Raw genomic sequence first — 57,382 nt, 5'->3', positions numbered from 1 at the left:
GCCGGTTGGCCTCCTCGTCGCGCCTGAGCGCCTTGCCGACGAGGCCGAGAGAGCGGGTCAAAAGCTTCAGCGCATCGGGGTGGAATTCCAGGCCATGCTTATCGGCAAACCAGAACAGCCTGAGCAGGTTAACCGGATCGCGCTCGAACACCTCGTCGTCGGCAATGTTGATGCGGTGGTTGTCGACGATGAAATCGGCCGTGCCGGCGAGCTTGCGCTTGCGGCGCGAAAAGGTGAGGAAGATGCGGTTGAAGCCCGGCACATGCTTGGCCTGCTCTTCTTCCAGCGCGGCGCAGAAAATGCGGGTCAGGTCGCCGACATCCTTGGCGACGAGGAAGTAGTGCTTCATGAATCGCTCGACCGCCGACAGGCCGGGATGGGTGGTGTAGCCCAGCCGCTCGGCAATATCGCGCTGGATATCGAAATGCAGCCGCTCCTCGGCCTTGCCGGTGAGGAAATGCATGTGGCAGCGCACCGCCCATAGAAAATCCTCGGCCTTCTGGAATTCCCTGTATTCGGCGTCGGTGAAGACGCCCTTGTCGACCAGTTCCTCGCCGGTGCGCACGCGGTAGAAATATTTGGCGATCCAGAACAGCGTCTGCAGGTCGCGCAGGCCGCCCTTGCCGTCCTTGACGTTGGGTTCGACCAGGTAACGGCTCTCGCCGGCCTTGGCGTGGCGCTCGTCGCGTTCGGCGAGCTTGGCCTGGACATATTCGGGGCCGGTGGTGCGCACCACCTCGTGGTCGAAGCGCTGCAAAAGCTCGTCATAGAGCTTTTGCTCGCCCCACAGGAAGCGCGCCTCCAGGATCGAGGTGCGGATGGTGATGTCGGTGCGCGACAGCCTGAGGCACTCGTCGATGTTGCGGGTGGCGTGGCCGACCTTCAGCCCGAGGTCCCACAGCATATAGAGCATGTATTCGACGATCTGCTCGCCCCAGGGCGTCTGCTTGTAGGGCAGCAGGAACAGCAGATCGATGTCGGACCCGGGCGCCAGCGTGCCGCGGCCATAGCCGCCGACGGCCACGACCGCCATGCGCTCGGCCGAAGACGGGTTTTTGACGCGATAGACATGGGTGGCGGCGAAATCGTAGAGCGCGCGGATGATCTCATCCATCAGATGCGACAGCCGGGCGGCGCAGGCGGTGCCGCTGCCATCGTCCATCAGCATGCGTTCGGCGACCGTGCGGCCGTCGGCGAGCCGGCTTTTGAGAAGCTTGAGGACGCCGCTGCGCGCGGCCTTGCCGGAGCCGTCGCCTGCCGTGGCCGCGGTCAGTTCGGTCATCTCGCGGCGCAAGGCTTCGCCGTCGATCAGTTCCTCGAGCTTCAGGGATATTCTTGCCATAAATGCCGTTCGGCCTCGCCGTTTCGGCGGCGTCTATAGCGCGTTTTCGCGGCGCTGGGTATGGGGCGGGCGGACGCGTTCTCCACGGCCGCCGACAGGACGATCGTCTCGCGCCCGCGGCCGGTTCGGTTAGGGCCTGGCCACGAAAAATCGAAATCGGCCCTTGACCTTCCAGTTACTGGAAGCACTACCTCCGCCGCAACATCGAATACAGGGGCTTTCGGCATGACGCATTCCGATCACCATCATCACGCCCATGGCAGCTGCTGCTCGGCAAAAGGCGCACCCTCTGCTGCGGACGCCGTCGTCCGCGATCCGGTCTGCGGCATGACCGTCGATCCGGCTGCCGGCAAGCCGACGGCCGAGCATGACGGCCATCGCTATCATTTCTGCAGCGAGAGCTGCCGCGCGAAATTCGTCGCCGAGCCGGAAAAATACCTGACCGCTAGCGATCCCGTCTGCGGCATGAGCGTCGATCGCGCCACGGCCAAGCACTTTTTGCGGCACGAGGGCCGGGGCTTCTATTTCTGCTCCGCCGCTTGCCAGGCGAAGTTCGAAGCCGAGCCGGCAAAGTATCTCGGCGACAGGCCGGCGCCGCGGGCGATGCCGAAAGGCACGCAATACACCTGCCCGATGCATCCGGAAATCATCCGCGACAAGCCCGGCTCCTGCCCGATCTGCGGCATGGCGCTGGAACCGATGGGCGTGCCGACCGGCGACGAGGGGCCTAACCCGGAACTGGTCGACTTCACCAGGCGCTTTTGGGTGAGCGCGGTGCTGTCCGTGCCGTTGCTGGTCATCGCGATGACGCCGATGCTCGGCCTGACGTTTCAGGCCTTCATCGACGACCGCGCGAAGGTCTGGCTGGAGCTGGCGCTGGCCAGCCCGGTGGTGCTGTGGGCGGCATTCCCGTTCTTCCACCGCGGCTGGGATTCGATCCTCAACCGCAGCCCCAATATGTGGACGCTGATTTCGCTCGGCGTCGGTGCCGCCTATCTCTACAGCGTCGTCGCCACGCTGTTTCCGGGCCTCTTTCCGCACCAGTTCCGCGGCCATGACGGCACCGTGCCGGTCTATTTCGAGGCGGCGGCGGTGATCGTCGCGCTGGTGTTCCTTGGCCAGGTGCTGGAATTGCGCGCCCGCGAGAAAACCGGCTCGGCGATCCGTGCGCTGCTCGACCTGGCGCCGAAGACGGCGCGGCTGATCGGCGCGGACGGTTCCGAAAACGACGTGCCGCTCGAAACCGTCAAGGCCGGCGACCGCTTGCGCATCCGCCCAGGCGATGCCGTGCCGGTCGACGGCATTGTGCTCGAAGGGCGCTCTTCCATCGACGAATCGATGATCACAGGCGAGCCGCTGCCGGTCGAAAAGACCGAAGGCGACAACCTCACCGGCGGCACGCTCAACAAGAACGGCTCGCTGATCATGCGCGCCGACAAAGTCGGCGCCGAGACGACGCTGGCGCGCATCGTCGAGCTTGTCGCCAAGGCGCAGCGGTCGCGCGCGCCGATCCAGGGGTTGGCCGACCGCGTCTCGTTCTACTTCGTCCCGGCCGTCGTGCTGGTCGCGATCATAGCGTTCGTCGCCTGGGCGATCGTCGGACCGGAACCCAGCCCGGTCTTTGCCATCGTCTCGGCGGTCTCGGTGCTGATCATCGCCTGTCCGTGTGCGCTCGGCCTTGCCACGCCAATGTCGATCATGACCGCCACCGGGCGCGGCGCGCATGCCGGCGTGCTGATCAAGGAAGCGGCGGCGCTCGAGCGCTTTGCCTCGGTCGATACGCTGATCGTCGACAAGACGGGAACGCTGACCGAAGGCCGGCCGCGACTGACCGATGTCGTTGCCGTCGAAGGCATGGCGCAAGACGAGCTGCTGGCGCTCGCCGCCGGGCTGGAAAAGGGCTCGGAGCATCCGCTGGCCGAGGCGATCGTCGAAGGCGCCCGCGAACGCGGCGTGAATATTCCCGATGCCGGCGGTTTCGAGGCCGTCACTGGCAAAGGCGTTTCCGGCACGGTTTCGGGACAGAAGGTGGCGCTCGGAAATGCTGCGATGATGGCCGATCTCGGCATCGACAGCACATCGGTCCAGGCCAGCGCCGAGGCGCTGCAGGCCGACGGCAAGACCGCGATGTTCGTTGCTGTCGGCAACCGGCTCGCCGGCCTCGTCGCCGTTGCCGACCCGATCAAGGCGACCACCGCCGAGGCGATCAAGGCGCTGCATGACAGCGGGCTGAAGATCGTCATGGCGACCGGCGACAACGAGCGCACCGCCAAGGCCATCGCAGCCAAGCTCGGCATCGACGCGGTGCGTGCCGGACTTTTGCCCGAACAGAAGAACGCGCTGGTCGAGGAATTGCGCGCCGGCGGTGCCGGCGTTGCCATGGCCGGCGACGGGGTCAACGATGCGCCAGCACTGGCCGCTGCCGATGTCGGCATCGCTATGGGCACCGGCGCCGATGTTGCGGTCGAAAGTGCGGGAATTACGCTGGTCAAGGGCGATCTCAACGGCATCGTCAGGGCGAGGACGCTGGCCCGCGCGACGATCCGCAACATCCGCCAGAACCTGTTTTTTGCTTTCCTCTACAATGTGCTCGGCGTGCCGGTTGCTGCCGGCGTGCTTTATCCGCTCACCGGCACGCTGCTGTCGCCGATGATTGCGGCGGCGGCGATGAGCCTGTCTTCGGTTTCGGTGATCGCCAACGCATTGCGGCTCAGGACGTTGAAACTCTGAGTAAAACTTCCAGATAGACCCTGTTCAAAAAAGGAGACGACGAATGACCTTGGCCAAGAAGATCGTGCTGTTGATGATGGCGGCGGGAATGCTGCTTGCCGTTTTCCTCGAAAGCGTTCCGGCACAAGCCGAGGAGATGAAGCACGACATGGTCGCAATGGGCGCGCAGAGCCCCTCGACCGAGGGCTACAAGGCGGCGATGGACAAGATGCATACCGACATGATGGCAATCGAATATTCCGGTAATGCCGACGTCGATTTCGCCCGCGGCATGATCCCGCATCACCAGGCGGCGATCGACATGGCCAAGGTCGAGCTCGCCAACGGCAAGGATCCGGAAATCCGCAAGCTGGCGGAAGCAGTGATCGCCGCGCAGCAAGCCGAGATCAAGCAGATGCAGGACTGGCTCGCTGCCCATCCGGTGAAGTAGGCGTCACGCTGTCGGGGAATCCGGGCGAGAGGCTTCACCTGGATTTCTGCTTCGCCTGGATTTCCCTTGGCGGCTATGGTGCTATCCGGGCCTCGGACTGGAGCATGCCATGCCTTCGACGATAAGAACGACCACCCTGCCCTGCGGCGAAGCCGTGCCGGTGCTCGGCCAGGGCACCTGGAAGATGGGCGAGGACGGCCGCCGCCGTGGCGACGAGGCCAATGCCCTGAAGCTCGGGCTGGATCTCGGCATGACGCTGATCGACACCGCCGAAATGTATGCCGGCGGCGGTGCCGAGGAGGTGGTGGCGGAGGCCATCGCCGGTCGCCGCGACGAGGTTTTCCTGGTCTCCAAGGTGCTGCCGTCCAATGCCTCACGCGCCGGCGTGAAACGGGCGTGCGAGAACAGCCTGAGGCATCTCGCCACCGACCGCATCGATCTCTATCTCTTGCATTGGCCGGGCAGCGTTCCTTTGATGGAAACGGTAGAGGCGTTCGAAGCGTTGAAGGCGGCCGGCAAGATCCGCCATTGGGGCGTCAGCAATTTCGATACCGATGAGATGGAAGAGCTGGTTCGGTTGCCGGCCGGCGGCAACGTCCAGACCAACCAGGTGCTCTACAATCTGTCGCAGCGCGGCGTCGAGTTCGACCTCGCCCCGTGGAGCCGGCAACGCGGCATGCCGCTGATGGCCTATTCGCCGGTCGATCAGGGGGTATTGGCGCGCACCGCCAGGTTAGATGCCATCGCCGCCCGCCACGGTGCGACGCCGGCGCAGATCGCTCTTGCCTGGGTGATGGCGCAGGACGGCGTGATTGCCATTCCGAAGGCCAGCCGCCCGGAGCATATCCGGCAGAATGTCGCGGCGTTGGACATCGAGCTCACGAGCGAAGATTTCGCCGAAATTGACCGCGCCTTCCCACCACCGAGGCGGAAGTCCGGCTTGGCGATGATTTGAGGGGTGGGGCGGAAGGCAAGCCAAAGCAGCGTTCCGTCACACCCCCCTCTGTCCTGCCGGACAGTCCGGCAGGACAGAGGGGGGGTGCCGTAGAGCGCTATCGGACGAGCACTACTTCTCAGCCATCCCCTTCAGCCGGTACAGCGCCTCCAGCGCTTCCCTTGGCGTCATCTCGTCGGGATTGATCTCCGCTAGCGCCAAACCCAGCCCATCACTCTTCGCCGGCTTCGACGCTTCCCGCTGCGCCGCCACGGAAAACAGCGGCAGGTCGTCGACCAGACGGTTGGCCTTGCCCGAGACCTCGCCGGCTTCGAGCTGGTGCAGCACTTCCTTGGCCCGGCCGACGACCGCTTCCGGCAGGCCGGCCAGCCGCGCTACCTGGACGCCGTAGGAACGGTCGGCCGCACCCTTGCCGACCTCGTGCAGGAAGACCACGTCGCCCTCCCATTCCTTGACCCGCATGGTGACGTTGGAGAGCCGCGGCAGTTTTCCGGCCAGCGCCGTCATCTCGTGGAAATGCGTGGCGAAGATCGCCCGGCAGCGGTTTTTCTCGTGCAGATATTCGACCGCCGCCCATGCGATCGACAGGCCGTCGAAAGTGGCGGTGCCGCGGCCGATCTCGTCGAGGATGACCAGTGCGCGTTCGCCTGCCTGGTTGAGGATCGCCGCCGTCTCGACCATCTCGACCATGAAGGTGGAGCGGCCGCGCGCCAGATCGTCGGAGGCGCCGACCCGCGAAAACAGCCGGTCGACGACGCCGATATGGGCTGATGCCGCAGGCACGAAGGAGCCGGTCTGGGCGAGGATGGCGATCAGCGCGTTTTGCCTGAGGAAGGTCGATTTGCCGCCCATATTGGGGCCGGTCAGCAGCCAGATCGCGCCGGCCTTGGCATCGCCTTGCGGCGACAGGTCGCAATCATTGGCGACGAACGGACCTTCGCCGGAACGCCGCAGCGCCTGTTCGACCACCGGGTGGCGTCCGCCCGCAATCTCGAAGGCAAGGCTCGCATCGACCAGCGGCCGGCACCAGGCCTCGCTCTCGGAAAGCAAGGCAAGTGCGGCCGAAACGTCGAGCACGGCGAGCGCTTCGGCGCCGGCGCGGATCCTGTCGGCCTGGCCGACGACTTCCGCCGTCAGCGCCTCGAAAGCGGCAAGCTCGATCGCCAGCGCCCGGTCGGCGGCATTTGCGATCTTCGATTCCAGCTCGGCGAGCTCGGTGGTGGTGAAGCGCATGGCGTTGGCCATGGTCTGGCGATGGATGAAGCGCGCCCTGGCGCCCTCGCTGCCGGTCATCAGCGCATGATGATTGGCGGTGACCTCGATATAGTAGCCGAGCACATTGTTGTGCCTGATCTTCAGCGAGCGGATGCCGGTCTCGTCGATCAGCGAACGCTCCAGCCCGGCGATCACCTTTCGCGACTCGTCGCGCAGTGCCCGCATCTCGTCGAGTTCGGCGTGGTAGCCGCCGCGGACGAAGCCGCCGTCGCGCCTGAGCAACGGCAGCTCGTCGCTGAGCGCCTGTGCCAGATGCGTCGCCAGATCACTGGGCAGTGCCTTGATAGCTCCCAACGCCGCGGTCAGTTCGGCCGGCAATGCGGTTTGGCCGAACAGTTCGGCGATGGCGCCGGCCGCTTCGAAACCGGCGCGCAGCGCGCCGAGGTCGCGCGGGCCGCCGCGGTTGAGCGCCAGCCTGGACAGCGCGCGCGGCATGTCGGCGACGCTCTTCAGGCTTGCCCGCACCGCCTGGCAGAGGCGCGTTTCGGAGCGGAATAACGACACCGAGTCCAGCCTTGCGGCGATTGCCGCCGGGTCCGTCAGCGGCGCCGTCAGCCGGTCGGCGAGCAGCCTTGCGCCGCCGCCGGTCACCGTGCGGTCGATCGCCTTGAACAGCGACCCGTCGCGGCTGCCGGACAGCGTGCGCAGCAGCTCCAGATTGGCGCGCGTCGCCGGGTCGATGAACAGCGTCGAACCCTGCTCCTCGCGCTGCGGCCGCGACAGCGGTGGCCGCTCGGCCTTCTGCGTCTTTTCGACATAGGCGATGACGCCCGAGATCGCCGACAGTTCGGCGCGCGAAAACGTGCCGAAACTATCCGGCGTTGCCACCTCGAAGAAGCGGGCGATGCGGCCGGCGGCCGAAGCCGAATCGAACAGCGACGGCGGCTGCGGGCTGGCGACGCGGCCGAGCACGTCGAAGACCGGTTTCAGCTCCGAGTCGTAAAACACCGGCTCGGCGACGATCAGCTCGCGCGGATCGACGCGGAAGACATCGGCGAGCAGCCGGTCGGCGGTGGTCTCGGCGACGCGGAAGACACCGGTCGAGATCTCGATCCAGGCCAAGGCGAAAGCGTGCTCTGCCCCGCCCTTGACTCGTCCCAGCGCCATCAGGAAACTCGATTCCGACGGCGCCAGCAGTCTGTCTTCGGTGATGGTGCCGGGTGTCACCAGCCGCACCACATCACGGCGCACCACCGATTTGCCGCCGCGCTTCTTGGCCTCGGCCGGATCCTCGATCTGCTCGCAGACGGCGACGCGGAACCCCTGACCGATCAGCTTCTGCAGATAATCGTCGGCGGCATGCACCGGCACGCCGCACATCGGGATGTCGAGCCCCTGGTGCTTGCCGCGCTTGGTCAGCACGATGCCGAGCGCCCGGCTTGCCTTTTCGGCGTCGTCGAAGAACAGCTCGTAGAAATCGCCCATGCGGTAGAACAGCAGCGAATCCGGGTTCGCCGCCTTGATCTCGATATACTGCTCCATCATCGGCGTCGCCGGCGCGAAGGCCGGCGTGGCGTTGTCGCTTCGAATGGGCGTCTCGTCGTTCAAGAAGCTGCTTCCAAAATTTTGCAAGCCATGCTTGGCGGTTTACAGCGGCGAAGTGTAGCCTTAATCCCGAACCTTCCACAAAAGAAAGCATGCGCACCCATCTCAAGCGGTGCCGTACGGGCGAGGAAACCGAAAGTACCATGGCCAAGAAAACCGAAAGCAACGGGCCCTCCGTCAGCGCCCAGGAGGCATTGGAATTCCATGCCATGGGCCGCCCCGGCAAGCTGGAGATCGTAGCCACAAAACCAATGGCGACGCAGCGCGATCTCAGCCTTGCCTATTCGCCGGGCGTCGCTGTGCCGGTTCTCGCCATCGCCGAGGACCCGAGCCGCGCCTTCGACTACACGGTTCGCGGCAACATGGTCGCCGTCATCTCCAACGGCACCGCCATCCTCGGCCTCGGCAATCTCGGCGCGCTGGCCTCGAAGCCGGTAATGGAAGGCAAGGCGGTGCTGTTCAAGCGCTTCGCCGATGTCGATTCCATCGACCTCGAGGTCGATACCGAGGATGCCGACGAATTCATCAACTGCGTGCGCTTTCTCGGCCCCTCCTTCGGCGGCATCAACCTCGAGGACATCAAGGCACCGGAGTGCTTCATCATCGAGCAGCGGCTGCGCGAGCTGATGGACATCCCGGTCTTCCATGACGACCAGCACGGCACCGCCATCATTTCGGCCGCCGGCCTGATCAACGCGCTGGAAATCACCGGCCGCGACATGAAGACCACGAAAATGGTCTGCAACGGCGCCGGCGCTGCCGGCATCGCCTGCATCGAACTGATGAAGGCGATGGGCTTTGCGCCAGAAAATATCATCCTGTGCGACACTAAGGGCGTCGTCTTCCAGGGTCGCACCGAAGGCATGAACCAGTGGAAGTCGGCGCACGCCGTGAAAACCGGCGCGCGCTCGCTGGCCGAGGCGCTGGACGGCGCCGACGTGTTCCTCGGCCTCTCGGCCAAGGGCACGCTGACCACCAGGATGGTGCAGTCGATGGCCAAAAACCCGATCATCTTCGCCATGGCCAATCCCGACCCCGAGATCACGCCGGAAGAAGTCGCCGAGATCCGCACCGACGCCATCATGGCGACGGGACGGTCCGACTATCCCAACCAGGTCAACAATGTGCTTGGCTTCCCCTACATCTTCCGCGGCGCGCTGGATGTGCGGGCGACCACCATCAACGACGACATGAAGATCGCCGCGGCCAAAGCGCTCGCCGAACTGGCGCGCCAGGACGTGCCCGACGACGTCGCCGCCGCCTACCAGGGCAACCGGCCGAAATTCGGCCCCAACTACATCATCCCGGTGCCGTTCGATCCGCGCCTGATATCGGCGATCCCGATCGCCGTCGCCAAGGCGGCGATGGACTCCGGCGTCGCGCGCAAGCCGATCCTCGATCTCGACCGTTACGCGCAGGAGCTTTCCGCCCGCCGCGACCCGATCGCCTCGACGCTGCAGCGCATCTACGACCGCGTCCGCCGCCAGCCCAAGCGCATCGTCTTTGCCGAGGGCGAGGAGGAGCAGGTGATGCGCGCCGCCGTCTCCTATGTGAACCAGCGGCTCGGCACCGCCATCCTGCTCGGACGCGACGACATCATCAAGGAAAACGCCAGGAACGCCGGCATCGACCTCGGCAAGCAAGGCATCGAGATCATCAATGCGCGGCTGTCGCGCCGCAACTCGATCTACACCGACTATCTCTACGAGCGCATGCAGCGCAAAGGCTTTCTGTTCCGCGACTGCCAGCGGTTGATCAATAACGACCGCAACCATTTCGCCGCCTGCATGGTGGCGCTGGGCGATGCCGACGGCATCGTCACCGGCGTTACCCGCAACTATTCGACGGCGCTCGACGACATCCGCCGCGTCATCGACGCAAGGCCCGGCCACTGCGTCATCGGCGTGTCGATCGTGCTGGCGCGGGGTCGCACCGTCCTCGTTGCCGATACCGCGGTGCACGACATGCCTGATGCCGTCGAGATCGCCGACATCGCCGAGGAGGCTGCCGGTTTTGCCCGCCGCATGGGCTACGAGCCGAGGCTCGCCATGCTCGCCTATTCAACCTTCGGCCATCCGCAGGGCGAGCGCTCCGAGCGCGTCCAGGAAGCGGTGCGCATCCTCGACAAGCGCCGCGTCGATTTCGAGTATGACGGCGAGATGGCCGCCGACGTGGCGCTCAACGCCCGCGCCATGGCGCAGTACCCGTTCATCAGGCTGACCGGCCCGGCCAACGTGCTGGTCATGCCGGCCTTCCACTCGGCCTCGATCTCGACCAAGATGCTGCAGGAGCTCGGCGGCTCGACCGTCATCGGCCCGCTGCTGGTCGGCCTGAACAAGCCGGTTCAGATCGTCTCGCTCAATGCCAAGGATTCGGACATCGTCAACATGGCAGCGATTGCGGCGTATAGCGCGGGGGCTTGAGGAGCGGGGGCAGCAGCAGCGCCTCTCCCTTCTCCCCCTGTGGGAGAAGGTGGCCGAGCGAAGCTCGGTCGGATGAGGGGTGTTCCAGCTTGGCACCGGCAGCACTCCATCCAGCACCCCTCAACCGTCTCGGCGCTGCGCGCCGATCCACCTTCTCCCACAGGGGGAGAAGGAAGAGATGCCGCTACAGAAGCCCCGCCTGCTCGGCCTCTCGGCGCAGATTCTGCCGTGGCCTTGGGCCGATCTGCTGGATGACCAGCCCGGCTGCCAGCGAGCCGAGATCGCCGCAATCCTTGAGGCTGCGGCCTTGCGTGTAGCCGTAGAGGAAGCCGGCGGCATAGAGGTCGCCGGCGCCGGTGGTGTCGACCAGCTCGCGGATCCTGGTCGCATTGATGGTCACGGTCTCGTCGCCGCGCACGATCACCGAGCCCTTTTCCGAGCGGGTAACGGCGGCGATCTTGCAATCCTTTCGGATCTGGGCCAGCGCCTCGTCGAAAGACGCGGTCTGGTAGAGCGACTTGATCTCGTGACTGTTGGCAAAGACGATATCGACGGTGCCGGAGCGCATCAGATCGAGGAATTCGTCGCGGTAGCGATCGACGCAGAACGAGTCCGACAATGTCATCGACACTTCGCGCCCGGCGGCGTGGGCGAGCTTAGCCGTCTGCCTGATCGCCTCCTTGGCGCGCGGCGGGTCCCACAGATAGCCCTCGAAATAGGTGACGGCGGCGCCCGACGCCTTGTCGGCCTCGACGTCCTCCGGGCCGAGCTCGACGCAGGCGCCGAGATAGGTGTTCATCGAGCGCTCGCCGTCCGGCGTGACGAAGATCATCGAGCGCGCTGTCGGCGGTTCGCCGTTAAGCGGCCTGGTGTCGAAGGCGACACCCTGGGCATGGATGTCATGCGCGTAGATTTCGCCGAGCGCGTCGTTGGAGACCTTGCCGAAGAAGGCGGCGCGACCGCCGAAGGAGGCCACGCCCGCCGCCGTGTTGCCGGCGCTGCCGCCCGAGGCTTCAATGGCCGGGCCCATGCGGCTGTAGAGCAGTTCGGCGCGCCTCGTGTCGATCAAATTCATTGCGCCCTTGATGATGCCGTTGGTCTCCAGGAACGCCTCGTCGCACTGGGCGATGATGTCGACGATGGCATTTCCGATACAAAGCACGTCATAGTCCGGCATCAATTCATGTCTCCGCCAAAAACCCACCGGCTTTCTGCCACGCCGGGCGCGGGCGGGTCTAGCGGTTTGATGCGGCTTTGCCTAGGCCGCGAGTTATAAATCCGGGCAGAACGCATGCTTCGTATCGCGCGGTTTGCGCTTGTCTCGCGACCTGTCTCCGCCTATCCCGAAATATCGCCCATGGGCCTCGTTTGACATGGAATTAGAAACGCCGTGATCCTCGACGCCGCCCGTGCCGCCTTGAGCCGGCTGTTCTCGCCCGAATTCCGTTCCGTGTTCCTGAAGACACTGGGGCTGACCTTGCTGGCGCTGGCGGCGCTGTGGTTCGGGATCAAGAGCCTGTTCGAATGGCTGGCCTGGCCGTGGATCGATGCATGGCTGCCCGCCCTACCCTCCTGGGCCGGATGGCTGGGCGCCGTCGTCGCCGGCATCGGCCTTGCGCTGGGCTTGGCGCTGCTCATCGCGCCGGTGACGGCGATCATCGCCGGCCTGTTCCTCGACGACGTCGCCGAAGTGGTCGAGCGCACCGATTATCCAAACGACCCGCCCGGCCGCGCCGTGCCGGCGTTGCGCTCGCTGGTGCTGGCGATCCGGTTTTTCGGCGTCGTCATCCTCGGCAACATCGTCGCCCTGCTGCTTCTGCTGGTGCCGGGCATCAACATCGCCGCCTTTTTCGTCGTCAACGGCTATCTGCTCGGGCGCGAGTTCTTCGAATTCGCCGCCATGCGCTTTCGCCCGGAGGCCGAGGCACGGGCGTTGCGCAGGAAATATGCGGGCACGGTGTTTCTCGCCGGGCTGCTCATTGCTGCTTTTCTTGCCGTGCCGCTGCTCAACCTTCTGACGCCGCTCTTCGCCGCCGCCATGATGGTGCACCTGCACAAGGCGATCTCGGCGCGGGAAGGGAGCTAGCGCAGCAGAAAGCCGCGCCCCAGTTCATCATCGTCCTCGACGATGAATTCGGCCCGCCCTGAATAATAGGCGCGGCCGCCGACGCGGGCGATGATGGCATCATGCGGCCCGGCCGTGGCCGTGCGTACGACCGCGCCGGAAAAGCGCGAGCCGGCAATGCTCTCGAACAGCCGCGTCCGGCCAATTTCGATCTGGCCCTTGGCGTGCATGGCCGCCAGCCGCGCGGTGACGCCGGAGCCGGTCGGCGAACGGTCGACCTCGGCTTCAGCGAAAACGCAGATGTTTTTGGTCGGCGTATCGGAGAACGCATCCTGTCCGTCGGTCAGGATTGTGCCGTAGAGAAAGGCGAGATCGGCATGGTCGGGATGCGACAGCGGCAATTCGGCCTTCAGCTTATCAGTCAGCGCGGTCGCTGCATCGACGAAATCGCGCACCCGGTTCCTGCCAAATTCCAGCCCGAACTGGCGGCAGTCGGCCAGTGCATAGAAGGCGCCGCCATAGGCGATGTCGAAGCCGACCGGACCATAGCCCGGCAGCTCGATCCGCTGGTCGCCGACGAACAGAAACGCCGGCACGCTTTCGAAGGACACCGCGCCGGCCTTGCCATCCCTTACCTCGACTGCAGTCGAAATCAGCCCGCATGGCGCCTCGATATTGACGGTCGACAGCGGCTCGCGTGGCGCCACCAGCCGCTCGTCGACGGCGTAGCGGCCGAGCGCGACGATGGCGTGGCCGCACATCGTCGAATAGCCCTCATTGTGCATGAACAGCACCGCGAGGTCGGCGCCCCGCAGGTCGGGCTCCACCAGCAGCGCGCCATACATGTCGTAATGGCCGCGCGGCTCGAACATCAGGATCTTTCTGAGATGATCGAGATGGTCGCGCACATACGCACGCTTTTCGAGGATCGTGCCCTTGGGAATATCGGGGTAGCCGCCGGTGACGATCCGCAGCGGCTCGCCGCCGGTGTGCATGTCCACGACCGTGAGCGTCATTTGCCGGACCCGACCTAGGCGGAAGGTTTGGCAAACAGCGCCTGCAGCTTGCCGAACGGCATGGCGGCGCGGGTGAAGCCGAAGGTGCCATCCTGCTGGATCTCGCGCGCCGCGGTCTCCAGCATCCCGAAGGCGAAATTGGTCAGCCATGGGCCGAGCGAGACGCGCTTTACCCCCGCCATGGCCAGGTCGGCGATGGTGAAGCCGGGCCCGGCCATGACGTTGACCGGCTTGGTCAGCGCCGAGCAGACGGTTCGCACCATCTCGATGTCGCCCAGCCCCGGTGCATAGAGCACGTCGGCGCCGGCCTTCTCGAAGGCCTGCAGCCGCTTGATCGTATCGTCGAGGTCGGGCTTGCCCCACAGGAAATTCTCGGCCCGCGCGGTGAAGACGAAATCGCGTTTCAGTGCCCGTGCCGCTTCCGCCGCCGCCGCGACGCGCTCGACGGCATGCGCAAAATCATAGATCGGCTTGTCGGGCTCGCCGGTATGGTCCTCGATCGAGCAGCCGGCGAGGCCAGCCGCCTCGGCGGCGAAGATGGTCTCGCCGGCACTTGTCGCGCTGTCGCCCTTGCCCTTTTCGAGGTCCGCCGAAACCGGCAGCCCGGTCGCCGCTGACACTTCACGGCAATGATGGATCATCGCCTCGAACGTCACCGCGCCGTCCGGCAGGCCGCGCGAAAAGGCAAAGCCGGCGCTGGTCGTGGCCAGCGCCTTGAAGCCGAATGAGGCCAAGAGCTTGGTCGTGCCGACGTCCCAGGAATTGGCCATGACGAAGATCGAGGCATGCAGGTCGCGAAAAATCTTGCCCTTGTCCATGGATGCTCCCCTCCAGTGCAGAATGTGAGGCAAATTCTAGCCCGGCGAAAGGCGCCGGGCAAACAAATGCGGTTGGCTCAGAAGCGTTTGGCGTTGTCATCTGCCAATCGATCCAGCGCGTCGGAATCCTTGACGTAGCGCGAAGCATTTTTGTCCCAATGATAGGTGACGGAGATGTCGCGCGAAGACGCCTCTGGCGGCGGCTGGCCGTCGCAGCTTTCTTCTCCCGGCAGCGTCGCGTCGGTCACCGTGACCTTGATGGCTGCATAGGGCTGGCCGTCGGCGATCACCTGGAACGCCGCATTCTGTGTCCTCCTATGAGTGCAGAGGTTTTCGTCGAACGTATAGATCATGTCGATCAGCTCGAACCTGTCGTTGCGGACCATGATCAGCGGCGTGATCCCATAGCCCTGGCTCGAATTGAAATGCATGCTCATGCTGATGATGGCGTCATCGCCGGGCCCGATCGACAGCTTGCCCGGATCGCGAAAGTAGGTGCTGCGGTCGACGGCGACATTGACCGCGTCGAGCAAGGCCGGCTTGCCGGTGATGTCGTAGAGTGCCAGCGCGGCATAGCCCTCGGCGCTGTCAGGCGAGTCGCCGAGGTCGAGCAGCATCGCCAGCCGGTCCTTGCCGCCGGCCTTGATGCCGAGCACGTCGCCGCTGGAAAGACCCGACGTCGCCGGCGGCGAGCCGTCGTAGTCCGGTCCAGCGACGTGGCGCATCTCGATCGGCATCGAACCTCGGAAAAAACCGTCCTTGTCCGCGGTCAGATCGGGAATGACCATCCTGGCGAGATCGAGATAGGTGACATCGCCGTGGCCGGGGACGGCGCTGCCGAGCTCCGGGAAACTGACGGCCTCCGCGCTGGCCGTCGTCCAAAGACAGGGCAGCAGCAGGCAGGCAAAGATGAAACGAAGCAGGGAGAAGGTCATGCGCGCGCGCTCGTTATCTCGGGCGCGCGCAAGCTAGAGCATTTTGCGACCAAGAGGAAACACCTGGCGTTGCCTCTATGTTGGCTTGGCTTGGCTCGCCAGGGTCTGCTGGAAAACCGGCACCAGCTGATCCATGGCGGCTGCGAGCCACGCGCCGAGTTCGTCGGGCAGAGTGTCGTGAATCCAGACCAGGCGGCTCCGGCCCTCGCCCTCGGCAAAGACCTGCATGGAGGTATTATCGTGGGTGACCTCGTCGCCGAGCCATCCCCACACGATCCGCCGGCTATGCTCGTCGCGGGCGATGAGCCGCTCTCGCACAATCTTGCCGTCGGCGAAAGTAAGGGCCCGTACCGCGCCCTCATCCACCCGGCAGTCGACGAAAACGCCTGGGGCTATCCGTTGGGCGCCGCCCGCGAAGTCGCCCACCGTCGCCCAAACGCTGTCCGGTGAAGCATCTACGATGATTTCCCTGATTATCGAAGCCATGTTTCGCCTTCCCTTCGTTAACATGTATACAGACCTGTCTGCTATACAGTCAAGACATGTCCGCAGCCCGAATCAACGATCGTCCCGAAAGCCTTGCGCGTCGTCGCATCCTCGATACGGCGACCGCACTGTTTTCTCTGGAGGGGGTCCGTGCAGTCGGGATCGACCGCATCATCGCCGAGGCCGGCGTTGCCAAGGCGACGTTCTATCATCACTTCGCGGCCAAGGACGACCTCGTCCGCGCCTATATCGAGGAGCTCAGCAAGGGAGGACGGGCGGCAATCGCGAGCCTTGGCCGGCGGCCACCTCGCCAGATGATCCTTGCCATATTCGATCTCATCGCCGACGCGGCGGATCAGCCGGGCTACCGCGGCTGCCCGTTTCAGAACGCCGCTGCTGAATATCCGGACCCCAGCAGCCCGGTTCGCCAGGCGATCGATCAGCATCGTCACTGGAAGTGGGGCACCCTCAGGGACTTGCTGATCGCCGACGCAGATCCCGATCCGGACCGCACCGCGGACGCGCTAACGGTGGCGGCCGACGGCCTCCTTGTCGTCAGTCATCTCGACAGGCCGGCCAATCTGCGCAGTCTCATACGCGACACGGTCGACCGAGTACTTGGGGCGCCGCGCCCGGTCTGAGATCGGGCGCGCATGCAGGCTGTGCAAAGGCGATCAGTGGATCGGCACCAGCCCGGCCAGTTCACGCATGTCGTCGAACAGGATGCCGCCGGCTTCGATCAGCCCGTCGCGGTCGGAAAGCGGGTCGCCGTGGTAGGAATAGACGCGCATGCCGGCGGCGATGCCGGCTGCCGTGCCGGCGACGCTGTCCTCGATGACGATGCAGTCGGCGGGTGCGAAGCCCATCGTCGCTGCCGCATGCAGGAAGAGGTCGGGGAACGGCTTACCGCGCGAGACCATGGTCGAGCTGAACAGCGCATGCTCGAACAGCGGCAGCAGCCCGGTCTGACCGAGCGTGATGTGCATTTTCGATACCCGTGCCGACGAGGCGACGCAGGTGGCGATGCCGGCGGCGTGCACGGTTTCGATGAACTCGCGAACGTAGGGGATGGCCTCGACGCCATGCGCGAACAGGTCCGGCAGGCCGGCGTTCCAGCGCTCGACGAAATCGGCGCCGAGGCTGACGCCGGTCGCCTCGACTTCCTTCTGCACCGAGACCATGCTGCGGCCGGAGAAATTCTTCCGGCAATATTCGAAGCTGGCCGGAAAGCCGGCCGCGGTCAGCCATTCGGCGAGGCGCCGATTGGCCAGGTTCTCGGTGTCGACCAGAACCCCGTCGCAATCGAAGATGACGAGCTTGGGTATTTTCATCAGGCCGTGCCGGTCGATCCGAAGCCGCCCGAGCCGCGCGTTGTGCCGCCAGCCAATGTGCGCTCCTCGACGGTCGCCTGCGTCACCGGGGCGAAGACGATCTGGGCGATCCGCATGCCCCGCGTCACCGCGAAATCCTCGTCGCCGAGATTGATCAGCAGCACCTTGACCTCGCCGCGATAGTCACTGTCGATGGTGCCCGGCGTGTTGAGGCAGGTGAGCCCGTGCTTGAAGGCGAGGCCCGAACGCGGCCGGACCTGGCCTTCGACGCCCTCCGGAATTTCCAGGACCAGCCCGGTCGGCACCAGCGCGCGCTTTCCCGGCAGGATCAAGAGCGGCCTGTCGTCCGGGACGGCGGCGCGCAGGTCCATGCCGGCGGCGCCCGAGCTTTCATAGGCCGGAAGCGGCAAGCCCTCGCCATGCGGCAGCCTGACGAAGCCGACAGCCGGACCGATGACGGAGGTGGGATAAAGTGCTGCGCGCATGAGGCTGATCCTATCGTCGCGAACGCCGGCTCAGTCAACTCGGCGGCAATGCTATCAACGGCTTTCTTTCAGTGCGGTTCCGCCTCAGCGCAGTTCCATCGGAACGACCGTGGTCTCCTTGATCTCCTCCATGACGAAGGAGGCCGAAACGTCGGATAGTGCCACCTTGGCGATCAGCCGTTGATAGAGCCGGTCATACGCCTTCACATCGGCGACGCGGGCGCGCAGGACATAGTCGAGATCGCCGGACATGCGGTAAGCGCCGGTGATCTCGGCAAAGCCGGTCACCGCCGCCCGGAATCTTTGCAGCCAGTCGGGATCGTGGTTGGAGGTGCGGATCAGGATGAACACCGAAAGGCCGAGCCCAAGCTTGTCGGCATCGACCAGCGCCACCCGGCCGGTGATGACGCCGTCCTCCTCCAGCCGCTTCACCCGGCGCCAGCAGGCATTGCGCGACAGCGATATTCTTGCCGAGAGCTGGTCGACGGACAGCGTGCCGTCGCGTTGCAGCTCGGCCAGCAATCTCCGGTCTATTTCGTCGATTTCCGGCGCCATGTGGGATGTTTGTCCCAAAATTCAGCCTTTCACAAGGACAATTTGAGACCGATGAACCGAACACCCATGCCAGTATACTCATCGCCGGCTCTTCATGCCGGCAGGAGGGATCGACATGACCGCACGGCTCGCAAGACTTTTCACCTCTCACCCGGCCGCGGTCGGCGAGAGTTATTTCGGCCATATGGCTTTCGCCGCATGGTTCTCGTCGCGATTGTTCATGGCGGCCTTTGCCGCGCTCGTTCATGCTTTCTTGCCGTTTCTGTTCGAGACCACGGCAAGCGGCATCATCCGTGAGCTCTATGAGCGGACGCACAACAGAGGACGGTAAGCCGCAGAGGTACCGAGCGCAGCGAGGCCGCTGGACAGCGCCGACCCTCAACAGGCCCCGCAGCGCAATCCCGATCAAGCGCCGCCATCGTCGAATGCCGAGCCAGGCTTGTATCCACGCGCCAATCCGCCATTTTGAGGATCGCGGCGCGATAGCCCGGAGCATTCACCATGGATATCGTCTTTTCCTCGACCACCAAACTGGCCGCGGCCATCCGCGACCGTACGGTTTCCGCAATAGAGGTGCTGGACGAGCATCTGGCGCAGATCGACAGGCACAATAAGGCGGTCAATGCCGTCGTAACCCTCGATCGGGACGGTGCGCGGCAACGCGCCGTCAAAGCCGACGACGCGCAGGCGCGCGGCGAGGCCCTTGGGCCGCTGCATGGCGTGCCGTTCACACTGAAAGACACGCATGAAACCGCCGGCATGAGAACCACCGTCGGCTTCCCGGCCTTCGCCGACTATGCTCCGAGGGCAGACAGTCCGGTCGTTGCCCGGCTGAAGGCGGCAGGCGGCGTGCTGGTGGGCAAGACGAACGTGGCGACGATGCTCGGTGACTGGCAGTCTGACAATCCACTGTTCGGCCGCCCCGGCAACCCGGGCCACCCCCCCCCCCCCGCGGGGGGCGCCCGGGGCGGGGCGGCGGCGGTGCTCGGCACTGGTATGACGCCGTTCGAGGTCGGCACCGACATGCAGGATTCGATCCGGCTGCCGGCCGCCTTTTGTGGCGTCTACGGCCTCAAGCCGACCGAGCACCGCGTCTCGCTCGCCGGCGCCTTCCCCGACCCGGGCGGGGCGCCGCGCAGCGTGCGGCTGATGTCCTGCCTCGGACCGCTGGCGCGCAGCGTCGAGGACCTGGCACTGATCTACGGCCTCATTGCCGGGCCGGATGGAAGCGATACCGACCTTGCGCCGGTACCGGTCGAAACCATGCCGGAGCTGGATCTCAGAAATTTGCGCATTGCCGTCGCGCCGTCCTTTCCGGGCTTTCCGGTGGCCGGCGAGATCAGCGCGGCGGTCGAAAGTCTGGCAAAGGAGCTTCAGTCGGCAGGCGCCATCGTCGAGGATGCCAAATTGCCGAAGCTCGACCTGCACGACGACCTGGAGCAAGGCGGTGCGCTGATCGGCATGATGCTGGAGGCGGCCCAGCCCCAACCGCGGGAGAAGCCGACGCCGGTCTCGCGCTGGTTCGAGGCGCTCGCCCGCCGCGACCGCTCCATCCTGGCGTGGGAACGGTTCTTCGACGGCTGCGACGCCTTGCTGTGCCCGGTCGCCATGGCCACCGCCTTCCCGCATTGCGAGCCGGGAACGCCGATCGGGGTCGACGGCAAGACGCAAAGCTACTGGATGCTGCCGGCCTATGGCGCGGTGTTCAACTACAGCGGCCATCCGGCACTGTCGCTGCCCTGCGGACAAGATCGCGACGGCCTGCCCATCGGACTACAGCTTGTCGGCAAACGCTGGTCGGAGCGGCGCCTGCTCGGGATCGCCAGGGCAATCGAGCCGCTGGCCGGCGGCTTTCGCCGCCCGCCCGGTTATTGAGTAAACCGCGCCAGTCCGTAGGGATCAAGCAGCGGATCGCGCTCGCCGTCGAGGATTTCGCGGGCGGCGAACAGGGCGACGGCCGGCGCCAGCGTGATGCCGGAATGCATGACCGCAACATAGACGCCGCTCGTGCCTTCGGCGCGGCCTATGATCGGAAAGCCATCGACCGGGGTCGGCCGGTAGCCAATGGTGTGGAAATCGAGTTCCAGCCCATCCGCGCCGCGCAGCATCGCCTTCATCGCCGCAAACAGGTCGCGGGCGGTGGCCGGGGCATCCATGCCGGGATCGGCGCCGCCGAAATCCGAGCCGGCGATGACGCGGCCTTCCGCCGTCTGGCGCATATGCAGGCGGTCGCCGATCACCAGGCCGTTGAGCAGCTTTTCGTAGGGGCGCGAATGCACGATCAGGCCGGGCGGCGTTTCGATCGGCAGTTCTATCCCGGCTGTGGCAGCGATTGCCGGAGAGCCGGCTCCGGCCGCGATCACCACCTCGTCGGCAGCAATCCGCCCGCCGGATGTATCGACGCCGGCAAGCCTGCCGTTGGCTTGCACCAGAGCGGTCGCGGTCGTCCCGGCTACAATTCGCGCGCCGCGCCGTTCGGCGTCGGCCAGCAGTGCTTGCGTGGCGGCGACCGGCTCGGCAACGCCTTCCTCGGCGACATAAAGGGCGAAATCGGGAAGCTCGGTCAGATTGGGCTCGATGCGGGCCGCTCCGGCAAGGTCGACACGCTCGATGCCGTAGCCCCATGCGGAGTGCTCGGCCGCATAGGCTTCGAGTTCGGGACGTGGCAGGTCCCAGCACAGGCCGCCGCACCATTGCAACGGGATGCCGGGCACCTCGTTCGCCAGTCGCGTCCATTCGGCCATCGATCGAGTCCGTAGTCGGAAGTAAGGCTGCGGATTACCCCAGCTGGCATTGATCCAGGCAAAGGAATTCGGTGTCGCGACGCCGCCGGCGCCGCTGCCGGCAACGACCGTCACCTTTGCTCCAGCCCTGGTCAGGTGCCAGGCGATGGAGGCGCCGATGATACCGGCGCCGATGACGATCACTTCTTTCGCAGCTGTCATGCTTCACTCCTCGTTCCAACGCCACCACTGCGATGCCATTGCCCGTGGGTTCTGCCAAGAGCGAGCCATATCAAATGTGCCTCTTGACTTTAATACGTACGTACGTATTTTACCTGGCATGGCTAGACATTCACTTCGCGAAAAACTTCTCGACGCCGGTTTCAAAACCATCTGGAGCTCCGGCTATTCGGCCGCCGGCGTACGCGACATAGTCGCCGCGGCCGATGCCCGTCCGGGGTCCTTCACCAATCATTTTGCCTCCAAGGAGGCGTTCACCGGCGAGGTGCTGGACCGCTATTTCGCCTATGTGAGCGGTTTGGCGGAGCAGGCCCTTGCCCGGGACGGCACGCCCCCGGTCGGGCGCTTGCGCCGCTATCTCGAAATCATCACGTCGAAGCTGGAGGCGCATGATTGGGCACGGGGCTGCATGATCGGCAATCTCAGCCTCGAGACGGCGGCTCACAGTGAGGCGCTGAGGCTGCAACTCGTCGCCATCTTCGAACGCTGGCGCAAGCCCTTTGCCGAATGCATCGCCGAGGGCCAGGCGGCTGGCGACATCACCGACGCGTTCGATGCCGAGGACCTCGCCGATTTCCTGTTGAGTTCCTGGCAAGGCGCGATGCTGCGCATGAAGGTGGAGCGCAGTCCCGAACCGCTCGAGCGTTTCAAGAATATCGTCTTCAAAACAGTCTTCGTAAAAAAGGAGCTGATCCGATGAACCCGAAACTCGAAAAGCAGCAATCCCGCACAACGGTGCCGCGCTCGGAAGTCGCGGTACTCGATTCCACCATCTCCTATGTCGAGGCAGGTACTGCCGGTCCGACGGTGCTATTCCTGCACGGCAACCCGACGTCGTCCTACATCTGGCGCGACATCATCCCGCATGTGGCGCCGTTCGGCCGCTGCATTGCGCCCGACCTGATCGGCTATGGCCAATCCGGCAAGCCGGACATCGACTATCGCTTCTTCGACCACGTCCGCTATCTCGACGCCTTCATCGAGACGCTTGGCATCAGTGACGTGGTGGTCGTCGCGCAGGACTGGGGCACCGCGCTCGCCTTCCATCTCGCGGCCCAGCGGCCGCAGCGGATCCTCGGCCTCGCCTTCATGGAATTCATCCGCCCCTTCGAGAGTTGGGACGATTTTCACCAGCGTCCGCAGGCGCGCGAATTGTTCAAGGCAATGCGCACGCCTGGCGTCGGTGAGAAGCTTGTCCTGGAAGACAACGTCTTCGTCGAAAAGGTGCTTCCGGCTGCGGTGCTGCGCACGATGAGCGATGAGGAAATGGCCTCCTACCGGGCACCGTTCCCGACGCCGCAATCGCGCAAGCCGATCCTGCGGCTGCCGCGCGACCTGCCGATTGAAGGCCAGCCCGCCGATGTCGCTGCCATCAGCGAGCACGACCATCGGGCGCTCCGGCTCTCCTCCTACCCGAAGCTGCTTTTCTCAGGCGATCCGGGGGCCCTCGTCTCGCCGCATGCGGCACGGGAATTCGCGGCCGGCATGAAGAACTGCCGGTTGATCGATCTCGGACCCGGCGCGCATTATCTACAGGAGGACCATGCCGACAGGATCGGCGCCACAATTGCCGAGTGGATTCCGGAGGTGGCCTTCGAGAGCCGAGCGACCGAATCGGCCTGACGTCGGGACGTGAACCGGCGGCAGCCGGAGAGGTCGACAGCTTAGCTCTGCCGGTGCCAAGCGATGGAGGCGCCAATGATGCCGGATCCAATGACGATGATGTTCTTGCTCACGGCCGTGTACCTTCAAACGCCCAGGACTTCTTGCCCTCATTGCCACCATGCTACAGACTTACCAAGGGCGTTGCCGGGACCGCTCTCGAAGCGGGTCGATGACGATCGCCTCACTGGAAACGTTCAGCTCAATCACATGAGGGTCATTTGCGCCGCTGGATAAAAGGGTTGGTTTTTGCTGCAGCCGGAGCCGCCATTGTCTATGCCGTCTTCTTTGGCCCGCTGCCGTTCGTTCGATCTTGGTGGCAGGACGACAACTGGCTGGATCCTTTGCATAAACGCCATCGCATCGCTGACAGCCTGGTGCTGACTGGGTGGTTGGTTGGGAAATCGCGGGCAGAAGTCCTTGCGGCGCTCGGCGCGCCGCCTGAGACCGACAAGTTCTCCGATTGGAGCCTGGTCTATGTCCTTGGCCCGGAAAGGGGATTGCTTTCGATCGACTATGAATGGCTCGCCATCCGCACGGATGATGCCGGTTCGGTCACTGAAGCGGCTGTGATCCGTGACTGAACTCGCGGCCCGCAGTGATATTCGCATCATCTGGCATTGAGTGCGAAGGGTGTTTCCGTTCGACAGGCCGGAAAAGCGCTGCTAGAAGCCCGCGCCACAGACAGGATTCCATGAAATTGGCTGAAGACATCGAACAAGCGGTATCGCGCCGCCGCACTTTCGCGATCATTGCCCACCCCGACGCCGGCAAGACGACGCTCACCGAAAAACTGCTTTTGTTCGGCGGCGCCATCCAGCTTGCCGGCGAGGTCAAGGCCAAGAAGGACCGCATCCAGACCCGCTCGGACTGGATGAAGATCGAACGCGAGCGCGGCATTTCGGTGGTCACCTCGGTGATGACCTTCGAATACGAGGACACCGTCTTCAACCTGCTCGACACGCCCGGCCACGAGGATTTCGCCGACGACACCTATCGCACGCTGTCGGCGGTCGACAGCGCGGTCATGGTGATCGACGCCGCCAAGGGCATCGAGCCGCGCACGCTGAAACTGTTCGAGGTCTGCCGGCTGCGCGATATCCCGATCATCACCTTCGTCAACAAAATGGACCGCGAAAGCCGAGACCCATTCGACATCCTCGACGAGATCGAGCAGAAGCTGGCACTGGATACAGCGCCGATCACCTGGCCGATCGGCCGCGGCAAGACCTTTTCCGGGACCTACCATCTGGCGCTGAACGCGGTGCGCAAGGGCGACGCCGAAAAGGAGCGCACGCCGGTCAATGGACCCGATTCCAACCGCGTCGCCGGCCTGTTGCCGGAGAACGAGCGCGAGGCCTTCATCGAGGAGCTGGAGCTGGCGCGCGCGGCCTGTCGCCCGCTCGACCTCGATGCCTTCCGCGAGGGCCATCTGACCCCGGTCTATTTCGGCTCGGCGCTGCGCAATTACGGCGTGCGCGACCTGATCGAGGCACTCGGCGCCTATGGGCCGCCGCCGCGCGCGCAGGAGGCCGACAGCCGCAAGGTCGAGGCGACAGAGGACAAGATGACCTCCTTCGTCTTCAAGATCCAGGCCAATATGGACCCCAATCACCGCGACCGCATCGCTTTCGTCCGCGTCTGCTCCGGCAAGCTCGAGCGCGGCATGAAGGCCAAGCTGGTGCGCACGGGAAAACCGATGAGCCTGTCGGCACCGCAATTCTTCTTCGCCCGCACCCGCGTCACGGCCGACGAGGCGTTCGCCGGCGATGTCGTCGGCATCCCCAACCACGGCACGCTGCGCATCGGCGACACGCTGACCGAAGGCGAGGAGATCCTGTTTCGCGGCGTGCCGAATTTTGCGCCTGAAATCCTGCGCCGCGTTCGCCTCGGCGATGCCATGAAAGCCAAGAAGCTCAAGGAAGCACTGCACCAGATGGCCGAGGAAGGCGTCGTGCAATTGTTCTCGCCGGAGGACGGCTCGCCGGCCATCGTCGGTGTCGTCGGCGCCCTGCAGCTCGATGTCCTGAAAGAGCGGCTGAACTTCGAATACACCCTGCCGGTCGATTTCGAGATGTCGCGCTTTTCCGTCTGCCGCTGGATATCGGCCGACGACAGGGCCGAGCTCCAGCGCTTCATCGAGGCGCATCGCGGCGACATCGCCCGCGATCTCGACAACGATCCGGTGTTCCTCGCCCAGCACGCCTTCTCGCTCAACTACGAGGCCGAGCGCTGGAAGGCGATCCGCTTCACCGCGGTCAAGGATTATCAGGTCCGCGACAGGGCGGCTTGAGCTGTTGGTTTTCCCTTCTCCCCTTGTGGGAGAAGGTGTCGCCGAAGGCGACGGATGAGGGGTGTTCCAGAAAACACCAACGTCTCATTCCGTCCCACACCCCTCAACCGTCTCGGCGCTTCGCGCCGATCCACCTTCTCCCACAGGGGGAGAAGGCAAGATCGCGTTCCATTCACCCCTTGGCTGCCTCTTCGATCTTGGCGATGTCGATCTTGCTCATCTGCATCATCGCCTGCATCACGCGGCCAGCCTTTTCCGTGTCGGGGTCCAGCAGCAGCCTGGGCAGCTGTTCGGGAACGACCTGCCAGGAGAGGCCGAATCTGTCCTTCAGCCAGCTGCACTGGCTGGGCTGGCCACCGCCCGCGATGAGCCTGTCCCAGAAATAGTCGACCTCTTCCTGCGTCTTGCAGTCGATGGAGAGCGAGACTGCCTGGGTGAACTTGAATTGCGGGCCGCCGTTGAGCGCCTGGAACTGAACGCCGTCGAGCTCGAATGAGACCATCAGCACCTTGCCCTCATTATCGCCGCTGCCCTTGGGCCAGCGCATCACGCTCAGCACCTTCGAATTCTTGAAGATGGAGATGTAATGGTTCATGGCCTCCTCGGCCTGGTCGTCGAACCACAGGCAGGGGGTGATCTTTTGCATTCGCTTGCTCCTCGGGCTGGTTTTGGCTTGTTTCGCTCGCAAACGGCCGGCTGGCAATTGATGCCCGGTCCGCCGTCTGCTCAAGGACGCTCGAGCAAACCACGATCCGACAGCGCTTCTGACTTTTTTACGGCCTGGACCGGCTGCGTCTTTGGCTGGCCGCTCGTTCCGCACCCTGGCGCAGCGCAAAATTGTGGCCAGACCAGAGTGTGCCGTCTATAAGGCCTGCGGCTCAATTCCGGTTTTCCGCACCTTTGGGCGCGACGCAGACAGCAAGGACAGTTCAATGCCCGCCTACCGTTCCCGCACCACCACCCATGGCCGCAACATGGCCGGCGCCCGCGGCCTGTGGCGCGCTACCGGCATGAAGGATTCGGATTTCGGCAAGCCGATCATTGCCGTGGTCAATTCCTTCACCCAATTCGTGCCGGGCCATGTCCATTTGAAGGATCTCGGCCAGCTGGTTGCCCGCGAGATCGAAAAAGCCGGCGGCGTTGCCAAGGAGTTCAACACCATTGCCGTCGATGACGGCATCGCCATGGGCCATGACGGCATGCTCTATTCGCTGCCGTCGCGCGAATTGATCGCCGACTCGGTCGAATACATGGTCAACGCGCACTGCGCCGACGCGATGGTCTGCATCTCGAATTGCGACAAGATCACGCCCGGCATGCTGATGGCGTCGCTGCGCCTCAACATCCCGACCGTCTTCGTCTCCGGCGGGCCGATGGAGGCCGGCAAGGTGGTGCTCGCCGGCAAGACCCAGGCGCTTGACCTGGTCGACGCTATGGTCGCAGCCGCCGACGACAAGGTGTCCGACGAGGACGTCAGGATCATCGAGCGCTCGGCCTGTCCGACCTGTGGCTCCTGCTCCGGCATGTTCACCGCCAATTCGATGAACTGCCTGACCGAGGCGCTCGGCCTCTCGCTGCCCGGCAACGGCTCGACGTTGGCCACGCATGCCGACCGCAAGCGGCTGTTTGTCGAGGCCGGTCATCTGATCGTCGATCTCGCCCAGCGCTATTACGAGCAGGACGATGACACCGCGCTGCCGCGCAGCATCGCCTCGAAGGGCGCCTTCGAGAACGCCATGACGCTCGACATCGCCATGGGCGGCTCGACTAACACGGTCCTGCACATCCTCGCCGCAGCACATGAGGGCGAGGTCGACTTCACCATGGAGGACATCGACCGGCTGTCGCGGCGGGTGCCGGTGCTGTGCAAGGTGGCTCCGGCCAAGGCTGACGTCCACATGGAGGATGTCCATCGCGCCGGCGGCATCATGGCCATCCTCGGCCAGTTGGATAGCGCCGGGCTGATCAACCGCGACCTGCCGACGGTGCACGCCGCAAGCCTCGGCGAAGCGCTCGATCATTGGGATATTTCGCGCACCACCAGCCAGAATGTCCGCGATTTCTTCCTGGCGGCACCCGGCGGCGTGCCGACGCAAGTCGCGTTCAGCCAGGACCGCCGCTGGGACGATCTCGATCTCGACCGCGAGAAGGGCGTCATCCGCTCGGCCGAACATCCTTTCTCCAGGGATGGCGGCCTTGCCGTGCTGAAAGGCAATCTGGCACTCGATGGCTGCATCGTGAAGACGGCGGGCGTCGATGAATCGATCCTGAAATTCACCGGCCCGGCAAGAGTGTTCGAAAGTCAGGACGCCAGCGTCAAGGCGATCCTGTCGAACGAGATCAAGGCCGGCGATGTCGTCGTCATTCGCTATGAAGGGCCACGCGGCGGACCCGGCATGCAGGAAATGCTCTACCCGACCAGCTATTTGAAGTCGAAAGGCCTCGGCAAAGCCTGCGCACTGATCACCGACGGTCGTTTTTCCGGCGGCACCTCCGGCCTGTCGATCGGCCATGTCTCGCCGGAAGCCGCGGAAGGCGGTCTGATCGGGCTGGTCAGGGAAGGCGACACGATCGAGATCGATATCCCCAACCGCACCATCAGGCTTGCTGTCGACGACGCCGAACTCATCGCCCGTCGCGCCGCGATGGAGGCCAGGGGAACGGCTGCCTGGAAGCCCGAAGAAAAGCGCAAGCGCAAGGTGACGACGGCCTTGCGCGCCTATGCGGCGATGGCGACAAGTGCCGCCAAGGGGGCGGTGCGGTACGTGCCGGAATAGAGGCTTTTCCTTCTCCCTTTGTGGGAGAAGGTGGATTGGCGCGCAGCGCCAAGACGGTTGAGGGGTGCTGGACGGAGTGCCGCCGGCGCCAAGCTGGAACACCCCTCGTCTGGCCGCTTCGCGGCCACCTTCTTCCACAAGGGAAGAAGGGAAGGGCCGCGCCTGAAGGTTCCGCCTTGCGGCAGCACGCTGCATGGAAAGAAACGGCTTTTTTGAACGAGGTGGCGCTAGATGGATTTTGACCTTGTGGTGCGCGGCGGGACGCTGCCCGACGGCAGGATCGCGGATATCGGCATCGTCGGCGAAACGATCGCAGCGATAGAGCCCGAGCTGAACGTCAGCGCCGGCACGGCGATCGATGCCCATGGCAATCTGGTCTCGCCGCCCTTCGTCGATCCGCATTTCCATATGGACGCCACGCTTTCGCTCGGCATTCCGCGCATCAATGTCTCGGGCACGCTGCTCGAAGGCATCTCGCTTTGGGGCGAGTTGAAGCCGCTTCTGACCCACGAAGCGGTGCGCGACCGTGCGCTCGCCTATTGCGACTGGGCGGTGTCGATGGGCCTGCTCGCCATCCGCACCCATGTCGATGTTTGCGACGACCGCCTGCTGGCGGTCGAGGCGCTGCTCGACGTGAAGAAGACGGTTGGCCCCTATATCGACCTGCAGCTGGTCGCCTTCCCGCAGGACGGGTTTTACCGCTCGCCGACGGCGCGCGACAACACCATCCGGGCGCTCGACATAGGCGTCGATGTCGTCGGCGGCATTCCGCATTTCGAGCGCACAATGGCCGACGGCACGCGCTCCGTCACCGAGCTCTGCGAAATCGCGGCGAAGCGCGGCCTTATGGTCGACTTGCATTGCGACGAGACCGACGATCCGCTGTCGCGCCACATCGAGCAGCTTGCCTATGAGACGCAGCGGCTCGGGTTGCAGGGCAGAGTGGCCGGCTCGCACCTGACATCGATGCATTCGATGGATAATTACTACGTTTCGAAGCTATTGCCGCTGATTGCCGAGGCCGGCGTTTCGGCGATCCCCAATCCGCTGATCAACATCATGCTGCAGGGCCGCCACGACACCTTTCCCAAGCGCCGCGGACTGACGCGGGTCAAGGAGATGCTGGCGCAAGGCATCCGCGTCGGCTGGGGCCAGGATTGCGTGCTCGACCCCTGGTATTCGCTGGGCACCGCAGACATGCTCGACGTCGCCTTCATGGGCCTGCATGTCGCGCAGATGTCGAGCCCGGCCGAGATGGCGCGCTGCTTCGATATGGTCACCAACGTCAATGCCGCCATCATGGGCCTCGACCACCTTGGCCTGGCGGTCGGCAAGCGCGCCAGCCTGGTCGTTCTCGATGCCGGCAACCCAGTCGAGGCCCTGCGGCTGCGCCCAGAGCGCCTCTGCGTCATCGCCAGGGGCAAGGTGGTGGCCGAGCGCAGCCGGCAGGACACGCGGCTTTCGATCGCCGGAAGGCCGGGCACGGTGAACCGGCGCCACGCTTAAAGCGCGTCGCGTTTGAACGGACCCACGCGACGCGCTTTAAGGTCTTGTTTTTAAGCGTGTCGTTATCGCAAAACCGCTGCACACTTTTGCGCGACATGCATTAGTCCAGCCGATTTCCGGCGCTGGTCTTACCGAATTCTCGATTTTCGCCTCGTCATGGCCGCAGCTTGCGACTACGACGCGGGTCACCGTACCCCACGGCGAGGAACCGGTAACGGAATGGCGCGGCCCGCAGCCCAGTGCTCAACGATCATGAACGTGCTGCTGGCCGGCATCCTGCTGATGCTCGCCGGCGACTTCCTGTTTGCGCTGAACGACGCGATGGGCAAGTGGCTGGTCGCCAGTTTTTCCGTCGGCCAGGTCGTGCTGATCCGCTCGATCGGCGCGTTTTTCATACTCGGGCCGATGATTGCACATCAGGGTGCGGCCAAGCTGTTTCGCATGGAGCGGCCGGAGCTGCAGCTGCTTCGCGTGGTGATGACGACGCTCGACACGGCGCTGTTCTACGCGGCGGTCGTCTATCTGCCGCTCGCCGATGTGATGAGTTTTTACATGGCCGGGCCGATCTATGTCGCGGCGCTGTCGCACTTCCTGCTCGGCGAAAGGGTCGGCTGGCGCCGCTGGGCGGCTATCCTGGTCGGTTTCTGCGGCGTGCTGATCATGCTGAAGCCGTCCTCGGCCGCGTTCTCGCTGTCGTCGATGTTCGCGCTCGCCGGCAGCATTTCCTTTGCCTTCGCCATCATCCTCAATCGGCGGCTGCGCGGCACCAGCGACACCTCGCTGGTCACCTGGCAAACCATCGGCACGCTGCTGGTCGGCGCTGCGTTGACCCTCGGTAGCTGGAAGACGCCGTCCTCGCTCGATTTCGGCGCCATGCTGCTTCTCGGCATCGTCTCCTGCGGCGCGCATCTGATGATCACCAGGGCGTTGAAGCTGGCGCCGGCCTCGACCTTGGCGCCGCTGCATTACAGCCTGCTGTTGTGGGCAGTGGTCTTCGGCCTCGCCTTCTTCGGCGATGTGCCTGGGCCGCGCATCCTGATCGGCTCGGCCATCGTCGTGCTGGCCGGCCTGTTCATCTTCCACCGCCAGAAGGTGGTCGATTCCGTGCCGCCGGAAAATGTGCCGAAGGGCGTGAATTAACTCCGGCGCACTGCCGCGAGATGCCGCGAAAATTCCGGCGTCTCCATCAGCGCCTTGCAGCGCACAAACCGGCCGTCGGCATAGGCGCGAAAGTCGTCGGCCGGATTTTTGTTGGCAAGCTGGATCAAGCCCCAGAGCGTCCACAACAGGTCGCACATCGCCTTGTAGATGACGATGCGGCCGCGCTCCGCCGGTCTCGGCTCGCCGCCGAAATAGGCGCGCATCATTTCTTCGTCCTGGGCCTCGTCGAATTGCCCTTCGACCGAGAGGTCGCCGAGATCCCAGAGCGGATCGTTCATGCCGGAATATTCCCAGTCGACGATCCACATCCTGTCGCCCGTATCAAGAAAGTTCTCGCATAGCGGGTCGCAATGGCAGGCGACGATCGGCAGAGATTGAGCCGCAAGTGCTGAGCGCACTGCCTCCGCCTCGCGGACCACATCGTGGTAGCCGGCAGGCAGGGCGACGTCCCTGGTTGACAGCACTTTCAGATAATCGTCGATCATCGCAAACAGCTCGAAGCGGAAGGGGAACACCGCGCCGGATGTGTGCAGTCTGCGAAAGGCCTTGCCGGCGCGTGCCGGGCTGCCCGGCCGAGTCTTGAACTTTTCCGGTGACATCGTCTCGGCACCGGCAACGAAGCGGGTCACCAGCACGCCGGTCTCGGCATCGACATGCAGCACATCGGGACTGACGCCGGCCTTCGCCGCTTCCCGCGCCGCCACTGCCTCGTTGGCACGGTTGATGTATTCCTTGGTACCCTTGCCGGGGATACGCAGGCAGAAATCCTTACCCCTGAAGACGAGGTTGGTGAGACCGCCGAGCCGTTCCAGAGGGCCGTCATAGCCGGCCAGCATCGGAATGGCCGCAAGTGCCGCGCGCGCCCGGTCGTCCGCCATGGATTTCGCTCCTTTCCCCGTATTATTGGGACGACGACGGTTCCACAGTTTTCGCCGTTTGGCTATGATCGCGTTGCGGATCGATACCAGGCGACGGAAAGCGATGACGGACAGCAAACATCAGAGCGCACTCGCCGCCGCCTATGCGGCGAAGCGGCCGGAAGACGTCGCGGCACTCTACGACAGTTGGGCAGGCACCTATGACGCCGACATGTCGGCGGCTCGCTATCGCCATCCCACCATCTGCCTTGCCTTGCTGGCCCGCCATCTGGCGCGCGGCGCCGCTCCTCTGCTCGATGCCGGCGCCGGCACCGGGCTCATCGGCGAATGGCTTGCCATTACCGGTTATCCGCAGGTCGAGGCGCTCGACATCTCGGAAGGCATGCTGGCGCAAGCCGCGCGCAAGGGCGTCTATTCAGCGCTGCACTGCCTGGCGCTTGGCGGACCGCTGCCCTTCGTGGACGACGCCTATGCCGGGATCATCTCAGCCGGCGTCTTCACGTCCGGCCATGTCGGGGCCGAGGGTCTGGACGAGCTGATCCGCATCTGCCGGCCGGGCGGGGTGATCGTGCTGACAGTGAAGAACACGCTGTGGGATGCCGGGTTTGCCGCGCGGATCGCCGAGCTCGAGGCGCAAGGCACCGTCACGCGCGCCGAAGAGACGCCGCCCTATGTTTCGATGCCAGGCGAGGCCGATACCGTGCCGAGCCGGGGGCTGGTGCTCATCGTGAACTGAGGCTGAAACCGGAAGGCTCTACGCCTTCACCTTTGCTCCTGCCGGATCGTAAAGCGGCTCGAGGTGTATCTTAGCCGGCGTCCGTTCCATTGCCACCACCAGCTCGTAGTTGCCGGAAGTGAGGAAATCATCGTTGACGCCATCGGCATTGCGCACATAGCCGTAGCCGATGTTCTTGCCGATGGTGTAGCCATAGCCGCCGCTGGTGAGATAACCGACCGCCTCGCCGTTGCGCAGGATGGTCTCGCGCCCGAGCAGCACGACGTCCGGATCATCGACAGTGAAGCCGGCAAAGCGTTTCCCGAGCGTCGAGCCATCGAGCTTTTCAAGCGCCCGCCGGCCGAGGAAATCGGTATTCTTCCTGAGCTTCACCGCCCAGCCGAGGCCGGCCTCCTGCGGCGTGTCGTTGGGTGTAATGTCGGCGCCCCAGGCGCGGTAGCCCTTTTCCAGCCGCAGCGATTCCAGCGCCCGATAGCCGACCGGGCGAATGTCGTGGACAGCGCCCGCCGTCATCAGCGCGTCGAAAACCTCGCCCGTCGCCGCGATCGGCGCATGCAGTTCCCAGCCGAGTTCGCCGACATAGGTGACGCGCAGTGACCGGACGGCGTGACCGGCAATGGCGATCTCGCGAACATGGCCGAATGGAAAGGCGGCATTCGAGACGTCGGCATCGGTCACCGCTGACAGCACGTCACGGGCGCGCGGCCCCATCAGCGACAATGTGCCGAAATCCTCCGTGACGTCGGTCAGCGTCACGTCGAACTCCCTGCCGATATGATCGGCAATCCAGGAGAAATCATGCGTGCGGAAACCGGTGCCGGTGACGATGTAGAATTTTTCCTCACCGAGCCTCGCCACGGTCAAATCGGCCTCGATGCCGCCGCGCGTGTTGAGAAGCTGCGTGTAGGTCAGCCGGCCGACCGGCTTGGCGACGTCGTTGGCGCAGATCCAGTCCAGCGCCTTCAGCGCGTCGGCTCCGGTCATTTCGTATTTGGCGAAAGACGACTGGTCGAAAATTCCGATCTTTTCGCGCACCTGGCGGTGCTCGTCGCCAACCGCCGGGAACCAGTTCTGCCGGCCCATCGAATAGACGTCCTTCGGCTCGATGCCTTCCGGCGCGAACCAGTTCGGCCGCTCCCAGCCAAGTTTCGAGCCGAACACGGCGCGATGTTTTTGCAGCCGCTCGTACAAAGGCGAGACGATGCGCGGCCGGCCGCTGACATATTCCTCATGCGGGAAGCCGATCGTGTAGTGCTTGCCATAGGCTTCCAGCGTGCGGTCGCGGACCCATTGCCGGTCGCGGTGGAGATCGGAGAAGCGGCGGATGTCGACCACCCACAGATCGAGCGGCGCCTCGCCGTCGACGACCCATTGCGCCAGCACCCAGCCGGCGCCGCCGCCGGACGCGATGCCAAAGGCATTGAAGCCGGCGCCGACGAACATATTGGCGCATTCCGGCGCCACACCGAGGATGAAATTGCCATCCGGCGTAAAGCTCTCCGGCCCGTTGATCATCTGCTTGACGCCGGCATTGGCGAGCGCCGGGACACGCTCGATCGCCTGGCTCATATGCTGCTCGAAATGATCGTAATCATCGTCGAACAGCCGGAACTCCCAATCGTCCGGCACATCGCCGCCCGGTAGACCGGTCGTCCACGCCTGCGGGTTCGGCTCGTAGCCGCCCATCACCAACCCGCCGACCTCCTCCTTGAAATAGGTGCGGCGATCGGGGTCGCGAATTGTCGGCGCGTCGGTCGGCAGGCCATCGATCTTTTCGGTGATGATGTACTGGTGCTTCACCGGCTGCAGCGGCACGTTTATCCCGGCGAGCGCACCCACCTGCCGCGCCCATTGCCCGGCGCAGTTCACTACCTTGTCGCAGGCGATATCGCCTTTGCTGGTCTTTACCGCGGTGATGCGGCCGTCTCTCATTTCGAAGCCGGTGACTCGCACCTCCTCGAACAATTTTGCGCCATGCATGCGCGCACCCTTGGCCAGCGACTGGGTGATGTCGGAAGGGCTTGCCTGACCGTCGGTCGGCAGCCAGGACGCGCCGACGAGGTCGCCGGTTTCCAGCAGCGGCCACATTTCCTTGACCTCGGCCGGCGACAGCAGATGCATGTCCATGCCGAAGCTCTTAGCCGTCGTTGCCAGCCGCTTATACTCGATCCAGCGGTCGCCATTGGTGGCGAGGCGCAGGCAGCCAGTCATCTTCCAACCGGTGGCGAGGCCGGTTTCGGCTTCCAGCCCCTTGTAGAGATCGACCGAATATTTGAGCACGCGCGTGATCGACGCCGACGAGCGCAGCTGGCCGACCAGCCCGGCAGCATGCCAGGTCGAACCCGAGGTCAGTTTGCCCTGTTCGAGCAGTACGATTTCGGCCTTGTGGTCGCGCGCCAGATGATAGGCCGTCGAACAGCCGATGATGCCACCGCCGATGACGACGATCCCGGCCTGGGCGGGCAAGGTCATGTCCGCGTCCCGTATTTTGTCCTGTAGTTTTCCAGGGCGGCTTCGAGCCGCGCCAGGTTTTCGTCGGCGTAGGCGGCGTAGTCGACACCGGGCGCGTCGAGGTAAAGCTCGGAAACCATGCCCCACATCGCCTCACGCAGCAGCGACGCGCATTGCATGGCGGCGTGCGAGCGCCGTATCGCCGGGTCCGGCTCCTTCATGAAATAGGCGGTGAGGAAGGCGAAGGACTCCTCGTCGCTCATGCCTGCATTCGACGCCGCGCCGGCAAGGTCGAACATCGCGGTGTTGAAGCCTGCATATTCGAAATCGATGAGCCACAGCCTGTGACCGTCGTCGATTATGTTAGCCGGCAAGAGGTCATTATGGCCGAAGACGATCGGAAGCAGCTTTTGCGCGCGCTCGAGCTCGTCCGCCAGCGTCAGCAGGCGCGGCAGTTCGCCCAGCTTGCGGCTGCGGCCTTCCTCCAGCGTGCGCGCATAGTCGCGAATGACATGGAATACCCAGAACATGAAGCCGGCGCCGCAGACATGACCGGGCATCTCCCGGTGGAAACCGCGCAGCAACGCGGCAACGCGGCCGAGATCGGCGCGCACGTCCTGCGCGACATAGGCCTTGGCGCCGAGATACTCCGTCACCATGACGCCGGGTCCAGTGTAGTGGACGGCCGGAGCGAAGCCTGCCGCGTGCGCTGCCCGCGCCGTCATCATCTCGCGCTCGCGAAAGACATGGTGGAACGGATAGTCCTGGCCGAGCCGCACGACGTGCCGCCCGGCCGCGTCCTTGACCAGATAATTGGCATTGCTCAGCCCGCCCGGCAGCGGCGCGATGTCGATGCTGCCGGTCCAGCAAGGCAGCGCACGGATGCGGTCTTCGACAGTCACGATGTCGTCCAACATTGGGTCAGTTTTCCACGCATGTCACGGCTGGCCAGCGATGACAATCGGACGGAGGAATGGAGGCAACGCGAAGATCTCGTCGGTGCAGATCCCGGGATCGGTATCCCGCACCGCACCGACGAGCCCCTTTGTGCCGGGTTCTTCGACGCCGGCATCCGCCCCCGCGGATCCTGAATTTCGGGACCCTTGCACCCGACGATCTCCCGGGCGTTCGGGCAAGCGATTTTTCGTGCGGCTCAGCCGTCGTCCTCCGTTCCGAGCCTGTCACAGCGATAATGTCGCGCCACGCTGGAGGCGTTGTCAACGCGAATTTGTGGTATTTTCTGGTTTTTTGCCCGAATTTTGCTAAATTCCTTGGAGTTAGTGGCATTTATGTCGTAGAAGCGGTCAGCGGTGCAACAATCCGACCGGATGGAACCGATGGTCCACTCGAAGCGGCATGGCGAAATCCTGCGCCTCCTCAAGGAGGAAGGCACGGTGACCATTGCGAGCCTGGCCGACCGGCTGGGCGTCTCGCTGGAGACAGTACGCCGCGACGTCAAGCCACTGACCAGCGACGGTTCCATCCTCAAGATGCACGGCGCCGTCGGCCTGCCGTCGATTGCCGGCGAAGCGCCGTTCGAGCGGCGCATGCGCGAGAACGCCGATGCCAAGCGGGCAATAGCGCGCATGGTCGCCGCCACCATCCGCGACGGCGAATCGATCATGCTCGACACCGGCACCACCACCTCTTTCCTGGCCCGGGAACTGCTCGGCCACCGGCGGCTGACGGTCGTCACCAACTCCTCCGACATCGCCCGCACACTGGCCACCGTCAACGGCAATAAGGTCTACATGGCCGGCGGCGAGCTGCGCAGCGATTCCGGTGCTGCCTTCGGCGTCTCGGCCATCGAATTCGTCAGCCGCTTTTCCGTCAGCCATGCAGTGATATCGACCGGTGCGGTCGATGCCATAACCGGCGTCATGGACTATGATCTGGAAGAGGCCGAATTCGCCCGCATGGTGCTGTCGCGCGGCCAGCGTTCGCTTGTCGTCACCGACCATAGCAAATTCGGCCGCCAGGGCCTTGTTCAGGTCTGCGGCTTCGGCGGCTTTTCCGAACTCGCGACCGACCGTCCGCCGCCGCACGACATCGGCGCCGCCCTCGCCCAGGCCGGCGCACGGCTCAGCATTGCCGATGGCGGAAGCGAGGGCTGAGCTCTATCGTGAGCTCTGTCGGGAGATCTGCTCCAGCACCCACTTCCCAGCGCCGCGTCTGCCGTGTTTAGTCCGGCCATGGCTTTCACCATCCGCCAATTGCAGTTCTTCATCGCCGTCGCCGAGCAGGGCACGGTGTCGGGCGCCGCCCAGAACCTGTCGATCTCGCAATCGTCGGTCACCGAGGCGATCAAGGAGCTGGAGCACGATCTCGGCGTCGAGCTGTTCGAGCGCCACCCGCGCGGCTTGAACATCACCCACAAAGGCCACCAGTTCCTGCGCCATGCGAGAAAGATCCTGGCCGACGTTTCCGATGCGCGCCGCGCCTTCTTCGGCGAACAGGCCGCGGCAAGCGGGCGGCTGCAACTTGGCGTCACCTCGCTGGTCGCCGGCTATGTGCTTTCCGATCTTCTTGCCCGCTACCGCCGCGCCTATCCGGGTGTCGAGGTCTCGGCGATCGAGGACAATGGCGACTATCTCGAGCACCTGTTAATTGGCGGCAAGCTCGACATTGCCGTCATGGTCACCTCGAACCTGCGCGACCGCACGGCACTGCAGTCCGAAATCCTCGAAGTCTCGGCCTACCGGCTGTGGCTGCCGCTCGGCCACCCCTTGGCCGGTGCCGACATCATCGGCATCGGCGACATCGCCTCGGAACCGCTGATCATGCTGACCGTCGACGAGATCGAGGAGAATACCGGAAAGCTGCTGACGGCAATCGGCGCCAAGCCGCATGTCGCCTTCCGCACCCGCTCGGTCGAAGCGGTGCGCAGCCTCGTCGCTACCGGCGCCGGCGTGGCGCTGCTGCCCGACCTCGTCTACCGGCCATGGTCGCTGGAAGGCGACCGCATCGAATCGCGCGATATTTCGGGGTCGTTGCCGGTCGTCCAGGTCGGCATGGTCTGGCGGCGCGGCTCCGGTCTGCCGCAGGCGGCGCGCGACTTCATCGGACTTGCCCAGTCGCAGCGCATGGTGCGCCAACGGCCCGAGAAGATTGGCCGCTGACGTATCGGAAAAATCGATATCGGCTTTCTGATAAATGAATTTGCGAAACCGGAAATTTCGCAGCACTTTTCGGTCAGGGAACAAAGCTGCCGTTAGAGCTACGTGCGTCCAATTGGACGCACATAGTACGCTCTAAGACTTTTAGTTTTCGCATCGGGCTTTCCGAAAATCGATTCCGATTTTCGGGTCGATGCGAGGAGCACGGCCCTTCAGAGCCGCGCATCCAACGTTTTTGAACGGGTGCATGATCTTCTTCCGAAACCCGAAACCGGTTTCGAGGTCATGCAAAAATGGGAGATCGACGATGAATTCATTGCTGAAATCATGCACTGCCTTGACGGTCGCGCTGAGCTTCTCCGGCCAGGCCATCGCCCAGGTCAAGGAGCTCGGCAAAGGCGAAGGCGAGGTCAATATCGTCGCCTGGCCGGGCTATATCGAGCGCGGCGAAACCGACAAGGCCTATGATTGGGTCACTTCGTTCGAGAAGGAAACCGGCTGCAAGGTCAACGTCAAGACCGCCAACACCTCCGATGAGATGGTCTCGCTGATGAACGAGGGCGGCTTCGATCTCGTCACCGCCTCGGGCGACGCTTCGCTGCGCCTTGTCGCCGGCAAGCGCGTCCAGCCGATCAACACCGACCTCATACCGAGCTGGAAGACGGTCGACAACCGGCTGAAGGATGCGCCCTGGTTCACCGTCGGCGGAGTCCATTACGGCGTCCCCTATCAGTGGGGGCCGAACGTGCTGATGTACAACACCGAAGTGTTCAAGGAGGCGCCGAAGAGCTGGAACGTGGTCTTCGAGGAAATGAAGCTTCCCGACGGCAAGTCGAACAAGGGCCGCGTCCAGGCCTATGACGGGCCGATCCACATCGCCGACGCCGCCAATTACCTGATGGCTCACAAGCCGGAGCTCGGCATCAAGGATCCGTACGAACTGACCGAGGATCAGTACAAGGCGGCGCTCGACCTGCTGCGGGTCCAGCGTACGCTGGTCGGACGCTATTGGCACGACGCCGCCATCCAGGTCGACGATTTCCAGAACGAAGGCGTCGTCGCCTCCGGTTCCTGGCCCTATCAGGTCAACACGCTGATCGCGGCCAAGAAGCCGGTCGCCTCGACTATCCCCGAGGAGGGCGTCACCGGCTGGGCCGATACCACGATGATGGAGGCCGATGCTGCCCACCCGAACTGCGCCTACATGTGGATGGAGCATTCGCTGTCGCCAAAAGTGCAGGGCGACGTCTCCGCCTGGTTCGGCTCGCTGCCGGTGGTGCCCGCCGCCTGCAAGGGCAACGAACTGCTCGGGGAGGAAGGCTGCAAGACCAACGGCTACGACAATTTCGACAAGATCAAGTTCTGGAAGACGCCGGTCTCGAAATGCGCCACCCAGAACGACCAGTGCGTGCCCTATTACCGCTGGGTGTCGGACTATATCGGCGTCATCGGCGGGCGGTGAGTTCGCCTCATCTACGAAGTTCGGCGCTGCCCCTCACCCTTACCCTCTCCCGGTGAAGAACGGGGGCCGCCAACGTTGGAGCGCCTCCCTTCTCCCCGTCCACTATACGAGGAGAAGGTGCCGGCAGGCGGATGAGAGGCAGCGCTACCGCCTGAAATTTGATGAGCCTGACAGATCAGGACAGCCCCATGACCTCCGCCGTTTCCTTCCAAAACGTCTCTCGCCATTTCGGCAGCGTGCGTGCCGTCGACGCGGTCGATCTCGACATCGTGCCGGGCGAGTTCTTCGCCATGCTCGGGCCTTCCGGCTCGGGCAAGACGACGTGCCTGCGCCTCATCGCCGGTTTCGAGCAGCCGACGGCGGGCTCGATCTCGATCTTCGGCGAACGCGCCGAGGGCGTGCCGCCCTATCGCCGCAACGTCAACACCGTGTTCCAGGATTATGCGCTGTTCCCGCATCTCAACGTGCTCGACAACGTCGGCTATGGGCTGATGGTCAAGGGCGTCGGCAGACCGGAGCGGCAAAAGGCGGCGGAAGAAGCGCTGGCGCTGGTGCGGCTTCCCGGCTACGGCGCCCGTCGCCCTGGCCAGCTTTCCGGCGGCCAGCGCCAGCGCGTCGCGCTCGCCCGTGCGCTGGTCAACCAGCCCAAGGTGCTGTTGCTCGACGAGCCGCTCGGCGCCCTCGACCTCAAGCTTCGCGAAAACATGCAGGAGGAGTTGAAATCGCTGCAGAAGGCGCTCGGCATCACCTTCGTGTTCGTCACCCACGACCAGGGCGAAGCGCTGTCGATGGCCGACCGCGTGGCCGTCTTCAATGACGGCAAGATCATGCAGATCGGCACGCCGGAAGACATCTACCAGCGCCCCAAGACCCGCTTCGTCGCCGATTTCGTCGGCTCGTCCAACGTGCTGCCGCCGGATTTCGTCCAGCGCTATGCCGGCCAGCATCGCTGGGGCAGCCTACGACCCGAATCCATCCGTATTGGCCGGGCCAACGGCGAAGGGGTTGCCGCCCGCCTGGTCTCGACCAACTATCTCGGCGCCACGACAAGACTGGCGCTCGATGCAGAGGGCTTGCGGCTGCATGCCATCGTGCCGGCGGGTGCTGTTCTGCCGGGGGACGGCGAGGCGGTGGTGCTCACCTTCAAGCGCGAGCATTTGCATTTGATGGACGAGCTCGGATGAGCCTCGACACCGTCATGCCGCGCGCCCCCCCCCCCCCCCGCCATCCGCCACGCGGCGGCCTGCGTGGCGCGGTGTCGGATATTTTTTGGCGACAGCCGAAGCTGCTGTTGCTCCTCATGCTGCTGCCGCCGGTTTTGTGGCTCGGCATCGTCTATATCGGCTCGCTCTTCGCATTGCTTTTGCAGAGCTTCTTTTCGATCGACGAGTTCTCCGGCCTGATCAACCGCGAGTTCACGCTGAAGACCTATGGCGACCTGCTGCAGGCCGCCAATCTCGACATCATCCTGCGCACGGTGACAATGGCGGCGCTGGTGACGCTGGCGGCGGCGGTCATCGCCTTTCCCATCGCCTATTACGCGGCGCGCTATGCGCGCGGCCGTTGGAAGGCGCTGTTTTATCTCGGCGTCATGCTGCCGCTGTGGTCGAGCTACCTGGTCAAGATCTATGCGTGGAAGCTGATTCTCGCCAAGGAAGGCATCCTGACCTGGCTGCTGGCCAAATTGCATCTTCTGTGGCTGCTTGATGCCTGGCTGTCGCTGCCGGTCGTCGGCGGCAACTCGCTGTCGGTCTCCTCAACCGGTACCTTCATCGTCTTCGTCTATGTCTGGCTGCCGTTCATGATCCTGCCGGTGCAGGCCGCACTCGAGCGCGTGCCGGGCAATTTGGTCGAGGCTTCGTCCGATCTCGGCGCCTCGCCCGGGCAGACCTTCGGCAACGTGCTGTTCCCGCTGGCGCTGCCCGGCATCGTCGCCGGCTCGATCTTCACCTTCTCGCTGACGCTCGGCGACTACATCATCCCACAGATCATCGGCACCTCGCGGCTGTTCATCGGCCAGGCCGTCTATTCGCAGCAAGGCACCGCCGGCAATATCCCGCTCGCCGCCGCCTTCACCGTGGTGCCCATCGTCATCATGGGCTTCTACCTCTGGGGCGCCAAGCGCATGGGGGCTTTCGATGCGCTCTGACCGTGGCCCATCCGCGCCGATCGGCCTGAAGCTCGCTGCCACCGGCGGCCTGCTTTTCCTGCATTTGCCGATCCTGCTGATCTTCGTCTATGCCTTCACCACCGAGGAGAAGAGCTTCGTCTGGCCGCCGCCGGGCCTGACCACGCAATGGTTCGCCGTCACCTGGAACCGCCCCGACGTCTGGCAGGCGCTGTCATTGTCTGTGCGGGTCGCGGCGATCTCGACTACCATCGCGCTGGTCCTGGGCACGCTGTGCGCCGCTGCCGTGTCCCGCACAAAATTCTTCGGCCGCGAAACCATCTCGCTGCTGGTCATCCTGCCGATCGCGCTGCCCGGCATCATCACCGGCATCGCGCTGCGCTCGGCCTTCGCGCTGGCCGAAATCCCGTTCTCGTTCTGGACGATCGTGCTCGGCCACGCCACTTTCTGCGTGGTCGTCGTCTACAACAATGCGGTCGCCCGCTTCCGCCGCACGTCCGGCTCGATGATCGAGGCGTCGATGGATCTCGGCGCCGATGGTTTCCAGACCTTTCGGCATGTCGTGCTGCCCAACATCGCAACCGCGCTGCTGGCCGGCGGCATGCTTGCCTTTGCGCTGTCCTTCGACGAGGTCATCGTCACCACCTTCACCGCCGGCCAGCAGCAGACGGTGCCGATCTGGATGCTCGAAGAATTGATCCGTCCGCGCCAGCGTCCGGTCACCAATGTCGTGGCGATGGTGGTAGTGCTGGTGACGCTGCTCCCCATCCTCGCTGCCTATTACCTGACCCGCGACGGCGACCAGATCGCCGGTTCGGGCAAATGATCTCGTTCACAAGGGAGAGACTTCCATGGACACGCAGATGCTGATCGGCTCTAAATTCGAAAAAGGCACCGAGACCGAGGAGCCGATCCTCAACCCGAAGACCGGGGCGACCATCCTCAATCTGCCCGAGGCCAGCCCAGCGCAGATCGAGGCGGCCGTGCTTGCTGCCGAAAAAGCCTTCGTCACCTGGTCCCGCACAACACCGGCGCAGCGCGCCGGCTATCTCCTGAAGATCGCCGATCGCATCGAGGCTGCTGCACAGGATTTCGCGGCGCTCGAGGCGCTGAACTGCGGCAAGCCGATCAATGCCGTGCTCAATGACGAGATCCCGGCGATCGTCGACTGCTACCGCTTCTTTGCCGGCGCGGTCCGCTCGATGCCCGGCCAGGTCGCCGGCGAATACATTCCCGGCCACACCTCGATGGTCCGCCGAGACGCCATCGGCGTTGTCGCGTCGATCGCGCCGTGGAACTATCCGCTGATGATGATGGCCTGGAAGCTGGCGCCGGCGATTGCCGGCGGCAACACCGTCGCCTTCAAGCCGTCGGAACAGACGCCGCTGACCGCGCTGAAGCTGGCGAAAATCCTTGCCGAGATCCTGCCGGAAGGCGTCGTCAACGTCGTGCTCGGTCGCGGCGACAGCGTCGGCAACACGCTGATCAACCACCCGAAAGTCAACATGATCTCGATCACCGGCGACGTCGCCACCGGCAAGAAGGTGCTGCAGGCTGCCGCCAAATCGGTCAAGCGCACGCATCTCGAGCTCGGCGGCAAGGCGCCGGTCATCGTCTTCGACGACGCCGATCTCGGCGCGGTGGTCAACGGCCTGCGCGCCTTCGGCTATTACAATGCCGGCCAGGACTGCACCGCCGCCTGCCGCATCTACGCCGGCAAGAAGATCTACGACAAGCTCGTCGCCGACCTCTCCGCCGCCGTCTCGACTATCAAGTATGATCGTCCTGACGATACCGAAAACGAGATCGGCCCGCTGATCTCGCGTCGCCAGCGCGACCGCGTCTCGAGCTTCGTCGAGCGCGCCTCTGAGCTCAAGCACATCGAGATCACCACGGGCGGCAAGCCGGGCGAGGGCTCCGGCTTCTTCTACCAGCCGACCGTCGTCGCCGGCGCGCTGCAGGAGGACGAGATCGTGCGCCGCGAAGTGTTCGGTCCGGTGGTCTCGGTCACCCGCTTTTCCGAAGTTGACGAAGCGGTGAACTGGGCCAATGATTCTGACTACGGCCTGGCGTCGTCGGTGTGGACCAAGGACGTTTCGCGGGCCATGGCGACAGCCGCCCGGCTGCAATATGGCTGCACCTGGATCAATACCCATTTCATGCTGACCAACGAGATGCCGCATGGCGGGTTGAAACAATCCGGCTACGGCAAGGACATGTCGCTCTACGCGCTGGAGGACTATACCGCCGTCCGCCACGTCATGGTCGCTCACGGGTAGCGCCCGCGAGGAGACGCCTATTCGTCCGCCTCCTCCGCCTCGCCTGCGGCCGGCGCCACCAGCAGCACAGCGGCGCCTAGGAGCGCGGCGATGAAGGAGCCGGCGAGGATGCCGACCTTGACCGCGTCCTGCAGGGCGGCGTCGCTGGCGAAGGCGAGCAGGCCGATGAACAGGCTCATGGTGAAACCGATGCCACAGAGCAGCGAAATGCCGACCATGTGCAGCCAGCCGGCATTGACCGGCAGATCGGCGAAGCCAAGCCGGATGGCAAGCGCGGAAGACCCGAACACGCCGACCAGCTTGCCCAAGACGAGGCCGGCGGCGACGCCGAGCGTCAGCGGCTCGGCCAGGGCGGCAGCGCTGAGACCGGCGAGCGAGACGCCGGCGTTGGCAAAGCCGAAAATCGGGATGACGAAAAAGGCGACGACTTTGTGCAGGCCGTGTTCGAGCCGGTGCAGCGGCGAATGGTCGAGATCATGGCCGCTGCCCGGCGATATCTTCAGCGGTATGGTGAGGGCCAGCGCGACGCCGGCGAGCGTCGCATGGACGCCCGATTTGAGCACCAAAACCCACAGAACGATGCCGAGCAAGATGTACGGCAGCAGCGTCAGCACCCGCATGCGGTTGAGCACCACCAGCAGCGCGATCACGGCGAAGGCGGCGCCGAGATAGGCGAGCGAGAGGCCGCTGGTATAGAACACCGCGATGATGAGCACCGCGCCGAGATCGTCGATGATGGCAAGCGCCGTGAGGAATATCTTCAGCGAACCCGGGACGCGGCTGCCGAGCAGCGACAGCACGCCGAGCGCAAAGGCGATATCGGTGGCGGTTGGGATCGCCCAGCCGGACAGAGCGGCTGGATTGTTGCGGTTGATGGCGACGTAGACCAGTGCCGGCGCTGCCATGCCGCCGGCGGCGGCGATGCCGGGCAGCACGCGGCGCGGCCAGGTCGACAGCTGGCCGTCAAGCATTTCGCGCTTGATCTCGAGACCGACCAGCAGGAAGAACACCGCCATCAGGCCGTCATTGATCCAGTGCGAGACGCTGAGCGGTCCGAGATAGGCATGGAGGGCGGAGAAATAAGCCTCGCCCAGCGGCGAATTGGCGACGATCAGGGCCAAGGCCGCCGCAGCCATCAGGATGAGGCCGCCGGCCGCCTCGCTGTCGAGGAATTCGCGCAGCATGGAGACCAGCCGCTTTTCGTCCTGCATGTCGCCTCCGTCGTATCAGCGGCAAGGTCCGACACCGCCAAGCGATGATGCGCAAACAGCGCTGGCCGGGCAAGCCTGTAATGAGAGCCCTTTAGCGCGGCGCGCGCTTGGCGAGGATGCGTTGCAGCGTGCGGCGATGCATGTTCAGGCGGCGTGCGGTTTCCGAGACGTTGCGGTCGCACATTTCGTAGACGCGCTGGATGTGTTCCCAGCGCACACGATCGGCCGACATTGGATTTTCTGGCGGCGCTGCGCGTTCGCCCGCGGTGCGGGTCAGGGCGGCAAAAATATCGTCGGCATCGGCCGGCTTCGACAGATAGTCGATGGCGCCGAGCTTTACCGCTGTCACCGCGGTGGCGATGTTGCCGTAGCCGGTGAGGATGATGGCGCGGGCATCGTCGCGCTTCTCGCGAATCGCGGCGACGACGTCGAGGCCGTTGCCGTCGGCCAGCCGCATGTCGACGACCGCATAGGCCGGCGGATTGGCGCGCGCCTTGGCAACCGCCTCCTCGACGCTCTCCGCCGTCTCGACCACGAAACCCCTGGTTTCCATGGCGCGGGCAAGCCGCGTCAGGAACGGCTTGTCGTCGTCCACGATCAGCAGCGAGGTATCCTCGCCTTCGACCATTGCGCCAATCGTTTCGTCAGTACTCATCGTGCTGAAAATCCTGCTGCCTGATTTTTACGCAAATATAGTTTCGCAACGCTATTGTCCAATTTAGGCCGTGTCGAACATGGTGGCCGAAGCCTGCTCGGGATTGAGGAAGATGCTGCGCGGCCACGATATCTGCACGATAGCGCCCTCGCCGGGCTCGCTTGAATTGCGGAAATCGAGCGTCGCGCCGGAGCGTTCGAGCAAGGTCTTGGCGATGAATAGGCCGAGGCCGAGGCCGCCGCCGGCTTCGGTGCCTTGTCGCGTCGACATATAGGGTTCTCCGATACGGTCGATGATCTCCGGTGGAAAGCCCGGCCCGTCGTCGATGATCGAGAAGCTGACGGCGGCTTCATTCCAGTTCCAGCGCACTGTCACGCTGTTGCGGGCGAAGTCGACCGCGTTCTCGACCAGATTGCCGAGGCCGTAAATGACGCCGGGATTGCGCCGGCCCACCGGCTCCGGGCCGATGCGCTCGCCCGGCCGAAGCTTGATCGAAATGCCGAAATCGCGGTGCGGCGCCGTCACCTCCTCGACCAGCGAGGTCAGCGGCAGGCGCGAGAGGTGCACCTCGCTCTCGGAGGACAGGCTGGTCAGGCGCTTCAGGATTTCGCGGCAGCGCTCGCTCTGCGAACGCAGCAGCTTCACGTCCTCGCCGTATTTCGGATCTTCGCCAAGCGCCTTCTCCATCTCCTTGGCAACAAGCGTGATGGTGGCGAGCGGCGTGCCGAGTTCGTGCGCGGCGGCCGCGGCGAGGCCGTCGAGGGCCGAGAGATGCTGTTCTCGCTGCAGCACCAATTCCGTGGCGGCAAGCGCGTTGGCAAGCAGCCGCGCCTCCTCGGCCACCCGGAAGGCATAGATCGCGGTAAAGGCGATGGAGCAGAACACCGCCATCCACATGCCGGCGACATAGATGAACGGCATCGCCAATGGCGCCCCCTCATGCCAGGGCAGCGGCAGGTGGTAAAAGACCAGCAGCGTCGCCGCCACGATCACCAGCGCGCCGAGCATGGCGGTCAGCCGCAGCGGCAGCGACGTCGCCGAGACGACGACGGGCACGGTCATCAGCAGCGAAAACGGATTCGTAAGGCCGCCGGTCATGTAGAGCAGGCCGGCAAGCTGCAGGCTGTCGAAGGTCAGGATGGCGAAGGCCGAGAACGGGGTAAGCCGATGCGCCGCCGGATAGCGGAAGGTCAGCAAAAGGTTCATCCAGGCCGAACAGGCGATCAGCGCAAAACACATGCTGACCGGCAGCGGAAATTTCAGCCCGTAAGCGACGACAAGCACGGTCAGGCTCTGGCCGACGATGGCAAGCCAGCGCAACCTGATCAGCGTATTGAGGCGCAGCCGCTGACTTTGCTGGAAGTCGGGTGCGTGCAGGATGTTTATCATGGGCGGTGATCATAGAGGGGAAACAGTCGGAGGTCTTTTCCGAAAACCGCCGAAGCTGGGCCGGTTCGGGATGACAGTCTGGAAGCATCAGGTACCGCGCGGCTTGGCGCGGCTAGTGGCGGCGGCGAGAAGCGGGTTCTCCGGCCAGACATGCCTGGGATAGCGGCCGCGCATCTCTGCCCGCACATCGGCCCAGGAGCCGCGCCAGAAGCCGGGCAGGTCGCGCGTCGTCTGGATCGGCCGGTGCGCCGGCGACAGCAATTCGAGCGTCAGCGGCACAGTGCCGTTGGCGATCGCCGGATGCCGGTCGAGGCCGAACAGTTCCTGCACGCGGATCGCCAGCACCGGCCATTCGCCGTCATAGCGGATCGGCAGCCGGCTGCCCGACGGCGCGTCGAAATGGGTCGGCGCCAATGTGGCGATCTTGCGCTGCAATTCGTGCGGCACCAGCGTCATCAGGCCTTGCGAAAGCACGCTGGGATCGATTGCCGCAAAGGATGCCGCGCCGGAAAGGAACGGCAGCAGCCAGTCGTCGAGGCGCTCGAGGAGCGCGGCATCGGAGACATCGGGCCATGGCACGCCGAGGCCGCGATGCAGCCAGCCGAGCCGCTGCCGCAACGTCTCCGCCTCGCTGTTCCACGGCAACAGGGACAGGCCGTGTTCGCGCAAGGCGTCGAGGATGGCGCGATCCGCGTCGGCACCGGTCGGCGCCGGCAGCATGCGTTCGGACAGCGTGATGGCGCCGAGGCGAACCGTTTCGCGCACCCGCACCGCGCGCCTGTCGCGGTCGAAGCTCACCTCGCGGCGGGCCTCGATCTTTTCCGCCAGCGCCGTGCGGATGTCGGCCTCATCGATGGCTGCCGCTGCGGTGATGCGGGCGTTCTGCGCCTTGCCCTGCAGGTCGGCGACGACGAGCCAGGTCTCGCCGGCCAGCGGATCGGAGGCGTCGAGCATGGCGCCCGAGCCGTTGGCAAGCACGAAGCGGCCACGCTCGCCGCGCGCTTTGGCGACCCGATCCGGCCAGGCATGGATGAGGAGAGCGCCGGCTGTGCTGCCCTCCCCCTTGAGGGGGTCGGAAGGACGGGCGAGACCCGTGGCTCGCCCCGGCGCGTCGATCCGCGTACCGGATAGGGGTGGGGCCGCTTCGGGCACGCCATCGACGACCCCGCCCCGTCTCGCTCGTCTCGCTGCGCTCGGCTCGCTTGCCGACCCTCCCCTAGAGGGGAAGGGTGAAGCCTGCTTTGCCAGCCTCTCAGCCAGCTGCCGGGCGGCGGTGGCGCGCGGCGATCTTTCGGCGCGAAAGCGCAGCAGCCGCCGTTCGAGATCGGCACCATCGCCGCCAAGGCCACGCTCGGTCAATAATACGGCGAGCATCGCCGCCTCGAGCGCCTCTCCGGTCCTTGCCGCCTCGGCGACCATATGGGCAAGCCGCACCGGTAGCGCCAGCCTACGCATCGCGGCACCGGCATCCGTCAGGCGTCCTGCCGCATCGACAGCATCGAGCGCACGTAGCAGTACCCTCGCCTCGGTGAGCGCCGGAGCCGGCGGGGGGTCGAGGAAGGATAGACTGGTCGGATCGGCGACGCCGAACGCTGCGCTATCGAGCAACAGGCCGGAAAGATCGGCCTCGAGGATTTCCGGCGGCGTGAAGGCCGGCAGGGCCGCCGTCTGCTCGGCCCGCCACAACCGGATGGCGACGCCCGGCTGCGTGCGCCCGGCACGGCCGGCGCGCTGGTCGGCGGAAGCGCGGGAAGCACGTACCGTCTCCAGCCGCGTCAGGCCGCTCGCCGGTTCATAGCGCGGCAGCCGCGACAGGCCGGAATCGATGACGACGCGCACGCCGTCGATGGTGATGGAGGTTTCGGCGATCGACGTCGCCAGCACGACCTTGCGGCGGCCGAGCGGCGCCGGCTTGATCGCCGCGTCCTGCGCCTTGTTGTCGAGCATACCATAGAGCGGCACGATGTCGGTATCGGCGCCGACCTTGCCCGCCAGCCGCTCGGCGGTGCGCTCGATCTCGCGCTGGCCGGGCAGGAAAGCGAGCACGCTGCCCTCCTCCCCGGCAAGCGCCGAGCGGATCGCCTTGGCCATGGCGTCCTCGATGGTGACGCCGGCCGGCCGCTCGTCATAGCGGATGTCGACCGGGAAGGCGCGGCCTGCGCTCTCGATCACCGGCGCGCCGGACAGCAATTTTGCGACACGCGCGCCGTCGAGCGTTGCCGACATCACCAGCAATCTGAGTTCGGGCCTCAGCGCACCCTGCACGTCGAGCGCCAGCGCCAGCCCGAAATCGCCGTCGAGCGAGCGTTCGTGGAACTCGTCGAATAGCACCGCCGCGACACCAGGCAGTTCCGGGTCGTCGAGGATCATGCGGGACAGCACGCCTTCGGTGACGACGAGAACCCTGGTCTCTGCGGAACTGCGGTTTTCCATGCGCATGGCATAGCCGACGGTTTCGCCGGGCTCTTGGCCGAGCAATTCGGCCATGCGGCGGGCGGCAACGCGGGCGGCGAGGCGGCGCGGCTCGAGCAGGATGATCTTTCCGGCGCCGAGCCATTCAGCGTCGAGCAGCGCCAGTGGAACCAGCGTCGTCTTGCCGGCACCGGGCGGCGCCACCAGCACGGCGCTGTTACCATGGCTCAGCGTTTCATTGAGCGCCGGCAAGACAACGGAGACCGGCAGGTCCGGCAAGGGTTTTGTCGTCATTGTGCTATGCTGTGCAGCCAGTTGGCAGCAACCGCATATCAGCGGTGGCGGTCGCGGCGCAACCTCGGCGCCGACTCAAAGCCTGGTCCGCGAAAACGGGTTCCAGCGCACCGTGCCGAGCCGCACCTCCTCGCGCACCATGGTCAGCAGGCCGGAACCGCCGACCACGGCCAAACCGACCAGCGACAGAAAATCCGGATATTCCCTGAAAAACAGCGCACCCAGAACCACCGCCCAGACGATCTGCGAGTAATGCGTCGGCGCGATGCGGTTGGCCGGTGCGTATTTGACCGCCAGCAGATGCAACAGCTGGCCGCCGGCGGTAAAGGCGCCGGCCAACACCAGCCAAGCCCATTGCCTGCCATCCGGCAGCGAGAACGAGGTAGCCGCCGCACCGGCGCCGTTGAAGAGCAGGCCGTAGCCGATCAGCACGCCGAGCATCGTCGTGCGCTTTTCCTGCGCGGCGAGCGAACGCATCAGGATCACATTGGTGGCGGCCAGGAAGGCGATGATGAACGCCGCCAGATGACCAAGATGCAATTCGCGAAACCCCGGCCTGACGACCAGCATGACCCCGGCAAAGCCGGCGACCACCGCCAGCCACCGCCACGGGCCGACCTTCTCCTTGAGGACCAGCGTGGCTAGGATGGTGACGAGCAGCGGCGCCAGAAAGATGAGCGCATAGACTTCCGCCAGCGGGATGGTGGTGAAGGCATAGACGCTGAGCACGCCCGAGGCGATGCCGGCCCAGGCCCGGGCCTGTACCGCCCAGGGCCGGTTGGTGCGCCAGAAATCGAGCCAGCGCTCGCCTGCCGGCCTGGCAAAGAGCAGAAAGCAGCCGGCAAACAATGTCGAGAAGAAGCCGATCTCGAAGACGTTGAACTGCCCGCCCAGGCTTTTGACAACGGCGTCGCTGCACGAATAGCTTGCATAGGCGATGAGTGCGAGCAGAATTCCGTTGGGCACGTTTTTCCATTTCCGGGAGAGATGAGAGTGAAGATATTGGCGCTTGGCGCGCATTCGGACGACATCGAGATCTTCATGTTCGGTACGATGGCCGCCTATGCCGCGCAAGGCGCAGAACTCTTTTTTGCCATAGCCACGGATGGCACCAGGGGCGGCTACGGCGATCCCTCAGCGCTGGCCCGCACGCGCCGCAAGGAGGCGACGGCGGCGGCCGGCCTGCTTGGCGTGACGCCGCGCTTCCTCGACTTTCCCGATGGCGGGCTGGTCGCGGATGCCGCGCTGATCGGGGCGCTCAAAGCACTGATCGGCGAGATAGGGCCGGATCTGGTGATAACGCATGCGCCGAACGACTATCATGGCGACCACCGCGCGCTGTCGGATGGCGTGCGCATCGCAGCGTCATTCTCGGTGCCGGTGCTACATGCCGACACGTTCGGCGGCACCGGGTTTTCGCCAACGCACTACGTCGACACCTCCAGGCATTTCGATCTCAAGGCGGAGGCGATCCGGGCGCACCAGTCGCAGGATCCCGAGCGTTTCGTCGACGCGGCGCGCACGCAGAACGCCTTTCGCGCCGGCCAGTGCAACGGCCCGGCCGGATCGTTTGCCGAGGCCTTCCGCTTCGAGCCAGTCTTCCCCTTCGCCGATATCCGCGCGCTTTTGCCGCCGGCCCCAGTGATCCGTCCGGTGGCTGTCAGCAACAAGACAGTGACCTAGACCGGTCGCCGCAACTTCTCACGTTGCTTTCCTGTCCAGCATGCTGCGGTGCAGCAACGAATTCGCTTGCCTTGTTTAGTAAAAATTGCATCACTAAACAAATTACTAAACATCCGGTGCGCCGCCGCGTCGTTGTGTTTGGGCCCCCGAGGAGGGGTTTAGCGGGCTCTTGAAACCGTCATCCGGACGCGTTTCGCAAATGGGAGGAAGGCATGAAATCGACCTTGAAATTGGCGTTGGGACTGGCATCGACACTCTTTGCGTCGACAGCCGTTTCGAATGTCGCGCAGGCAGAAGATCTGACGCTTTGCTGGGCAGCCTGGGACCCGGCCAACGCGCTTGTGGAATTGTCCAAGGACTTCACCAAGGAAACCGGCATCGGCATGAAATTCGAATTCGTGCCGTGGACCAACTATGCCGATCGCTTTCTCAACGAGCTGAATTCGCACGGCAAGCTGTGCGACCTCATCATCGGCGACAGCCAGTGGATCGGCGGTGCCGCCGAGAACGGCCATTACGTCAAGCTGAACGACTTCTTCGACAAGGAGAAGATCAGCATGGACGATTTCGTGCCGGCGACCGTCGTCGGCTATTCGGAATGGCCGAAGAACTCGCCGAATTACTGGGCGCTGCCGGCCATGGGTGACGTGGTCGGTTGGACTTACCGCAAGGACTGGTTCTCCAAGCCGGAGCTGCAGAAGGAATTCAAGGAAAAGTACGGCTGGGATCTCGGCCCGCCGACGACCTTCGACCAATTGAAGCAGATCGCCGAATTCTTCCAGAAGCGCGACATCGACGGCAAGACCGTCTATGGCGCGTCGATCTACACCGAGCGCGGCTCGGAAGGCATCACCATGGGCGCCATGGACGTGCTTTACAGCTTCGGCTTCCAGTACGAAAACCCGAAAAAGCCCTACGAGATGGAAGGCTTCGTCAACTCCGATAAATCGGTGAAGGGCCTGGAGTTCTACAAAGCCCTCTACGATTGCTGCACCCCTCCCGGCGCCTCGAACAGCTACATGGGCGAAGGCGTCGATGCCTTCAAATCCGGCCAGGTGGCGATGCACATGAACTTCGCCTTCACCTGGCCAGGCCTGCAGAAGGACGAGAATGTCGGCGGCGACAAGATCGGCTATTTCGTCAATCCCAAAGGTCCGGACGGGGACCAGTTCGCCCAACTCGGCGGCCAGGGCATCTCGGTGGTCTCCTATTCCGACAAGCAGGAAGCCGCGCTCAAATACATCAAATGGTTCGCCAATAAGGACGTGCAGTCCAAATGGTGGTCGCTCGGCGGCTATTCCTGCCTCAACGCGGTCGTCAAGGACCCGGCCTTCCCGGCCAGCCAGCCCTATGCGCAGACCTTCCTCGACTCGATGGCCATCGTGAAGGACTTCTGGGCCGAGCCGAGCTATGCCCCGCTGTTGCAGGCATCGCAGAAGCGCTTCCACGACTATGTCGTTGCCGGGCAAGGCTCCGCCAAGGATGCGCTTGACGGCCTCGTCAAGGACTGGACCGAGGTCTTCCAGGACGATGGCAAGATGTAGCCGGGGCAAGATGTAAACGGCTCCTCCCGAGCCCGTGACCGAACCGTCCCGTGCCACTTGGCACGGGACACAGTTCAGATAAATTCCATTGTCGAGACGAGCCAAGTGACCGAAGCAGGACTGACCATGCTCAATCGGACGGCGGACAGCGTTGCCCGGGCTACGCCCGAGCCGTTGGCCCGCAAGGTCCGGGGCATCAGCGACAAGGGCCTCGCCTGGCTGTTCATCTCGCCGACGATCCTGTTGCTGTTAGCTATCAACATCTTTCCGCTGTTCTGGGCAATCTATCTGTCCTTCACCAATTTTCGCGCCAATCGGCCCAACGAGGTTGTGAAGAACCTCGGGCTGGCCAACTACAAGCGCATCCTCGCCGACCAGGACATCTGGATCGCCATGCAGACGACGGCGCATTTCGTCTTCTGGACCATCCTGCTGCAGACGCTGATCGGCTTCACTCTGGCCTGGCTGATCGACCGCAAGTTCCGCGGCCACGCCTTCTGGACGACCATCATCCTGGTGCCGATGATGCTATCGCCGGCGGTGGTCGGCAATTTCTGGCGCTTTCTCTACGAGCCGCAGATCGGGCTGTTCGCCTACGCCGTTTCGTTCGTCACCGGCATTCCGGCAACCGAGATCAGCATGCTCTCCAACGTGTCACTGGCGCCATGGTCGATCATCATCGTCGACACCTGGATGTGGACGCCTTACGTAATGCTGATCTGCCTCGCCGGCCTGCGCTCGATCCCCGAATACATCTACGAAGCGGCCGAGGTCGACCGCGCCTCCAACTGGCGGCAGTTCTGGTCGATCACGCTGCCGATGGCGCTGCCCTTCATCATGCTGGCGGTGCTGTTTCGCGGCATCGAGAACTTCAAGATGTTCGACATGGTCAATTTGCTCACCGGCGGCGGGCCGGGATCGACCACCGAAGTGGCCTCGATCACGCTGAAGCGGCAGGCCTTCGAAAGCTGGCGGACGGGCTATTCCTCGGCTTTCGCCATCATCCTGTTCGTCGCAGTGTTTGGCCTCGCAAACATCTACGTCAAGGCGCTCAACAAGGTGAAGCAGAGATGAGCCTGACGTCAGCCCATTCCGTTGTCGCGCCGTCGGCCACGTCGAAGCGCGTCGCCGGCGCCATCATCGTCGCCTACGCGCTGATCTCGATCGTGCCGCTGCTGTGGATCTTCGCCACCAGCTTCAAGACGCCGCCGGATTCGATCGCCTATCCGCCGAAGATCCTGTTCCAGCCCAGCCTCGAGGGCTACTGCAATTTGTTCTCGACCCGGACTCGGCAAACACCGGAATACATCAACTCGCTGGGACCGGCGACGGGCCTGTGCGACGAGACGGTGCGCAAGCGCAATATGGTGATCGCCGGCCCGTCCAACTTCATGCCGCGCTTCGTCAATTCGCTGATTATCGCGTTCGGCTCGACGTTTTGCGCGGTTTTCCTCGGCACGCTGTCGGCCTATGGTTTTTCGCGCTTCAAGGTGCCGCTCGCCGACGACCTTCTGTTCTTCATCCTGTCGACGCGGATGATGCCGCCGATCGCGGTCGCCATCCCGATCTACCTGATGTACCGGGAGCTTGGCCTGTCGGACACGGCTCTCGGCATGATCCTGCTTTATACGGCGGTCAACGTGTCCTTGGCGGTGTGGCTGCTGAAAGGCTTCATCGACGAGATCCCGCGCGAATATGAAGAAGCGGCGATGATCGACGGCTACACCAGGCTGCAGGCGTTCTGGCGCACGGTGCTGCCGCAGGCGACCACCGGTATTGCCGCAACCGCCATCTTCTGCCTGATCTTTGCCTGGAACGAATATGCCTTCGCTGCGCTGCTGACCTCGGGCACGGCGCAGACCGCGCCGCCCTTCATTCCGACCATCATCGGCGAAGGCGGTCAGGACTGGCCGGCGGTCGCGGCCGGCACGACGATCTTTCTGGTGCCGATCCTGGTCTTCACCATCCTGCTTCGCAAGCAATTGCTGCGCGGCATCACCTTTGGCGCGGTGCGTAAATGAGCATGACCGCAAAACGCAAATCGCGCTGGCCCGTCTGGGCCAGGCGCGGGCTGATGGAAAACGTCGCCACCGCGATCATCGCCATCGGCTTCCTGATGCTGTTCCAGCCCTTCGCACTGGTGCTCTACACCTATTCCTTCATCACCATGCTTGCGGGCACGGCGATGTTCATCATCGTCTCGAAATTTCCGGAGTAGACGATGGCCGAGATCAGGGTCGAACATCTGAGGAAGGCATTCGGCGATTTCGTCGCCGTGCAGGATTCCAACTTCGTCGTCGAGGACGGCGAATTCTTCGTCATGCTGGGGCCGTCCGGCTGCGGCAAGACGACGACGTTGCGCATGATCGCTGGGCTCGAACTGCCGACCGGCGGCAAGATCCTGCTTGGCGGCGAGGACGTCACCATGCGACGTGCCCGCGAGCGCGACATCGCCTTCGTCTTCCAGCTGTTCGCGCTCTATCCGCACATGAATGTGCGGAAGAACATCGGCTTTCCACTGCTGGCGCAAGGCATGCCAGGCGCTGAAATCCGGAGCCGAGTGGAGGAGACGGCGAAGCTTTTGCGGATCGACCATCTGCTCAACAAATCGGTCTCCGGGCTTGCCGGCGGCGATCGCCAGCGCGTGGCGCTCGGCCGCGCCATCGTACGGCGGCCAAAATGCTTCCTGATGGATGAGCCGCTCGGCACGCTCGACACCGAATTCCGCGACCTGATGGTCCATGAATTGCGAGAACTGCACAACCGCATTCACGCCACCACCGTCTATGTCACGCATGACCAGATGGAAGCGATGTCGATGGCCGACAAAATCGCGGTGATGAACCACGGCGTCATCGAGCAGTTCGGCACGCCGCGCGAGATCTACGACCGGCCGGCGACGATGTTCGTCGCCGACTTCATCGGCTCGCCGCCGATGAATTTCCTCGGCTTCGGCGGCGGGCTTTCAAAGGGCGCCAGGGAAATTGTTGTGCAAGGCGCGAAGGTGGCCGTGCCGGAGATCCGCGAGGACGTCGCGCCGGCCGAGATGGCGCTTGGCATCCGACCGGAGCACATCCGCTTCGATGACGCTTCGAAGCTGCGCGGTGCTATTTACGGCACGGAATATCTCGGCACCACTCAGATCGTCGCGGTGGAGACAGCGGACGGCATCATCAAGGCCAGGGTGCCGGCCGAAATCCGGCTCAATCCGGGCGATCATGTGGGCCTGGCGCTGAGCAGCGCGCGGCTGTCGCTGTTCGCAAAAGGATCCGGGCGTGCGGTGCGCACCGAAATCCATGACTCGGCCTCCCAGGGGAGAGCACATCATGGCTGACGTTCACATCAAAAGCGTGACCAAGGCTTTTGGCGAGCATGTCGCCGTCGACAATCTCGACCTGCATATCGCCGACGGGGAATTCGTCGTGCTGCTCGGGCCGACCGGCGCCGGCAAGACGACGACGCTCAGGCTGATCGCCGGGTTGGAGCGTCCGGAAGCGGGCTCGATCCATATTGCCGGCCACGACACGACGACGCTGTCGCCGGCCGAGCGCGACACCGCTTTCGTATTCCAGCAATATTCGCTCTATCCGCATCTGTCGGTTTACGACAACCTCGCCTTTCCGCTGCGCTCGCCAGCACGGAAAATGCCGGAGGATCAGATCCGCCGCCGCGTCGAGGACGTGGCCAAGATGGTGCGCATCCACCACAAGCTGAATAATCGCTCGACCAAACTCTCTGGCGGCGAGATGCAGCGCGTCGCCATCGGCCGCGCTTTGGTGCGCAAGCCGTCGATCTACCTGATGGACGAGCCGCTGTCGTCGCTCGACGCCAAGCTGCGCGCCGATCTCAGGCTAGAGCTGAAGCGCATCCAGGCGGAACTCGGCGCCACAATGCTCTACGTCACGCACGACCAGATCGAAGCGATGACCATGGCCGACCGCATCGGCATTCTCGCCGACGGCGTGCTGGTGCAGATCGGTTCCCCGCGCATGATCTATTCTGAGCCGGCAAACCTACACGTCGCCGCACGGCTCGGCCAACCGGCAATCAATTTGTTGCCGGTCGGACTGCTGCCGGATGGCGGCGCGCCGGCGGGAACAAAGACGATCGGTGCTCGCACCGAACATCTTTCGATCGAGAAGGCGGCGAACGGCCATGCCGACGGCGTCGTCGATTGGGTCGAGCATCTCGGCGACCAGAACCATCTGCATGTGACGGTGGGGACCAGGAAGCTGGTGACGCTAACCGACCCCGACACCGACCTGGCTCAGGGCGACAAGATCATGATCCGCTATCGCTCGCCGCTGTATTTCGGCCCCGATGGGCGACGGCTGATGTGAGCGCTGCGCGAGTGTTTTCCTGGCACCTTTCAACCGGCAATTTCGGGCACC

50 protein-coding genes (1 of these 50 cut by a window edge) are annotated in these 57,382 nt (G+C 64.3%); 30 read left to right on the top strand and 20 right to left on the bottom strand.

The genetic code is table 11. The annotated features are described in order from the left end of the window. Positions 1-1,342, bottom strand: the start of a protein-coding gene (locus NKI72_RS00975) for a [protein-PII] uridylyltransferase (protein WP_352540446.1). It extends 1,457 nt beyond the left edge of the window; 1,342 of the gene's 2,799 nt are visible here — the first part of the coding sequence; the start codon lies at positions 1,340-1,342; its stop codon lies off the left edge, out of view. Positions 1,343-1,567: 225 nt separating this feature from the next. Here NKI72_RS00975 and NKI72_RS00970 point away from each other — a divergent pair, with 225 nt between their 5' ends. The 3 genes from NKI72_RS00970 to NKI72_RS00960 all read left to right on the top strand — a co-directional run bounded on the left by NKI72_RS00970 (position 1,568) and on the right by NKI72_RS00960 (position 5,457). Next, positions 1,568-4,072, top strand: a complete 2,505-nt coding sequence (locus NKI72_RS00970) for a heavy metal translocating P-type ATPase (protein WP_352830350.1) — start codon at positions 1,568-1,570, stop codon at positions 4,070-4,072. 43 nt (positions 4,073-4,115) lie between these two features. Further along, positions 4,116-4,502 carry a CopM family metallochaperone gene (gene copM / locus NKI72_RS00965; RefSeq protein ID WP_352767187.1) on the top strand — a complete coding sequence of 129 codons (387 nt, stop codon included), beginning with the start codon at positions 4,116-4,118 and terminating at the stop codon, positions 4,500-4,502. Between the two features lie 109 nt (positions 4,503-4,611). Next, positions 4,612-5,457, top strand: coding sequence for an aldo/keto reductase (locus NKI72_RS00960; RefSeq protein ID WP_352849801.1), 846 nt, complete (start codon positions 4,612-4,614; stop codon positions 5,455-5,457). A 111-nt stretch (positions 5,458-5,568) separates the two neighbouring features. Here the strand turns inward: NKI72_RS00960 and mutS are convergent, their stop codons facing one another. After that, on the bottom strand, positions 5,569-8,217 hold the full coding sequence (mutS, locus tag NKI72_RS00955) for a DNA mismatch repair protein MutS (protein ID WP_352849815.1): 2,649 nt from the start codon (positions 8,215-8,217) through the stop codon (positions 5,569-5,571). Positions 8,218-8,420: 203 nt separating this feature from the next. Here mutS and NKI72_RS00950 point away from each other — a divergent pair, with 203 nt between their 5' ends. Beyond that, positions 8,421-10,700, top strand: coding sequence for an NADP-dependent malic enzyme (locus NKI72_RS00950; RefSeq protein ID WP_352767191.1), 2,280 nt, complete (start codon positions 8,421-8,423; stop codon positions 10,698-10,700). Between the two features lie 184 nt (positions 10,701-10,884). Here the strand turns inward: NKI72_RS00950 and NKI72_RS00945 are convergent, their stop codons facing one another. Next, complete coding sequence (locus tag NKI72_RS00945; protein ID WP_352458263.1) at positions 10,885-11,877, bottom strand: adenosine kinase; 993 nt, start codon at positions 11,875-11,877, stop codon at positions 10,885-10,887. Between the two features lie 213 nt (positions 11,878-12,090). On the opposite strand from NKI72_RS00945, the gene NKI72_RS00940 reads away from it, so the two are divergent. Further along, entirely contained in the window at positions 12,091-12,786 is a 696-nt protein-coding gene (locus tag NKI72_RS00940) for a sulfate transporter family protein (protein ID WP_352767193.1), read from the top strand. Here NKI72_RS00940 and NKI72_RS00935 read toward each other — a convergent pair. The 4 genes from NKI72_RS00935 to NKI72_RS00920 form a co-directional block, all read right to left on the bottom strand. Beyond that, positions 12,783-13,781: a proline racemase family protein gene (locus NKI72_RS00935; RefSeq protein ID WP_352830342.1), complete on the bottom strand. Its 999-nt coding sequence runs from the start codon at positions 13,779-13,781 to the stop codon at positions 12,783-12,785. The two genes, NKI72_RS00940 and NKI72_RS00935, sit on opposite strands and share 4 nt — an antisense overlap. Before the next feature lie 14 nt (positions 13,782-13,795). After that, on the bottom strand, positions 13,796-14,599 hold the full coding sequence (locus NKI72_RS00930) for an isocitrate lyase/PEP mutase family protein (protein ID WP_352469965.1): 804 nt from the start codon (positions 14,597-14,599) through the stop codon (positions 13,796-13,798). Positions 14,600-14,676: 77 nt separating this feature from the next. Beyond that, positions 14,677-15,534: a hypothetical protein gene (locus NKI72_RS00925; RefSeq protein ID WP_352767198.1), complete on the bottom strand. Its 858-nt coding sequence runs from the start codon at positions 15,532-15,534 to the stop codon at positions 14,677-14,679. A 75-nt stretch (positions 15,535-15,609) separates the two neighbouring features. Then, positions 15,610-16,020 carry an SRPBCC family protein gene (locus NKI72_RS00920; RefSeq protein WP_352830338.1) on the bottom strand — a complete coding sequence of 137 codons (411 nt, stop codon included), beginning with the start codon at positions 16,018-16,020 and terminating at the stop codon, positions 15,610-15,612. Positions 16,021-16,076: 56 nt separating this feature from the next. On the opposite strand from NKI72_RS00920, the gene NKI72_RS00915 reads away from it, so the two are divergent. Continuing rightward, on the top strand, positions 16,077-16,661 hold the full coding sequence (locus NKI72_RS00915; protein ID WP_352767202.1) for a TetR/AcrR family transcriptional regulator: 585 nt from the start codon (positions 16,077-16,079) through the stop codon (positions 16,659-16,661). Positions 16,662-16,694: 33 nt separating this feature from the next. On the opposite strand, the gene NKI72_RS00910 is transcribed toward NKI72_RS00915, so the two are convergent. The 3 genes from NKI72_RS00910 to NKI72_RS00900 form a co-directional block, all read right to left on the bottom strand. After that, entirely contained in the window at positions 16,695-17,351 is a 657-nt protein-coding gene (locus NKI72_RS00910; RefSeq protein WP_352458656.1) for an HAD family hydrolase, read from the bottom strand. Continuing rightward, positions 17,351-17,836, bottom strand: a complete 486-nt coding sequence (gene dut / locus NKI72_RS00905; protein WP_023717930.1) for a dUTP diphosphatase — start codon at positions 17,834-17,836, stop codon at positions 17,351-17,353. Before dut ends, NKI72_RS00910 begins: the two co-directional genes overlap by 1 nt. Before the next feature lie 84 nt (positions 17,837-17,920). Beyond that, on the bottom strand, positions 17,921-18,391 hold the full coding sequence (locus NKI72_RS00900) for an Lrp/AsnC family transcriptional regulator (protein ID WP_023676368.1): 471 nt from the start codon (positions 18,389-18,391) through the stop codon (positions 17,921-17,923). Positions 18,392-18,506: 115 nt separating this feature from the next. Here NKI72_RS00900 and NKI72_RS00895 point away from each other — a divergent pair, with 115 nt between their 5' ends. Both NKI72_RS00895 and NKI72_RS00890 read left to right on the top strand, forming a co-directional pair. Then, positions 18,507-18,722: a DUF6356 family protein gene (locus NKI72_RS00895; protein ID WP_352469961.1), complete on the top strand. Its 216-nt coding sequence runs from the start codon at positions 18,507-18,509 to the stop codon at positions 18,720-18,722. A gap of 170 nt (positions 18,723-18,892) precedes the next feature. After that, positions 18,893-20,266 (top strand): amidase, encoded by a 1,374-nt coding sequence (locus NKI72_RS00890; RefSeq protein WP_352849800.1) that lies wholly within the window; start codon positions 18,893-18,895, stop codon positions 20,264-20,266. Here NKI72_RS00890 and NKI72_RS00885 read toward each other — a convergent pair. Then, positions 20,260-21,336, bottom strand: a complete 1,077-nt coding sequence (locus NKI72_RS00885) for an NAD(P)/FAD-dependent oxidoreductase (RefSeq protein ID WP_352767205.1) — start codon at positions 21,334-21,336, stop codon at positions 20,260-20,262. The two genes, NKI72_RS00890 and NKI72_RS00885, sit on opposite strands and share 7 nt — an antisense overlap. Before the next feature lie 118 nt (positions 21,337-21,454). Between NKI72_RS00885 and NKI72_RS00880 the strand changes: the two genes are divergently transcribed. From NKI72_RS00880 to NKI72_RS00865, 4 genes are all read left to right on the top strand, one after another. After that, positions 21,455-22,054 (top strand): TetR/AcrR family transcriptional regulator, encoded by a 600-nt coding sequence (locus tag NKI72_RS00880; protein ID WP_352614617.1) that lies wholly within the window; start codon positions 21,455-21,457, stop codon positions 22,052-22,054. Then, positions 22,051-22,977 carry a haloalkane dehalogenase gene (locus tag NKI72_RS00875; RefSeq protein ID WP_352767207.1) on the top strand — a complete coding sequence of 309 codons (927 nt, stop codon included), beginning with the start codon at positions 22,051-22,053 and terminating at the stop codon, positions 22,975-22,977. The genes NKI72_RS00880 and NKI72_RS00875 overlap by 4 nt, the downstream gene beginning before the upstream one ends. A 260-nt stretch (positions 22,978-23,237) precedes the next feature. Then, a complete protein-coding gene (locus NKI72_RS00870) occupies positions 23,238-23,600 on the top strand; it encodes a hypothetical protein (RefSeq protein ID WP_352767209.1) in 363 nt (120 codons plus the stop codon). Positions 23,601-23,716: 116 nt separating this feature from the next. Next, a complete protein-coding gene (locus NKI72_RS00865) occupies positions 23,717-25,309 on the top strand; it encodes a peptide chain release factor 3 (protein ID WP_023676361.1) in 1,593 nt (530 codons plus the stop codon). Positions 25,310-25,481: 172 nt separating this feature from the next. Here NKI72_RS00865 and NKI72_RS00860 read toward each other — a convergent pair whose 3' ends face one another. After that, entirely contained in the window at positions 25,482-25,955 is a 474-nt protein-coding gene (locus tag NKI72_RS00860) for a VOC family protein (protein WP_352743080.1), read from the bottom strand. A gap of 286 nt (positions 25,956-26,241) precedes the next feature. On the opposite strand from NKI72_RS00860, the gene ilvD reads away from it, so the two are divergent. The 3 genes from ilvD to NKI72_RS00845 all read left to right on the top strand — a co-directional run bounded on the left by ilvD (position 26,242) and on the right by NKI72_RS00845 (position 30,732). Continuing rightward, positions 26,242-28,086, top strand: a complete 1,845-nt coding sequence (gene ilvD / locus NKI72_RS00855; protein ID WP_352767211.1) for a dihydroxy-acid dehydratase — start codon at positions 26,242-26,244, stop codon at positions 28,084-28,086. 231 nt (positions 28,087-28,317) lie between these two features. Then, positions 28,318-29,592, top strand: a complete 1,275-nt coding sequence (locus tag NKI72_RS00850) for an amidohydrolase family protein (RefSeq protein WP_352469954.1) — start codon at positions 28,318-28,320, stop codon at positions 29,590-29,592. Positions 29,593-29,811: 219 nt separating this feature from the next. Then, entirely contained in the window at positions 29,812-30,732 is a 921-nt protein-coding gene (locus tag NKI72_RS00845; protein ID WP_352813803.1) for a DMT family transporter, read from the top strand. Here NKI72_RS00845 and NKI72_RS00840 read toward each other — a convergent pair. Further along, positions 30,729-31,631: a phosphotransferase gene (locus NKI72_RS00840; protein WP_352849799.1), complete on the bottom strand. Its 903-nt coding sequence runs from the start codon at positions 31,629-31,631 to the stop codon at positions 30,729-30,731. The two genes, NKI72_RS00845 and NKI72_RS00840, sit on opposite strands and share 4 nt — an antisense overlap. Before the next feature lie 103 nt (positions 31,632-31,734). Between NKI72_RS00840 and NKI72_RS00835 the strand changes: the two genes are divergently transcribed. Next, on the top strand, positions 31,735-32,367 hold the full coding sequence (locus tag NKI72_RS00835) for a class I SAM-dependent DNA methyltransferase (protein ID WP_352813806.1): 633 nt from the start codon (positions 31,735-31,737) through the stop codon (positions 32,365-32,367). A gap of 18 nt (positions 32,368-32,385) precedes the next feature. Here the strand turns inward: NKI72_RS00835 and NKI72_RS00830 are convergent, their stop codons facing one another. Beyond that, complete coding sequence (locus tag NKI72_RS00830; RefSeq protein ID WP_352849798.1) at positions 32,386-34,839, bottom strand: GcvT family protein; 2,454 nt, start codon at positions 34,837-34,839, stop codon at positions 32,386-32,388. Then, positions 34,836-35,720, bottom strand: a complete 885-nt coding sequence (locus NKI72_RS00825) for a phosphotransferase (RefSeq protein ID WP_352849814.1) — start codon at positions 35,718-35,720, stop codon at positions 34,836-34,838. Before NKI72_RS00825 ends, NKI72_RS00830 begins: the two co-directional genes overlap by 4 nt. Before the next feature lie 435 nt (positions 35,721-36,155). On the opposite strand from NKI72_RS00825, the gene NKI72_RS00820 reads away from it, so the two are divergent. From NKI72_RS00820 to NKI72_RS00790, 7 genes are all read left to right on the top strand, one after another. After that, entirely contained in the window at positions 36,156-36,932 is a 777-nt protein-coding gene (locus tag NKI72_RS00820; RefSeq protein ID WP_352767217.1) for a DeoR/GlpR family DNA-binding transcription regulator, read from the top strand. A 78-nt stretch (positions 36,933-37,010) separates the two neighbouring features. Beyond that, a complete protein-coding gene (locus NKI72_RS00815) occupies positions 37,011-37,937 on the top strand; it encodes a LysR family transcriptional regulator (protein ID WP_023676350.1) in 927 nt (308 codons plus the stop codon). Positions 37,938-38,241: 304 nt separating this feature from the next. Next, on the top strand, positions 38,242-39,396 hold the full coding sequence (locus NKI72_RS00810) for an ABC transporter substrate-binding protein (RefSeq protein WP_352540421.1): 1,155 nt from the start codon (positions 38,242-38,244) through the stop codon (positions 39,394-39,396). Positions 39,397-39,584: 188 nt separating this feature from the next. After that, positions 39,585-40,580: an ABC transporter ATP-binding protein gene (locus NKI72_RS00805; protein WP_352849797.1), complete on the top strand. Its 996-nt coding sequence runs from the start codon at positions 39,585-39,587 to the stop codon at positions 40,578-40,580. A 14-nt stretch (positions 40,581-40,594) separates the two neighbouring features. After that, positions 40,595-41,545 (top strand): ABC transporter permease, encoded by a 951-nt coding sequence (locus NKI72_RS00800; protein ID WP_352849813.1) that lies wholly within the window; start codon positions 40,595-40,597, stop codon positions 41,543-41,545. Next, entirely contained in the window at positions 41,535-42,350 is an 816-nt protein-coding gene (locus NKI72_RS00795; protein ID WP_352469946.1) for an ABC transporter permease, read from the top strand. Before NKI72_RS00800 ends, NKI72_RS00795 begins: the two co-directional genes overlap by 11 nt. Positions 42,351-42,375: 25 nt before the next feature. Next, positions 42,376-43,803: a gamma-aminobutyraldehyde dehydrogenase gene (locus tag NKI72_RS00790; protein ID WP_352540419.1), complete on the top strand. Its 1,428-nt coding sequence runs from the start codon at positions 42,376-42,378 to the stop codon at positions 43,801-43,803. A gap of 17 nt (positions 43,804-43,820) precedes the next feature. Here NKI72_RS00790 and nhaA read toward each other — a convergent pair whose 3' ends face one another. From nhaA to NKI72_RS00765, 5 genes are all read right to left on the bottom strand, one after another. Further along, positions 43,821-45,014, bottom strand: coding sequence for a Na+/H+ antiporter NhaA (gene nhaA / locus NKI72_RS00785; RefSeq protein ID WP_352849796.1), 1,194 nt, complete (start codon positions 45,012-45,014; stop codon positions 43,821-43,823). Between the two features lie 91 nt (positions 45,015-45,105). After that, entirely contained in the window at positions 45,106-45,669 is a 564-nt protein-coding gene (locus NKI72_RS00780; RefSeq protein WP_023676342.1) for an ActR/PrrA/RegA family redox response regulator transcription factor, read from the bottom strand. A gap of 63 nt (positions 45,670-45,732) precedes the next feature. Then, a complete protein-coding gene (locus tag NKI72_RS00775) occupies positions 45,733-47,058 on the bottom strand; it encodes an ActS/PrrB/RegB family redox-sensitive histidine kinase (protein ID WP_352813812.1) in 1,326 nt (441 codons plus the stop codon). An 87-nt stretch (positions 47,059-47,145) separates the two neighbouring features. Further along, a complete protein-coding gene (gene hrpB, locus NKI72_RS00770; RefSeq protein ID WP_352849795.1) occupies positions 47,146-49,764 on the bottom strand; it encodes an ATP-dependent helicase HrpB in 2,619 nt (872 codons plus the stop codon). Positions 49,765-49,839: 75 nt separating this feature from the next. Next, on the bottom strand, positions 49,840-50,730 hold the full coding sequence (locus NKI72_RS00765) for a DMT family transporter (RefSeq protein WP_352849794.1): 891 nt from the start codon (positions 50,728-50,730) through the stop codon (positions 49,840-49,842). Positions 50,731-50,757: 27 nt separating this feature from the next. On the opposite strand from NKI72_RS00765, the gene NKI72_RS00760 reads away from it, so the two are divergent. From NKI72_RS00760 to NKI72_RS00730, 7 genes are all read left to right on the top strand, one after another. Further along, positions 50,758-51,447, top strand: coding sequence for a PIG-L deacetylase family protein (locus tag NKI72_RS00760; protein WP_352623303.1), 690 nt, complete (start codon positions 50,758-50,760; stop codon positions 51,445-51,447). A 212-nt stretch (positions 51,448-51,659) separates the two neighbouring features. Then, a complete protein-coding gene (locus NKI72_RS00755; protein WP_352454682.1) occupies positions 51,660-52,991 on the top strand; it encodes an ABC transporter substrate-binding protein in 1,332 nt (443 codons plus the stop codon). 126 nt (positions 52,992-53,117) lie between these two features. After that, entirely contained in the window at positions 53,118-54,065 is a 948-nt protein-coding gene (locus tag NKI72_RS00750; RefSeq protein ID WP_031211681.1) for a carbohydrate ABC transporter permease, read from the top strand. Further along, positions 54,062-55,012, top strand: a complete 951-nt coding sequence (locus NKI72_RS00745) for a carbohydrate ABC transporter permease (RefSeq protein ID WP_352448471.1) — start codon at positions 54,062-54,064, stop codon at positions 55,010-55,012. Before NKI72_RS00750 ends, NKI72_RS00745 begins: the two co-directional genes overlap by 4 nt. Then, on the top strand, positions 55,009-55,209 hold the full coding sequence (locus NKI72_RS00740; protein ID WP_023676334.1) for a hypothetical protein: 201 nt from the start codon (positions 55,009-55,011) through the stop codon (positions 55,207-55,209). Before NKI72_RS00745 ends, NKI72_RS00740 begins: the two co-directional genes overlap by 4 nt. A gap of 3 nt (positions 55,210-55,212) precedes the next feature. Beyond that, positions 55,213-56,325, top strand: coding sequence for an ABC transporter ATP-binding protein (locus NKI72_RS00735; protein ID WP_023676333.1), 1,113 nt, complete (start codon positions 55,213-55,215; stop codon positions 56,323-56,325). Continuing rightward, the gene (locus NKI72_RS00730; RefSeq protein WP_352849793.1) at positions 56,318-57,331 is read left to right on the top strand and encodes an ABC transporter ATP-binding protein; all 1,014 of its coding nucleotides are present in this window, start codon (positions 56,318-56,320) and stop codon (positions 57,329-57,331) included. The genes NKI72_RS00735 and NKI72_RS00730 overlap by 8 nt, the downstream gene beginning before the upstream one ends. The last annotated feature ends 51 nt before the right edge of the window (positions 57,332-57,382 follow it).

It is taken from the genome of Mesorhizobium sp. M0437 (assembly GCF_040321335.1).
Lineage (GTDB): Bacteria > Pseudomonadota > Alphaproteobacteria > Rhizobiales > Rhizobiaceae > Mesorhizobium.
Note: the sequence above shows the minus strand (reverse complement) of the source record. Positions and strands in the feature narration are given on the sequence as shown.

Bases quoted from the DNA above. Each gene is read 5' to 3' on its own strand.
- NKI72_RS00970 (WP_352830350.1), top strand. From the start codon at position 1,568: ATGACGCATTCCGATCACCATCATCACGCCCATGGCAGCTGCTGCTCG.
- copM (WP_352767187.1), top strand. From the start codon at position 4,116: ATGACCTTGGCCAAGAAGATCGTGCTGTTGATGATGGCGGCGGGAATG.
- NKI72_RS00960 (WP_352849801.1), top strand. From the start codon at position 4,612: ATGCCTTCGACGATAAGAACGACCACCCTGCCCTGCGGCGAAGCCGTG.
- mutS (WP_352849815.1), bottom strand. From the start codon at position 8,217: ATGATGGAGCAGTATATCGAGATCAAGGCGGCGAACCCGGATTCGCTG.
- NKI72_RS00950 (WP_352767191.1), top strand. From the start codon at position 8,421: ATGGCCAAGAAAACCGAAAGCAACGGGCCCTCCGTCAGCGCCCAGGAG.
- NKI72_RS00945 (WP_352458263.1), bottom strand. From the start codon at position 11,877: ATGCCGGACTATGACGTGCTTTGTATCGGAAATGCCATCGTCGACATC.
- NKI72_RS00935 (WP_352830342.1), bottom strand. From the start codon at position 13,781: ATGACGCTCACGGTCGTGGACATGCACACCGGCGGCGAGCCGCTGCGG.
- NKI72_RS00930 (WP_352469965.1), bottom strand. From the start codon at position 14,599: ATGGACAAGGGCAAGATTTTTCGCGACCTGCATGCCTCGATCTTCGTC.
- NKI72_RS00925 (WP_352767198.1), bottom strand. From the start codon at position 15,534: ATGACCTTCTCCCTGCTTCGTTTCATCTTTGCCTGCCTGCTGCTGCCC.
- NKI72_RS00920 (WP_352830338.1), bottom strand. From the start codon at position 16,020: ATGGCTTCGATAATCAGGGAAATCATCGTAGATGCTTCACCGGACAGC.
- NKI72_RS00915 (WP_352767202.1), top strand. From the start codon at position 16,077: ATGTCCGCAGCCCGAATCAACGATCGTCCCGAAAGCCTTGCGCGTCGT.
- NKI72_RS00910 (WP_352458656.1), bottom strand. From the start codon at position 17,351: ATGAAAATACCCAAGCTCGTCATCTTCGATTGCGACGGGGTTCTGGTC.
- dut (WP_023717930.1), bottom strand. From the start codon at position 17,836: ATGCGCGCAGCACTTTATCCCACCTCCGTCATCGGTCCGGCTGTCGGC.
- NKI72_RS00900 (WP_023676368.1), bottom strand. From the start codon at position 18,391: ATGGCGCCGGAAATCGACGAAATAGACCGGAGATTGCTGGCCGAGCTG.
- NKI72_RS00895 (WP_352469961.1), top strand. From the start codon at position 18,507: ATGACCGCACGGCTCGCAAGACTTTTCACCTCTCACCCGGCCGCGGTC.
- NKI72_RS00890 (WP_352849800.1), top strand. From the start codon at position 18,893: ATGGATATCGTCTTTTCCTCGACCACCAAACTGGCCGCGGCCATCCGC.
- NKI72_RS00885 (WP_352767205.1), bottom strand. From the start codon at position 21,336: ATGACAGCTGCGAAAGAAGTGATCGTCATCGGCGCCGGTATCATCGGC.
- NKI72_RS00880 (WP_352614617.1), top strand. From the start codon at position 21,455: ATGGCTAGACATTCACTTCGCGAAAAACTTCTCGACGCCGGTTTCAAA.
- NKI72_RS00875 (WP_352767207.1), top strand. From the start codon at position 22,051: ATGAACCCGAAACTCGAAAAGCAGCAATCCCGCACAACGGTGCCGCGC.
- NKI72_RS00860 (WP_352743080.1), bottom strand. From the start codon at position 25,955: ATGCAAAAGATCACCCCCTGCCTGTGGTTCGACGACCAGGCCGAGGAG.
- ilvD (WP_352767211.1), top strand. From the start codon at position 26,242: ATGCCCGCCTACCGTTCCCGCACCACCACCCATGGCCGCAACATGGCC.
- NKI72_RS00850 (WP_352469954.1), top strand. From the start codon at position 28,318: ATGGATTTTGACCTTGTGGTGCGCGGCGGGACGCTGCCCGACGGCAGG.
- NKI72_RS00845 (WP_352813803.1), top strand. From the start codon at position 29,812: ATGGCGCGGCCCGCAGCCCAGTGCTCAACGATCATGAACGTGCTGCTG.
- NKI72_RS00840 (WP_352849799.1), bottom strand. From the start codon at position 31,631: ATGGCGGACGACCGGGCGCGCGCGGCACTTGCGGCCATTCCGATGCTG.
- NKI72_RS00835 (WP_352813806.1), top strand. From the start codon at position 31,735: ATGACGGACAGCAAACATCAGAGCGCACTCGCCGCCGCCTATGCGGCG.
- NKI72_RS00830 (WP_352849798.1), bottom strand. From the start codon at position 34,839: ATGACCTTGCCCGCCCAGGCCGGGATCGTCGTCATCGGCGGTGGCATC.
- NKI72_RS00820 (WP_352767217.1), top strand. From the start codon at position 36,156: ATGGTCCACTCGAAGCGGCATGGCGAAATCCTGCGCCTCCTCAAGGAG.
- NKI72_RS00815 (WP_023676350.1), top strand. From the start codon at position 37,011: ATGGCTTTCACCATCCGCCAATTGCAGTTCTTCATCGCCGTCGCCGAG.
- NKI72_RS00810 (WP_352540421.1), top strand. From the start codon at position 38,242: ATGAATTCATTGCTGAAATCATGCACTGCCTTGACGGTCGCGCTGAGC.
- NKI72_RS00805 (WP_352849797.1), top strand. From the start codon at position 39,585: ATGACCTCCGCCGTTTCCTTCCAAAACGTCTCTCGCCATTTCGGCAGC.
- NKI72_RS00800 (WP_352849813.1), top strand. From the start codon at position 40,595: ATGCCGCGCGCCCCCCCCCCCCCCCGCCATCCGCCACGCGGCGGCCTG.
- NKI72_RS00795 (WP_352469946.1), top strand. From the start codon at position 41,535: ATGCGCTCTGACCGTGGCCCATCCGCGCCGATCGGCCTGAAGCTCGCT.
- NKI72_RS00790 (WP_352540419.1), top strand. From the start codon at position 42,376: ATGGACACGCAGATGCTGATCGGCTCTAAATTCGAAAAAGGCACCGAG.
- nhaA (WP_352849796.1), bottom strand. From the start codon at position 45,014: ATGCAGGACGAAAAGCGGCTGGTCTCCATGCTGCGCGAATTCCTCGAC.
- NKI72_RS00780 (WP_023676342.1), bottom strand. From the start codon at position 45,669: ATGAGTACTGACGAAACGATTGGCGCAATGGTCGAAGGCGAGGATACC.
- NKI72_RS00775 (WP_352813812.1), bottom strand. From the start codon at position 47,058: ATGATAAACATCCTGCACGCACCCGACTTCCAGCAAAGTCAGCGGCTG.
- hrpB (WP_352849795.1), bottom strand. From the start codon at position 49,764: ATGACGACAAAACCCTTGCCGGACCTGCCGGTCTCCGTTGTCTTGCCG.
- NKI72_RS00755 (WP_352454682.1), top strand. From the start codon at position 51,660: ATGAAATCGACCTTGAAATTGGCGTTGGGACTGGCATCGACACTCTTT.
- NKI72_RS00750 (WP_031211681.1), top strand. From the start codon at position 53,118: ATGCTCAATCGGACGGCGGACAGCGTTGCCCGGGCTACGCCCGAGCCG.
- NKI72_RS00745 (WP_352448471.1), top strand. From the start codon at position 54,062: ATGAGCCTGACGTCAGCCCATTCCGTTGTCGCGCCGTCGGCCACGTCG.
- NKI72_RS00740 (WP_023676334.1), top strand. From the start codon at position 55,009: ATGAGCATGACCGCAAAACGCAAATCGCGCTGGCCCGTCTGGGCCAGG.
- NKI72_RS00735 (WP_023676333.1), top strand. From the start codon at position 55,213: ATGGCCGAGATCAGGGTCGAACATCTGAGGAAGGCATTCGGCGATTTC.
- NKI72_RS00730 (WP_352849793.1), top strand. From the start codon at position 56,318: ATGGCTGACGTTCACATCAAAAGCGTGACCAAGGCTTTTGGCGAGCAT.